Source organism: Micromonospora sp. AMSO12t (assembly GCF_008806585.1).
Classification (GTDB): domain Bacteria; phylum Actinomycetota; class Actinomycetes; order Mycobacteriales; family Micromonosporaceae; genus Micromonospora; species Micromonospora reichwaldensis.
In genome coordinates this window covers 1-57,671 of record NZ_WAAS01000005.1, presented here as the reverse complement: position 1 = coordinate 57,671, position 57,671 = coordinate 1, and the positions used below count along the sequence as shown (strand labels likewise).

The 57,671-nt window shown below is 69.5% G+C and carries 36 protein-coding genes and 4 pseudogenes (1 of these 40 running past the window's edge); 13 read left to right on the top strand and 27 right to left on the bottom strand.

Going from position 1 to position 57,671, the window contains the following annotated elements; genetic code table 11:
- On the top strand, positions 1-66 hold the final stretch of the coding sequence (locus F6X68_RS01570) for a hypothetical protein (protein ID WP_151452538.1). Its footprint begins 462 nt before the window's first position; 66 of the gene's 528 nt are visible here — the last part of the coding sequence; its start codon lies off the left edge, out of view; the stop codon is at positions 64-66.
- 718 nt (positions 67-784) lie between these two features.
- Here F6X68_RS01570 and F6X68_RS01560 read toward each other — a convergent pair.
- Genes F6X68_RS01560 through F6X68_RS01550 form a run of 3 tightly spaced genes read right to left on the bottom strand, consistent with a single transcriptional unit; the run spans position 785 to position 2,876 of the window.
- The gene (locus tag F6X68_RS01560) at positions 785-1,486 is read right to left on the bottom strand and encodes a bifunctional 2-polyprenyl-6-hydroxyphenol methylase/3-demethylubiquinol 3-O-methyltransferase UbiG (RefSeq protein ID WP_151452549.1); all 702 of its coding nucleotides are present in this window, start codon (positions 1,484-1,486) and stop codon (positions 785-787) included.
- Between the two features lie 38 nt (positions 1,487-1,524).
- Positions 1,525-2,205, bottom strand: coding sequence for a DUF2064 domain-containing protein (locus F6X68_RS01555; RefSeq protein ID WP_151452537.1), 681 nt, complete (start codon positions 2,203-2,205; stop codon positions 1,525-1,527).
- Positions 2,202-2,876 carry a glycosyltransferase family 2 protein gene (locus tag F6X68_RS01550; RefSeq protein ID WP_151452536.1) on the bottom strand — a complete coding sequence of 225 codons (675 nt, stop codon included), beginning with the start codon at positions 2,874-2,876 and terminating at the stop codon, positions 2,202-2,204. The genes F6X68_RS01555 and F6X68_RS01550 overlap by 4 nt, the downstream gene beginning before the upstream one ends.
- Before the next feature lie 145 nt (positions 2,877-3,021).
- On the opposite strand from F6X68_RS01550, the gene F6X68_RS01545 reads away from it, so the two are divergent.
- Positions 3,022-4,437 (top strand): hypothetical protein, encoded by a 1,416-nt coding sequence (locus F6X68_RS01545; protein WP_151452535.1) that lies wholly within the window; start codon positions 3,022-3,024, stop codon positions 4,435-4,437.
- A 17-nt stretch (positions 4,438-4,454) separates the two neighbouring features.
- Here the strand turns inward: F6X68_RS01545 and F6X68_RS01540 are convergent, their stop codons facing one another.
- Entirely contained in the window at positions 4,455-5,516 is a 1,062-nt protein-coding gene (locus F6X68_RS01540) for an NAD(P)-dependent oxidoreductase (RefSeq protein ID WP_151452534.1), read from the bottom strand.
- A 300-nt stretch (positions 5,517-5,816) separates the two neighbouring features.
- On the opposite strand from F6X68_RS01540, the gene F6X68_RS01535 reads away from it, so the two are divergent.
- Entirely contained in the window at positions 5,817-7,202 is a 1,386-nt protein-coding gene (locus tag F6X68_RS01535) for a molybdopterin-dependent oxidoreductase (RefSeq protein ID WP_192581230.1), read from the top strand.
- Positions 7,195-7,710, top strand: coding sequence for a hypothetical protein (locus F6X68_RS01530; protein WP_151452533.1), 516 nt, complete (start codon positions 7,195-7,197; stop codon positions 7,708-7,710). Before F6X68_RS01535 ends, F6X68_RS01530 begins: the two co-directional genes overlap by 8 nt.
- A gap of 659 nt (positions 7,711-8,369) precedes the next feature.
- Here the strand turns inward: F6X68_RS01530 and F6X68_RS01525 are convergent.
- The 11 genes from F6X68_RS01525 to F6X68_RS01475 form a co-directional block, all read right to left on the bottom strand.
- Positions 8,370-8,963: a hypothetical protein gene (locus F6X68_RS01525; RefSeq protein WP_151452532.1), complete on the bottom strand. Its 594-nt coding sequence runs from the start codon at positions 8,961-8,963 to the stop codon at positions 8,370-8,372.
- Positions 8,960-10,225, bottom strand: coding sequence for a diaminobutyrate--2-oxoglutarate transaminase (gene ectB / locus F6X68_RS01520; protein WP_151452531.1), 1,266 nt, complete (start codon positions 10,223-10,225; stop codon positions 8,960-8,962). Before ectB ends, F6X68_RS01525 begins: the two co-directional genes overlap by 4 nt.
- 93 nt (positions 10,226-10,318) lie before the next feature.
- Positions 10,319-11,332: an ornithine carbamoyltransferase gene (locus F6X68_RS01515; protein ID WP_151452530.1), complete on the bottom strand. Its 1,014-nt coding sequence runs from the start codon at positions 11,330-11,332 to the stop codon at positions 10,319-10,321.
- Positions 11,333-11,339: 7 nt separating this feature from the next.
- Positions 11,340-12,368 (bottom strand): 2,3-diaminopropionate biosynthesis protein SbnB, encoded by a 1,029-nt coding sequence (gene sbnB / locus F6X68_RS01510; RefSeq protein ID WP_151452529.1) that lies wholly within the window; start codon positions 12,366-12,368, stop codon positions 11,340-11,342.
- A gap of 131 nt (positions 12,369-12,499) precedes the next feature.
- Positions 12,500-13,528: a 2,3-diaminopropionate biosynthesis protein SbnA gene (gene sbnA, locus F6X68_RS01505; RefSeq protein WP_151452528.1), complete on the bottom strand. Its 1,029-nt coding sequence runs from the start codon at positions 13,526-13,528 to the stop codon at positions 12,500-12,502.
- Positions 13,529-13,540: 12 nt separating this feature from the next.
- Positions 13,541-14,533 carry a threonine/serine dehydratase gene (locus tag F6X68_RS01500; RefSeq protein ID WP_151452527.1) on the bottom strand — a complete coding sequence of 331 codons (993 nt, stop codon included), beginning with the start codon at positions 14,531-14,533 and terminating at the stop codon, positions 13,541-13,543.
- Positions 14,534-14,536: 3 nt separating this feature from the next.
- Positions 14,537-19,456 carry a non-ribosomal peptide synthetase gene (locus F6X68_RS01495; RefSeq protein WP_151452526.1) on the bottom strand — a complete coding sequence of 1,640 codons (4,920 nt, stop codon included), beginning with the start codon at positions 19,454-19,456 and terminating at the stop codon, positions 14,537-14,539.
- A 182-nt stretch (positions 19,457-19,638) separates the two neighbouring features.
- On the bottom strand, positions 19,639-20,898 hold the full coding sequence (locus tag F6X68_RS01490) for an MFS transporter (RefSeq protein WP_192581229.1): 1,260 nt from the start codon (positions 20,896-20,898) through the stop codon (positions 19,639-19,641).
- Positions 20,899-20,920: 22 nt separating this feature from the next.
- Positions 20,921-28,093: a non-ribosomal peptide synthetase gene (locus F6X68_RS01485; RefSeq protein ID WP_151452524.1), complete on the bottom strand. Its 7,173-nt coding sequence runs from the start codon at positions 28,091-28,093 to the stop codon at positions 20,921-20,923.
- Positions 28,090-34,782 carry a non-ribosomal peptide synthetase gene (locus F6X68_RS01480; RefSeq protein ID WP_151452523.1) on the bottom strand — a complete coding sequence of 2,231 codons (6,693 nt, stop codon included), beginning with the start codon at positions 34,780-34,782 and terminating at the stop codon, positions 28,090-28,092. Before F6X68_RS01480 ends, F6X68_RS01485 begins: the two co-directional genes overlap by 4 nt.
- Before the next feature lie 42 nt (positions 34,783-34,824).
- Complete coding sequence (locus tag F6X68_RS01475) at positions 34,825-35,025, bottom strand: MbtH family NRPS accessory protein (protein ID WP_151452522.1); 201 nt, start codon at positions 35,023-35,025, stop codon at positions 34,825-34,827.
- Positions 35,026-35,408: 383 nt separating this feature from the next.
- Between F6X68_RS01475 and F6X68_RS01470 the strand changes: the two genes are divergently transcribed.
- The 3 genes from F6X68_RS01470 (at position 35,409) to F6X68_RS01460 (ending at position 38,541) form a co-directional block, all read left to right on the top strand.
- Entirely contained in the window at positions 35,409-36,194 is a 786-nt protein-coding gene (locus F6X68_RS01470) for an AfsR/SARP family transcriptional regulator (protein ID WP_151452521.1), read from the top strand.
- A gap of 93 nt (positions 36,195-36,287) precedes the next feature.
- Positions 36,288-37,214: a TauD/TfdA family dioxygenase gene (locus tag F6X68_RS01465; RefSeq protein WP_151452520.1), complete on the top strand. Its 927-nt coding sequence runs from the start codon at positions 36,288-36,290 to the stop codon at positions 37,212-37,214.
- A 397-nt stretch (positions 37,215-37,611) separates the two neighbouring features.
- Positions 37,612-38,541 carry a site-specific integrase gene (locus tag F6X68_RS01460; protein ID WP_151452519.1) on the top strand — a complete coding sequence of 310 codons (930 nt, stop codon included), beginning with the start codon at positions 37,612-37,614 and terminating at the stop codon, positions 38,539-38,541.
- Positions 38,542-38,978: 437 nt separating this feature from the next.
- Here the strand turns inward: F6X68_RS01460 and F6X68_RS01455 are convergent, their stop codons facing one another.
- From F6X68_RS01455 to F6X68_RS01440, 4 genes are all read right to left on the bottom strand, one after another.
- Entirely contained in the window at positions 38,979-40,157 is a 1,179-nt protein-coding gene (locus F6X68_RS01455; RefSeq protein WP_151452518.1) for an ankyrin repeat domain-containing protein, read from the bottom strand.
- Positions 40,154-41,272 (bottom strand): hypothetical protein, encoded by a 1,119-nt coding sequence (locus F6X68_RS01450; protein WP_225851897.1) that lies wholly within the window; start codon positions 41,270-41,272, stop codon positions 40,154-40,156. The genes F6X68_RS01455 and F6X68_RS01450 overlap by 4 nt, the downstream gene beginning before the upstream one ends.
- 175 nt (positions 41,273-41,447) lie before the next feature.
- Positions 41,448-43,898 (bottom strand): tetratricopeptide repeat protein, encoded by a 2,451-nt coding sequence (locus tag F6X68_RS01445; RefSeq protein ID WP_151452517.1) that lies wholly within the window; start codon positions 43,896-43,898, stop codon positions 41,448-41,450.
- Between the two features lie 41 nt (positions 43,899-43,939).
- Entirely contained in the window at positions 43,940-44,176 is a 237-nt protein-coding gene (locus F6X68_RS01440) for a hypothetical protein (RefSeq protein ID WP_151452516.1), read from the bottom strand.
- Positions 44,177-44,449: 273 nt separating this feature from the next.
- Between F6X68_RS01440 and F6X68_RS01435 the strand changes: the two are divergent.
- The 3 genes and pseudogenes from F6X68_RS01435 to F6X68_RS01425 form a co-directional block, all read left to right on the top strand.
- Positions 44,450-44,770 (top strand): annotated as a pseudogene (locus tag F6X68_RS01435) (transposase); the annotation flags it as partial.
- 184 nt (positions 44,771-44,954) lie between these two features.
- Positions 44,955-46,175 carry a type IV secretory system conjugative DNA transfer family protein gene (locus tag F6X68_RS01430; RefSeq protein ID WP_151452515.1) on the top strand — a complete coding sequence of 407 codons (1,221 nt, stop codon included), beginning with the start codon at positions 44,955-44,957 and terminating at the stop codon, positions 46,173-46,175.
- Positions 46,175-47,476 (top strand): toprim domain-containing protein, encoded by a 1,302-nt coding sequence (locus F6X68_RS01425; protein ID WP_151452514.1) that lies wholly within the window; start codon positions 46,175-46,177, stop codon positions 47,474-47,476. The genes F6X68_RS01430 and F6X68_RS01425 overlap by 1 nt, the downstream gene beginning before the upstream one ends.
- Before the next feature lie 241 nt (positions 47,477-47,717).
- Here the strand turns inward: F6X68_RS01425 and F6X68_RS01420 are convergent, their stop codons facing one another.
- From F6X68_RS01420 to F6X68_RS01395, 7 genes and pseudogenes are all read right to left on the bottom strand, one after another.
- Positions 47,718-48,509 (bottom strand): hypothetical protein, encoded by a 792-nt coding sequence (locus tag F6X68_RS01420; RefSeq protein WP_151452513.1) that lies wholly within the window; start codon positions 48,507-48,509, stop codon positions 47,718-47,720.
- Positions 48,510-48,565: 56 nt separating this feature from the next.
- Positions 48,566-49,024, bottom strand: a pseudogene (locus F6X68_RS33925) (transposase); the annotation flags it as partial.
- A gap of 146 nt (positions 49,025-49,170) precedes the next feature.
- Positions 49,171-49,527 (bottom strand): annotated as a pseudogene (locus F6X68_RS34760) (transposase); the annotation flags it as partial.
- 239 nt (positions 49,528-49,766) lie between these two features.
- On the bottom strand, positions 49,767-50,648 hold the full coding sequence (locus tag F6X68_RS01410) for a GntR family transcriptional regulator (RefSeq protein WP_151452512.1): 882 nt from the start codon (positions 50,646-50,648) through the stop codon (positions 49,767-49,769).
- A 19-nt stretch (positions 50,649-50,667) separates the two neighbouring features.
- On the bottom strand, positions 50,668-51,927 hold the full coding sequence (locus tag F6X68_RS01405; RefSeq protein WP_151452511.1) for a carotenoid oxygenase family protein: 1,260 nt from the start codon (positions 51,925-51,927) through the stop codon (positions 50,668-50,670).
- 269 nt (positions 51,928-52,196) lie between these two features.
- Positions 52,197-53,428, bottom strand: a pseudogene (locus F6X68_RS01400) (RNA polymerase sigma factor).
- Positions 53,429-53,645: 217 nt separating this feature from the next.
- Positions 53,646-54,113, bottom strand: coding sequence for an aspartyl/asparaginyl beta-hydroxylase domain-containing protein (locus F6X68_RS01395; RefSeq protein ID WP_225851896.1), 468 nt, complete (start codon positions 54,111-54,113; stop codon positions 53,646-53,648).
- A 195-nt stretch (positions 54,114-54,308) separates the two neighbouring features.
- Between F6X68_RS01395 and F6X68_RS01390 the strand changes: the two genes are divergently transcribed.
- From F6X68_RS01390 to F6X68_RS01380, 3 genes are all read left to right on the top strand, one after another.
- Positions 54,309-54,989, top strand: a complete 681-nt coding sequence (locus tag F6X68_RS01390; RefSeq protein WP_151452510.1) for a hypothetical protein — start codon at positions 54,309-54,311, stop codon at positions 54,987-54,989.
- Positions 54,990-55,370: 381 nt separating this feature from the next.
- Positions 55,371-56,480: a GNAT family N-acetyltransferase gene (locus tag F6X68_RS01385; protein WP_225851895.1), complete on the top strand. Its 1,110-nt coding sequence runs from the start codon at positions 55,371-55,373 to the stop codon at positions 56,478-56,480.
- 76 nt (positions 56,481-56,556) lie between these two features.
- Positions 56,557-57,051, top strand: coding sequence for a hypothetical protein (locus F6X68_RS01380; RefSeq protein WP_151452508.1), 495 nt, complete (start codon positions 56,557-56,559; stop codon positions 57,049-57,051).
- 141 nt (positions 57,052-57,192) lie between these two features.
- Here F6X68_RS01380 and F6X68_RS33355 read toward each other — a convergent pair.
- A partial coding sequence (locus tag F6X68_RS33355) for a hypothetical protein (RefSeq protein ID WP_225851894.1) occupies positions 57,193-57,671 on the bottom strand: 479 nt, incomplete at its 5' end.

The following is a 57,671-nucleotide window of genomic DNA, read 5'->3' as shown; positions in this document are numbered from 1 at the left end:
TCGGTGACCGCGCGCGACGCCGCCGGCCGCACGGTCGTCACGGCAACTCTTCCGGATGATCGGTAGGGAAACGGGCACGGTTCCAGAATGCGCACCCTGGGCACGAGCGTGCTGCGGGAACGTCACTCGAGCTGTTTGAGCGCGTCAAGGATGAGTTGCGCGTCCGGGAAGGCCGGGTTCGGGCCGTTGAGCAGGTGTCCCCGGTGGGGTAGGCGCAGGTCGAAGAACGCGAGCGGTACGCCTGCTGGATCCGCACCGCCCGGGCCGCGTCGAGGGTGCCGATCCAGCCGGCGAGGTCCTCGTCGCTCATCCCGATGGTCCTCGCCAGTTGCGGGATCAGCCACTGGTGTCGCAGTACGACGAGTGGGCCGCGCCATCGGCCTACGACGCGGATTTCGGCCGTGGGTCAGCCCCCATGCCGGCTCAGGGGACCCCTGAGCCGGCGTGTCGTCCGGTACCTGAACCGCATCGTTGCGGCGGTCATCGGCGAGCGAGGCGATGACGTACCGGACGCGCCCGGCTGGCTCGGGACCGTTTCCGGCGCGCAGTGCCGGTCAGCCCCACCAGGTGAGCATGAGTCGCATTGGCTGCTGCCGGGACCAGGAGAAGACGTAGGGGTACCGAGTGCCGGTGAACCTGTTCGGCAGGGCCACGGCATCCCCGCAGCTGGGGTCGAGTCCGGCGGCGTCGGTGCCGGAATCGTGACCAGCGATGCCTGTCGGCTACAACGTGTGGGGCATTCTCGGCAGCGGTGGAGCCGCGGTCTCCGTCGGCTCCCGCGCCGTCACCCGGCGGCGAGTTCGGCGAACCAGCGCCGGCCCGCCGTGAACATGTCCCGAACCATCAGCCCGGACGCTCCGGCGGCGACGTGCACGGCGACGGTGTCCAGTCGCGCCCACCGGAACGTCCCGCTGCGCCGCAGTTCGCCGTCGGGTGAGCGGGACCCCACCCGGGCGTACCCGCACCAGAGGCCGGGGCCGGGAGGTTCGAGTTCGACGACGACGGTCCCTCGGGCATGGACCAACTCCCGGCACCGGGCGAGCAGCGCGACCGGATCGCCGCCGATGCCGATGTTGCCGTCCATCAGCAGGACGTGAGCCCACCGTCCCTCGGCGGGCAGGGGCGTGAAGACGTCCCGGCGGACGGCGACCGCCCCACGTGCCCGGGTGAGCCGTACCGCGCGCGCGGAGACGTCGACGCCGACCGCGGCGTGCCCGGCCCGGCTGAGCGCGAGGGTGAGCCGGCCGGGTCCGCAGCCGACGTCCAGCGCCGGACCGGCGCACCGGGCGACGACGTCCGCCAGCGCCGGCTCGGCCGGGCCCTGCCAACGGTGCACGGGCAGCGGATCGCACCGGCCGTCGCTGTGCTCGAGCCAGTGCCCGCCGGGCCGCGCCGCGAGGGCGGCGGCGAAGACGTCGCCGCCGGTTGCGGCGCCCTCGTCCCGGCGGTCGCCCGGCCCGTCGGCCGAACCGGTACCTGCTTCCAGGTCGCACGGCCCGGCCGCCTGCCCGGCAGCGCGCACCGTCACGGGTGGCCGCCGGGAACAAGGGTGCGGCGGAGTGCCGCGACCTGGCGGGAGAACCGGCTTCCCGTGGCCTCGGCGGCCACCGCCAGGGCGTCCGTCCAGACGTCGACGTCGCGCAGGACGGGCAGGGGCGCGACCCGCAGCCCTCGCCCGATGAGCGCCGCCCAGGTGTGTCGCGCGGTCTCCGGGGTGGACATCGGCACGTCGCGGAGGGCAACGGCGTGCCGGGGGTCGTGAAGCCCGAGCGCCCACCAACCGCCGTCGACGGCGCGGCCGAGAACCGCGTCGGTCGACGCGAGCCGGCGGATCGCGGCGCGCAGCCGCGCCGGGGTCAGCTGCGGGGTGTCCATGCCGACCTGCACCACCTCATGCCCTGGAAAGGACTCCGCGACGTCCGCGTACGCGTTGGCGAGCCGCTCGCCGAGCCCGCCGCCCCGCTGCGGCAGGACGGACCAGCCGACCAGGGCGGCCGAAAGCTCGTCGCCGGCCTCGGCATCCTCGATGCGTCCCGACAACGCCAGCACGGCCGTCACGCCGGGCGTCGCGCGCGCGGCGTCGATGGTGTCCAGCAGGGCAGCGGCGGCGAGCCGCGCCGCCTGCCCCGGGGTGGCCGGTGGGCCGAGCCGGGTCTTCACCGCGCCCGGCACCGGTGCCTTGGCCATCACCAGCAGCACAGTCATCGCGACCGTCCCACGCCGCGCAGCACCCCGGCGAAGTCGCGGGTGGCGCGCAGGGTCCCGCGGACCGAGCCGGACACCTTGGAGCGGGTGCCGGCGGCCCGCGGGGCGTAGCTGACGTCCAGCTCGTGGATCCGCCAGCCGGCGGCGGCGGCCCGGATCAACAGTTCGAGCGGGTAGCCGAAGGCCCGGTCGGTGACGCCGAGCGCGAGCAGCGCGTCGCGGCGGGCCACCCGGATCGGGCTGAGGTCGCGCAGCGGCACGCCCCGCTGCCGCAGCAACGCCGCGATCAGGGCGGTACCGGCGCGGGCGTGCCACGGCCACACCCCGGCGGCGACCGGCCGCCGCCGCCCCACGGTCAGGTCGGCGGCGCCGTCGGCCACCAGGGCGACCAGGGCGGGCAGTTCGGTGGGGTCGAAGGAGCCGTCGGCATCCAGCACACACACCAGGTCCGCCTCGGCCGCCTCCAGCCCGGTGTGCACGGCGGCACCGTAGCCGCGGCGCGGCTCGTGCACCACCCGGGCTCCGTACCGGGCGGCCACCTCGGGCGAGCCGTCCCGGGAGCCGTTGTCCACCACGATCGCCCGGTATCCGGGCGGCAGCGCGGTGAGCACACCCGGCAGGGCCCCGGCCTCGTCCAGGCACGGCAGCACCACGTCGATCAGCGTCGGCATACCGTCGACGCTAGGACGCCGCCCGGGCCCAGGTAGGCGGATCGGGCCATACTCGTTTTTTGGCACCCAGTCGGTCGTTAACGGACAGTTACCTTCGGCTGTTCGGCTGACATCTGGCGGCCTCAGGCCGTACCGTCCGGTCGACATGGGAACGACCACCGCGCCGCCGGACACCCCCGGTCGGACGTCAACCCGCCGGCGGCACCTCGACCTGGCCGTGCTGGGCGTCGAGGTGGCCCTGGTCGCCGTCGCCACGACGGTCGGCGCGGTCCTCAATGCCCGCGGTGTGGGTCTGCACGCGGACGCCGCCCCGCTGTACGCCACCTGGCAACCGCGCGCCGGCTGGGGCACGCCCGCGGCCGTGCTGGTGGCGGCCGGCGTGATCGGTCTCGGTGTGCGCTGGGCCCGGACCGCCCGCTGGGTCCCGCTGCTCGGCGCGGCCTGGCTGGCGTCGACGGCGTGGACGCTGTCGCTGGCGCTGGTGGACGGCTGGTCGGCCGGGCTCACCGAACGGCTCACTCCGCAGGCGGAGTACCTGCACGAGGTGCCCGGGACCACCGACATCCCGGCGATGCTGGCTGGCTTCACCGGCCGGATCCTCGACTTCCAGCCCGACTCGTGGTCCACCCACACCGCGGGTCACCCGCCCGGGGCGCTGCTGGTCTTCGTCGGACTGGACCGGATCGGGCTGGGCGGCGGCACCGCCGCCGCGCTGGCGTGCGTACTGGTCGGCGCGACCGTCACCGTCTCGGTGCCGGTGACGCTGCGGGCGCTCGGCGCCAGCGGGGCCGCCCGCGCCGTCCTGCCGTTCCTGGTGCTGCTGCCGGGCGCGGTCTGGGTGGGCGCCTCCGCAGACGGCATCTTCGCCGGCGTGGTCGCCGCCGGTCTGGCCCTGCTGGCGGTACGCGGTCGGGTGGCACCCGCCGTCGGCGGGCTGCTGCTGGGCTTCGCGCTGCACCTGTCGTACGGCTTCGTCCTGGTCGGCCTGCTGGCGTTGGCCGTGCTGGTCCTGCGGCCGGCGGACCGGATCGCCACGCTCTGCGCCGGCCTCGCGGGCGTCGCGGCGGTGGTGGCCGCGTTCGGGCTCGCCGGCTTCTGGTGGTGGGACGGCTATCAGCGGGTGGTGGAACGTTACTACCAGGGCTGGGCGGCCGACCGCCCGTACGGCTACTGGGTGTGGGCGAACCTGGCGGCGCTGGTGCTCTCCGCCGGCCCGGTGCTCGGGCCTGCGCTGTGCCGCGCGGTGGCGGCCGCTGTCGCGGCGGCACGGTCCGTGCCGACCGTTCCGCGCGGGCCGGCCCGCCGCCGGTTCGCCGTGCCGGCCGTGGCCGGGCGGGTCGGCGGGCCCACGGTGCTGCTGCCGGTGGCCGCGGCAGTGGTGGTGCTCGCGGCAGACGTGTCCGGGCTGAGCAAGGCGGAAGTGGAACGGATCTGGCTGCCGTTCGTCGGCTGGCTGCTGATCGCCGCCGCCCACCTGCCCCCGGCCACGCGCCGTTGGTGGCTGGCCGGGCAGGCCGCGACCGCGCTCGCGGTCAGCCACCTCGTTTGGACGGTCTCCTGAAGCGCACTGGCGATCGCTCAGGCCGGCAGCGCCGCCGGCTCACGCAGCGGATCGGTCGCGAAGGCCGCGACCCCCTGGGCGAACGTGACCCGCGCGGTGTAGCCGAGCAACTCGGCCGCCCGGGCGGGGTCGGCGACCACGTGCCGCACGTCGGCCGACCGGGCGCCGCCGACGACCAGCGGCGCCGGCCCGCCCATCGCCGTGGCGAGGGTGGCAGCAAGCTCGCCGACGGTACGCGGCTCACCGGAACAGATGTTGACCGGCACCAGGTCCCCCGGCGGGGGTGTGCCCAGCGCGAGCAGGTTGGCCCGCGCCACGTCGGTGACGTGCACGAAGTCCCGGCGCTGCCGGCCGTCCTCCAGCACCCTGGGCGGCCGGCCGTCGACCAACGCGGACCGGAAGATCGAGGCCACCCCGGCGTACGGGGTGTCGCGGGGCATCCGGGGACCGTAGACGTTGTGGTAGCGCAACGCCCACACACCACCACCGGTCTGCCGCGCCCAGGCACCGGCCAGGTGCTCCTGGGCCAGTTTGCTGGCGGCGTACGTGCTGCGTGGTTCCAGCGGGGCGTCCTCCGGGACCAGCATCGGGGTGAGGACGGCGGCGCAGCGCGGACACGTCGGGTCGTACCGGCCGGCTGCCAGGTCGGCGGGGCGGCGGGCGGCGGGACGGACGACCCCGTGCCGGGCGCACTCGTAGCGCCCCTCTCCGTAGACGACCATCGAGCTGGCCAGCACCAGGTGGGTCACGCCGGCCCGGTGCATGGCGGCGAGCAGCACCGCCGTGCCGTAGTCGTTGTGACTGGCGTACGCCGGAGCGTCCGACGGGTCCAGCCCGTGGCCGACCATCGCCGCCTGGTGGCAGACCGCGTCGACCCCGCGAAGGAGCCGGTCGAGCAGCTCGGGGTCGCGGACGTCACCGACAACGGGATGGTGCCGCCGGGACCATTCGGGCAGCTCTCCCCCGTGTGCCTGGGGCAACAGCGCGTCCAGCGCCACCACCTCGTGCCCCTCGGCGGCGAGCAGGTCGACGACCTGCGACCCGATGAAGCCGGCGGCGCCGGTGACCAGTACCCGCATGCCGGTCAGCGTAGGTCGGCGGACGGCGGTGGCGGGCCAGGTCACGGCGGACGTAAGAAGCTTGAAACATCACCCCACCCGGAGTCCCTCCGGGGTTCATGAACTGCCGGAATCCCACAACCGCACCCCTGCGTCCCGCACCGCCTCTACCCTGCGGTCAGTGGGCCCGCGCGGGTGTCACCGGCGCCGCGGCCCGCCATGCCTGGCGCGGGCGGCTCCGCCGACCTGACGTGTTCCCGCGGCTTCCAGAGGGGACCGCGGCCGGGAGGAGATCCCGTCGACAGCCGTTGAGGAGGATCGGTGGGCACCGACAGCACCGCCCCCGACAGGAACCCTTCCGGCCGGCCGACGCGGGCCGGGACCGCACCGCGTCCGGCGCCCGGCTTCCCTCGGCGGTGGTGGCGCTTCCTGGCAGCGCATCCCCCGCCCGGCGTCGCAAGGATCGCCGGCCGGTGGCGCAGTCCGCTGCGCGGCCCCTGGCTCACCGCCGTCTTCGGGATGGTCCTGCTCGCCACGCTGCCGCTGGTGATCATCACCGGGTTGCTCGACTACCTCGCCTACGGCCCACAGTTCGGCCAGGCGTTGCCTCGCGACGTCGGGTGGCTGCGGCTGCCGCAGTTCGACTGGCCGACCCGCCCGCCCTGGTTGTTCCGCCTCACCCAGGGGCTGCACGTGACGCTCGGGATCGTCCTGATCCCGGTGGTGCTGGCGAAACTCTGGTCGGTGATCCCGAAGCTGTTCGACTGGCCGCCGGCCCGCTCGGTGGCGCAGGTGTTGGAGCGGCTGTCCCTGCTCCTGCTGGTCGGCGGCATCCTGTTCCAGATCGCCACGGGGCTGCTGGACATCCAGTACGCGTACCTGTTCGGGTTCGACTTCTACACCGCCCACTACTTCGGCGCCTGGGTGTTCACCGCCGCCCTGGTCGCGCACGTGGCGCTCAAGCTGCCCCGGATGCTCTCCGCGCTGCGGTCGGGCCCCCCGCGCGCCGTGCTGACCGCCCCGCGCGCCGCCACCCGACCCGAGCCGCCGGACCCGGACGGCCTGGTGGCCAGCCACCCCGGGCCGGCTACCGTCAGCCGACGCGGGGCTCTCGCCCTGGTCGGCGGCCTGTCCCTGCTGCTGGGGGCGCTCACCGTCGGGCAGAGCCTCGACGGGGTGTGGCGGCGTACCGCCCTGCTGCTGCCCCGGGGCCGGCAGCCGGGCGAGGGACCGAACGGTTTCCCGGTCAACCGCACCGCCGCCGCGGCCGGCGTCGGGGCCGCCGACACCGGGCCGGGCTGGCGGGTGACGCTACGCGCCGGCGAGCGGGTGGTCGCCCTCGACCGCGCCGCGTTGCTCGCCATGGCCCAGCACACCGCCCGGCTGCCGATCGCCTGCGTCGAGGGGTGGTCGACGTTGCAGACCTGGACCGGCGTACGGCTGAGCGACCTCGCCGCCCTCGTCGGGGCGGGCACACCCGACTCCGCCCACGTCCGCTCCCTGGAGAATGCGGGACTCTTCAACCAGGCGACCCTGCAGGCCAACCAGGTGCTCGACCCCGACTCCCTGCTCGCCCTGGGCGTCAACGGCGCCGACCTCTCCCTCGACCACGGCTACCCGGCCCGGATCATCGTGCCCGCCCTGCCCGGTGTGCACTGCACGAAGTGGGTCGGCGAGATCGAGTTCCGGACGCGTACCGATGGCTGAGGTGCGGGCCCGGTTCCGGGCCGCGTACGGCGCCGGTGCGCGGCACCTGCTCCTGCTCGCCGGTTGCTTCGCCGTCACCGGATGGGTGGTCCTCCGGGTCGCCGGCGAGCCGGGGTCCGGTCCTCTGCTCCTCTGGTTCGTAAGCGCGGTGATCGCCCACGACCTGGTCCTGTTCCCGGTCTACGCGCTGGCCGACCGAGGCCTGCGGCGGGCCCTGCGGAGCCGGTCGGCGATGCCGGCGTCCGGGCCGTCGCTGCTGAACCACCTCCGCGTGCCGGCCCTGGCCGCCGGGCTGTTGTTCCTCGTCTACCTCCCCGGCATCCTCAGGCAGGGCCGGGAGACCTATGCCGCCGCGACCGGTCAGGACCAGCAGCCCTTCCTGGCCCGCTGGCTGCTGCTCAGCGCCACCCTGTTCCTGGCCAGCGGCATCCTCTACGCGCTCCGGCGGGCGGCGCGGTCGCGTGCCGCGCCGGGAAGCGGGGAGCGGCCACTGCCCGTCGCCGATTGATCGGCTTGGCCTGTGGCTCGACGGAATCACGCTGCCCGCCATGCGGCACCTGGTACGCAAGATGGCGAGGCCATCTGCTTACACCCACCTGACACACAGTGCCCGTGCCACCGAAGAGTTGCCTCTGCAACTCGGCGACGCCGGCATGTTCCACGCCCACGCTGGAGCTGAGCGAGACACCGCCACCACCAGCGAGGTTGACGCGGAAGTGGAAGACGACCCGTGGACGGGCTCAGTCACATAACAGTTCTGTCACGCCATGCTGGGCCGTGCCGATAAATGCAGAATTCGGGGCAGCTCGACAGTGGACGCACCGCGATACCGGCCCGCGCGGGATCGCTCCCTCCCTTGGCGTCAAGCATGTGACCAGCGTCGTGACCACAATCCGTCAAGTGCCCAGGCTGCCGCTCAATGCCTACAGAACACCTGGCCTATTGACATTAATCAACATCACGAAAGACGCGTTGATGCCCTGTAATCACAATCGCAGAGGGCATGAGGAAGGGCCGGCTACCCCCATCCGTGTTCAAAGCGCACGTCCCCTGACGCAGCCCTGCCGGCTCCGTCTGGCGATCGTGGACGGTCCCCACACGCACGGGCCCCTTTCCAGCTCCCACCGGTGTCGAAGCACGCCCCGTGGCCGGTGCCCCACCGCGTCGTTACACCATCAGGCGGCCAGACAGCAGGACGGCGCCCGGACGGCACGCCCATCCGATGGCCTCGGCCGAGTTGTCGGCGGCACCGTCCGCCTCGACGGCCATGTCGACGGCGACTGTGGCGCTGCGTACGCGCGACTCGGGGCCGGCGGGGAGTGGGACCAGCGAGTGGGACATACGCACTACGGTGGGCGACACCTTCCAATGCAGCGTGAATTTCTTGTGTCCGTACTGTTCGTCAATCAGGCTCGCGGCACAGCGCAGGGCGTCCTCGGTGGGCGGGCCTTCCTCACCGTCCGGCGAGAGAAACCGCACCGCGAAGTGCCGGTCGCCTTTGTGCGACAGCACGACAACCCCCGCGAGCCAGAGTCGCCCGGCTCCCCGGAGCGCCTCCCGGGCTACCCGATTCCAGTCCACCGTGCTCGGGTTTTCGGCGGCGTTGGCGACCAGGAAGCAGGAGATGGTACCCGAAACGAGGCTTATGACCAACGCCTGGGTTGTGGAACGCCCGTCGGTCTTTCCGATTTGCCCGGTCGGTTCTCTGTCCGAGTTGACAGCGTCGTCGACCGCCACAAGATGAGGTGCGATCATCGTCACGCCTGCCGGATCGCGGTTTCCAGAATGGACAACCCCTGTTCGAGGTGCTCCTCCTCGATGGTCAACGGGGGCATGAGTTTGATGACCTCGTCGCCACGCCCGCAAAGCTCGACGATCAAGCCTTCGGTGAAACACCGCTGTTGAATTTTCTCCGCACGGTCGGCCCCACCGGAACGATTTACGTCGATGCCGAGGATCATCCCCCTCCCCCGCGTGACGATGTACGGGTCGATGCCACGCAGCCTTTCGGCGAAGGCGGATATTCGCGCTGACAGGCCCCCCAGGCGCTGCAGGAAGGACGAGTCCTGCCAGACCGCGAGGGCTGCGGCACCGGCGACGAAAGCCAGTTGGTTGCCACGAAAGGTCCCAGTATGTTCGCCTGACTTCCAGACGTCGAGATCCGGCTTGATGAGGTTCAACGACATGGGTAAGCCGGCGCCCCCGATGGATTTCGACAGCGTCACCATGTCCGGCTCGACGCCGGCGTGTTCGAATCCGAAGAACGTCCCCGTACGGCCGCAGCCAGTCTGGATCTCGTCGCACACCAGCAGGACACCACGCTCCTGAGTGAAGCGACGAAGGGCACGCAACCAGTCAGCCGTCGCCGGATACACGCCAGACTCGATCTGCGTGGACTCCACGATGACCGCAGCAGGCAGATCCGCTCCAGACGACGGGTCGTCGAGCAGGCGTTCGAGATAGGCGATCGAGTCGAATCGACCTCCGGGCCCGTCTTCGTACGGCACGAAGATCACGTCCTGGAGGCGAACAGACGCGGCAGCCCGGGCCCGGCGGTTGCCCGTGACTGCGAGCGATCCGCAGGACATTCCGTGGAACCCACCGGTGAACGACACAACGAGCTGCCTGCCGGTCGCCTTCCGGGCGAGCTTCAGGGCCGCCTCCACCGCATCCGTGCCCGTCGGGCCGCAGAACTGGAGCCGGTACGTCAGGCTTCGGGGCCGCAGGATGGTCCGGTTGAAGGTCTCGATGAAGGTGCGCTTGGCGCTCGTGTACATGTCCAGCCCGTGCAAGATTCCGTCGTCGCGCAGATAGGACTGCATCGCGTCCAGGACCCAGTCCGGGTTGTGACCGTAGTTCAGGGCGCCGGCCCCGCAGAAGAAGTCCAGGTATTGCCGGCCGTCCTCGCTGGTCAGCCACGCTCCCTTGCCCCGGGTGAACACGGCTGGGAATTTCCGGCAGTACAGCCGCACCTCCGACTCGTGCTCATCGAATGCCAATACGTCGTTCGGGAAAACCGTCACTCTGCGCCTCCAGTCGCGATGCCAACATGTCGGTACCGGCACGACCAGGGCGCCAGCACGGACGGTGCACGTCAGGCCAGGACTCTCATTCGGTCATTCAGCGGTTTCGCCAAGGACGTCGCCAGACGAAAAAAGCCACTCCATGACGGCCATCGCGCTGGAGAGCTTCATCCGTGCCTGTGTCCATGCGATCGATCTCGGTCCGTCGAGCACCGACGACTCCACCTCCTCGCCCCGATGGGCAGGAAGGTCGTGCATGAAGACGCTGGATGGCCAGCGTCGCAGCAGTGCCGCGTCGACGTGGAACGGGCGGAATGCCTCCCGCCAGTGCGGATCCTGTTTGGCGGTGCCCGTGGTTTGCCACCGAGTGGTGTATACGACGTCGAAGTCACCCGTGACGTCGGCCAGGTCGTGAACCTCCTCGACACGCGCTCCGGTCGTCCATCCGCGCCGGCGGGCGGCTTCCAGATATCCGGGCGGCAGGCCGTACCCGGCGGGCGTGGCGAACGTGGTCCTGCTACCGGGTAGCCTGGCCAGGGCAAGGGCCAGGGCGGTTGCGGTGTTGTTGCCCTCTCCCACGTACAGCAGCCGCAGCCCGTCGAGCCTCCTGCCGGGGCCAGCGAGGAGCGCGAGCGTGGCGACGTCGCAGATGGCCTGGGTCGGATGTTCCTCCACAGCCATGGCGTTGACGACGCCGAGGGTTCCTACGCGGGACAGCTCGCGGAGCTGCGCCATGGGCCCGGCGGTGCGCGCCACCAGGCCGTCGAGCATGCCGCCCAGGACGCGACCGGTGTCGGCAACTGACTCCCCGGTCGCGAGTTGCAGGTCGTTCGGGCCGTAGCTGATGACATGCCCGCCGAGTCGCAGGACCGCGGTCGTGAAGGCCGTCCTGGTGCGCGTCGACGTCTTGGTGAAGAGAGTGCCCACGATGGCACCGCTCAACGGTGACCGGTGATCGGACGGATCGCTAAACAGCTCGTACGACCGGCGGACCAGCCTGTGGTACGTGTCGTCGCTCAGGTCGTCGAGCGAGAACAGGCCGTGTGCGCGACGGCCCTGCGGGGCCGGGACGTTCGTCAGCCTCGGGTTTGCGGCGATGTCGGTCATGTTCGCCTCATCCGTGTCGTCGAAGGTCGTGGAAGAAGCCAGGGACGGGTTCGATCTCGCCTGCAGCGGCGAGTTCGTCATAGACGAACTTGGCCACCGCGAGGTCGAGGATGCCCATGCCGAACGGCGAGACGATGGTGGTCCGGTCGGTGCTCGGGGCCAGTCTGCCGGCGGCCACGTCGTCGATCGTTCCGTGGACGAAGCTGCGGTTTCCCACCCTGGTCTCCGTCAGGTGCAAGGATGTCTGAGCGGTAAGGCAGTGGTCGACGTCGTCGACGACGTTCGTCGCGTCGAGGACGATCTCCGGGGCCAGATCCCGAAGCGAGATGTGCAGCACCAGGGGCCGGTGCGCGAACCACGAGACGTCGTGGATGTGCGGCGCGGGCGCCACCGTCGCGAACACCACGATGTCAGAGGTCTCGATGAGGGAGCGCGCGTTGTCGTGTACCACGACCGACTGCGACGGATCGGCTTCACACAAGAACGCCCCGAAGCTCTTGGCGTTCGCGGTGGACAGGTCGAACAGGTTCACCTCGGTGAACGTGAACCCTGCCGCGGCCAGGTACTGGTGGATGTAACGGGCGATCAGACCGGTGCCGACGAACCCGACGGAAGTCGCCTTGGCCCGGCGCAGGAGCGTCGCCGCCAGCGCGGCGGACGCCGCCGTGCGCGTCGCACTGATGATCGAGCTCTCCAGACATGCGAAGGGGTAACCGGTCCGTTGATCGTTGAGGATCAGTACCGCCGACGCACGCGGAATGCCGTGCTCGATGTTCGCGGGGACACTGGCGATCCACTTGATGCCGTCCACGCCTACCGGGCCGCCGATGGACGCGGGCAGCGCGATGATTCGCGCGCCGGGACGGTCCGCGAACGTGAGGAAGGACGACCGTGGATTGACTGTCCGACCTGCGGAGTGTGCCGAATAGGCGTTCCCGACGAGCTGCATCACCTGCCGTTCCCGATTTTTCAATACGTCCGCCACTTGAGCGCCAGAAATGACGCTGAAGCCGGGAATGGGACCTGGTTCCGCCATTGCGGACCCCCTTCGTGAGCCAGGTTCGCGAATCCCGCGTCGCGCGCGGGAGGTGGTGGCCGTGCCGGTCAGACTGCTGCGTAGTGCACCGGCTTCGCTGCCGCCAGCCGGACGGTTAGGGGCGGGTCGGTCTAGCCCCAGCGCGGCCCCTGCCCACCCAGCAGCGAGGTCTCGGCATCCGGGGGCGGTGGCGCGAGCGGGAGGTCAGCCAGTCGACTGCCGTAGGAGCTGCGCAGCCAGTCGGGGTCATAGACCGTGTCGGCGTAGTTGCCGCCCAGGTCCGGGGCGATGGCGACCGCGGCGGTCGGTGCCGGACCACGGTGCTGCCGCAGCCAGGCGACCGCTCCGTGCACCACGGTTCCCGTGGAACCGCCGAAGAGGAAACCGCTGCGGCCCAACCGGTGGCAGGTGGCGATGGCCTCAGGCTCGCTGACGTGGACGATGTCGTTGACGTACGACTCGTCGAGAATGCTGGGCCGGACGCTCGTGCCCAGGCCCGGTAGCAGACGTTCGCCCGGCGGCCCACCGAAGGAGACCGACCCCGCCGCGTCGACTGCCACCACCGTGACCTCGGGCCGGAATTTCTTGAAGTATCGGGCGCAACCCATCAACGTACCGGTGGTGCCGGCACCGACGAACAGCACGTCGAGGTCCGGAAAGGCACGCGCGATATCCGGTCCGGTCTTGCGGTAGTGGGCGTTCCAGTTGGCCGAGTTCGCGTACTGGTTGAGCCAGACGAAGTTGTCGTTACTTTCGCACAGGCGGCGCACCAGTGCCAGACGCGTGCTGAGGAACCCCTGCTGCTCGTCGCGGTCCGTGACCACGTGCACCACGGCACCGAGAGCGGCCATGAGGCGGCGGGCGGCGAGCGTGCAGCGGACATCTGTCACACAGACAAAGCGGTAACCTTTTCGCGCGGCCACCATGCTCAGCGCCACACCCATGTTTCCCGACGACGACTCGATCAGAGTGTCCTCGGGAGAAAGTCCACCCTCGCGTTCCATCGACTCGACCATCTCGATAGCGGCCTTCAGCTTGACAGATCCCGCGAAGTTGAAGCCCTCGCATTTGAGGTACAGATTCCAGCCGAACAACTCCCGCAGGTCGACGTACAGCTCATCGATGTTGAAGTCGAGTGGATCGGTGACTATGGTCGCCATCTTCGCTCCCGGTCAGATCTTCTGGACTTGCTCGTTGCCCACCCCGGTCGCGGATGATTCCGCAGGGGACCCCGCACTGATGGCGGCTCGCCCGGGCTGAGTGACCATGTGGCTGTTCGCGCCCGACACGACGGCCACCGCCGTCGCGCCCGGTTCGATACCCACGCTCAGCGCGCCAGCGACGGCGAGTGCGCCGGTCACCTCGCACGGCAAACCGGCCGTGGCAAGTTGAGTCATGGCCGCGAACACCTGCGCGTCGGTGACCGTGACCATCCGGTGCACGGTGTCCCGGACGCACGCGAAGGAGAGGCGTCCCGGCGTCTGCGCCCGTACGCCGTCGCAGGCGGTGCTCACCCGGTCCAGCCGTACGGGACGCCCGACGCGTAGGGAACGCGTGTACCGGTCGGCTCCGACGGGTTCGACACCGATCACCCGCACCCCGGTGGCGCCGGCGACCAGGCAGGTCCCCGCGAGCAGGCCGCCGCCCCCGACCGGGACGAAGATGTGCGTGACCTCGGGAGCCTGCTGGAGAACTTCCATGGCCACCGTGCCCTGGCCGGCGATCACCGCGGCATCGTCGTGGGAGGAGACGAACATGGCTCCCGTTCGCGCGGCGTGCTCTCGGGCCGCCTGATCACGCTGGTCGTTGCCGTGGTCGCACAGGACGACCTCGGCGCCCTCGCGCCTGATCCGCTCACGTTTCCACATCGACGACGACCGGGTCATGAACACTGTCGCCTTGATGCCGCGGGCGGCGGCGGCGTGCGCCAGCGCGATACCGTGGTTTCCTGACGAACCGGCCACGACGTGCGCGACGCCGGATGCCGCCGCAGCGGCAACCGCGGCGACCGCGCCACGGAGCTTGAAGGAGCCGGTGACCTGCTGCGATTCGCACTTGAGCAGTAGGCCCGTGCCGGCCAGTGCCGTCAGCGGCGTTGCCCTCGCGATGCCGTTGACAACGTCTGCGGCAGCGAGGACGTCGTCCGCGTTGGGGACCTCCCGCATCGCTCAGCCCGTCTCGACGCCCGCGCCGGACCGCTGGCCGGCCGGACCGAACAGGGCGCGCATGCGGGCGGCGTGCGCGTCGGCCAGCACCTCTGCCACCCCGGCGACGGTCGGTGAGTTCAGAAAGTCCAGCACAGTCAGTTCGAGCTTGAACGCGCGCTTGAGCCGCGACACCACGCGGGTGGCGAGCAGGGAGTGACCGCCGAGAGCGAAGAACTCGTCGTGCACCCCCACCCGCTCAAGCCCGAGCAGCTCGCACCAGATCGCGGCGACCTTCCGCTCCACGCCGTTGCGCGGCGGCACGTGGTGTTCGGCGTCCGGCCGCTCCGGCACCCCGTCCGGCAGCGCCCGATAGTCGATCTTCCCGCTGACGGTCGTGGGGAGGGGGTCGAGTACCGCGAATGCTGCGGGGATCATGTGGTCGGGCAGGTGCACGGCAAGGTGGGTCCGCAGGGCGGTGCTGGTGGGGGGCGCCCCGCCGGTCGCGGGCTCGACGTACGCGACGAGTACCGCATCGACGTCGCCGCACAGCCGTACGCCCGCGCGGGCGACGCTCGGGTGGCTGGCCAGGACCGCCTCGATCTCGCCCGGCTCGACGCGGTTTCCGCGTATCTTGAGCTGCCGGTCGATCCGCCCGAGGAACTCCAGTTCACCATCGCCGAGAAGACGGACCTGGTCTCCTGTCCGGTACATCCGGTCACCCGGCGCCCCGTACGGGTTCGGTATGAACCGGCCGGCCGTCTCGCCCGGGCGTCCCAGGTATCCCCGGGCCAGGCCGGCTCCGGCGATGTACAGCTCCCCGGGAACGCTGAGTGGTACCGGGTGCAGGCGACCGTCCAGGACGAGGACGTGGGCGTTCGGAATTGGCCTTCCCACCACGTCGCTCGGGCCGTCGCAGCGGCGAACGGTGGTGGTCATCGTGCACTCGGTGGGGCCGTACTGGTTGAGCACCGCCAGGGCCCCGTCCTGCGGCCACGCCCCCGCCAGACGCATGCTCTCGCCGCTGCTCACCACCAGCCGCAGGCTCCGCGGCCGCCGATTGCCGAGCAGTTCGAACTCCCGCAGCATCGAGGGCACGGTGCTCAGCAGCGCCGTGACGCCATGCTTGTCGATGGCTTCCCGGACGGTCTCGGGCGTCTTCGGCACGTCGAACGGCAGCAGGACCACGCGCGCGCCGGCGGCCAGCGGAGCGAGAATGTCCCGCAGGGAGGCGTCGTACGCCAGCGAGGGCAGTTGCAGGACGACATCCCGCTGCGTCAGGTCGTACGCGCCCCGCGTGTAGTGCAGGTAGTTGGCCAGGCCCCCGTGCGTGCCCATGACACCCTTGGGCCGGCCGGTGCTGCCGGAGGTGAAGACCAGGTACGCGACGTTGCCGGGCGTCGGTCCGGCGGAGTACGGCGGCGGTGCCGGGGGCAGGTGGTCGAGTCTCACCAGCGGCGCCAGAGGTGGGGCGCTCTCGTCGCCGACCAGTACGCTGAGCTGCGCGTCGGCCGCCATGCCGGAGATCCGCGCGGCGGGCAGGTCTTCGTCGAACGGGACGTACGTGGCGCCGGATTTCAGGATGCCCAAGAGGCCCACGACCGTATCGACGCCGCGGCGCATCCAGAGACCCACGCGGTCCTCCGGTTGTACGCCGCGTTCCCACAGGACGTGGCAGAGTTCCGTGGACCGGCGCTGCAGTTCGCCGTAGGTCAGCCGCGCGTCGCCGCATTCCACAGCTACCGCGTCAGGCAGGCGCGCCGCGACGGCCTCGACCATCTGGTGCGCACACACCGTCGGGCCGGCCGACGAGGTACCGGCATACTCGGCGATCTGCCTGGCCTCGGAGCTGGTCAACATGTCCAGGTCGGCGACAGTCACGCCGGGACTGGCGACGACCGATTCCGCCAGCCGGAGGAAGTTCTCGGCCATGCGACGCACGGTCGAGACGTCGAACAGGTCGCGGGCGTAGACGAACCGCAACCTCATCCCGGCGTCTACCTCATCGGCGTACAGCGTGAGGTCGAAGCGGGCTGCTTCCTCCGCCAGCGGGTGTTCCTCGCCCCGGACCGCGCCGAGTTTCCAGGAGGGAGCCGGCGCGTTCTGCACCACGAGCATGATCTGGAAGATCGGATGCCGGGACGGGTCCCGCGGCGGGGCGACGCGCTCGACGACCCGTTCCAAAGGCACGTCCTGGTAGGCGAAGGCGCCCAGCGCCGTCTCCCGTACCTGGGCGAGCAGGTCGGGGAAGGTGTCCCCGGCATGTACCTGGGAGCGCAGGGCGATCGTGTTGGTGAAGAACCCGATCAGGGCCTCGAACTCGGGACGGGGACGGTTGGCGACCGCGGTCCCCGTCACCACGTCCGACTGGCCGCTGTAGCGGGCCAGGAAGAGATGAAAGACAGCCATGACGACCATGAACATGGTGGCGTCGTGGTCGAGGCCGAGGCGACGCAGCCCGGCCACCAAGGCGGCGGGCATGCACACCTGGACCTCGCCCCCCTCGGAAGAGCGCAGGGGCGGCCGCGGGCGGTCAGTGGGCAGCGCGGACGGCGGCGCGCCGGCCAGATGATCCGCCCAGAAGCGGACGCCGGTCTCCAGCCGCTCGCCCGAGAGCCGGTCCCGCTGCCACGCGGCGAAGTCGGCGTACTGCACCGGTGGTGGCGGCACCATCGACGGCTCCCCCTCGGCGGCGGCCCGATACTCGACGGCGAGTTCTCCGGCCAGCACGGCCAGGGACCAGGCGTCGGCCGCTATGTGGTGCATGGCCAGCAGTAGGAGGTGGTCGTCGTCGGCCAACCGCACCAGTTCGGTCCGGATCATCGGCGGCGCGCCGAGGTCGAACGGCGTGCCGGCCTGCCGCCGGGCGAGCGCGCGCGCCTCGGCGAGCGCTTCCCCGCCAAGGTGGCGCAGGTCCGTGCAGGCGATTTCCGGTACGGCCCCCGCGGGCGCGATGACCTGGCGCGGTTCGCCGTCGACCTCCACGATCCCCGTACGCAGCGCCTCGTGCCGGGCGAGGACCGCGCGCAGTGCGGCCCCCAGCGCGGTGGGGTCGAGTGCGCCGCGCAGCCGTAGCGCCAACGGCAGCACGTACTCCCGACTGTCGGGGTTCGCCTGGTCCAGGTACCACAGGCGTTCCTGCCCGAACGACGGGAGCATCGGCAACTCCCGGTCCACGACGGGGACTGGATCAGGCTGGGGCCGGGCGGCACCGCTCCGGCGGACCACCTCGCGGATCGTGCCACCGCGCAGCAGCACGCCCGCGGCATGGTCGACACCCAGTCGCCGGCGCAGTCGCGCGGCCACGCGCATGGCGAGGAGGGAGTCGCCACCGATCTCGTAGAAGCCGTCCTCCGGGCCCACGGACGGCACGCCCAGGAGTTCGCCGACCACCTCGGCGACCTCCCGTTCGAGGGCGCTGTCGAAGGTCACCGCCGAGCCGCTGGAAAGGTCCGGCGCGGGCAGAGCGGCGCGGTCCACCTTCTGGTTCGAGGTCAGCGGCAGCGCGTCCATCATCATGACGAGTGGCACCATGTAGCTCGGTAGCTGCTTCGCCACGGCCCGCCGCAGCGAGGCAGGGGTGAGGTCGGCCACCGGGTCGGCGACCACGTACGCGACGAGTTGTTTACGCCCGGGCTGCTCCTCCCTGACCACGACGACCACCTCGCGCACGCCCGGATGTCCGCCCACGACGGTCTCGATCTCGCCGAGTTCGATGCGAAAGCCGCGGAGCTTGACCTGGTTGTCTCTGCGACCCACGAAGTCGATGGACCTGTCGGGCAACCGTCGGGCGAGGTCGCCGGTGCGGTAGAGGCGCGCCCCCGGCGGGCCGAAGGGATCGGGGATGAACCGCTCGGCCGTCAGCGCGGGCTGGCGCAGGTAGCCTCGGGCGAGCCCGCCGCCGCCGACGTGGAGTTCGCCGACCTCTCCCTCGGGCACCTCCCGCAGGTCCGGCCCCAGGATGTGCACGGTCTTGTCCGCCATCGCCGAGCCGATGGGCACCGCACGGTCCGGCGACTGGTCCGAGGTGACCTGTTGGATCGTGCTGAGGACGGTCGCCTCGGTGGGCCCGTAGCCGTTGTAGACCACGGCCTGTGGAGCTACCTCCCGGGCGCGCAAGACCGCCGCCGTGGACGCCCGGTCACCGGCGGTCCAGAGCAGCCGGGTGTTCCGCAGGATCTCCGCGTGCTCGGCGACGACGACGTTGAACAGGCCGGTCGTCAACAGGACGGTGGTGACCTGATGCTCGGCGATGACCCGGCCGAGATCGGCCGGCTCGAGGATGCCCGGGGGCGCGACCACCAGCGTGGTACCGCGGGTCAGGGCGACCCACTGCTCGGCCGTGGAGGCGTCGAAGTTGCAGGGGCAGTGGACGAGTACCCGAGCACAGGCCTCCTCGGTCCACCGCGGGTCGCCGGTCAGGCCCAGCACGTTGCGGTGGCTGATCACCACGCCCTTGGGCTTGCCGGTGGACCCCGAGGTGAAGATCACGTAGCAGGCCTGGTCCGGGCCGTGGAACGGTGGGGGCTCGAACGAGGCGGAGCGCCGCTGACTGAGCACGGCGGGCACGTTGAGGGTGACGACCCCGGGCGCCCCCGACACCAGGTCGGCCGTCTGGTCGTCGACCAGCACCACCGGCGCGGCCACGTCTGCGAGAAGCAGCTCGATCCGGGCAGCGGGGTCGGCCGGCGACAGTGGCACGTAGGCCGCGCCGGCCTTCAGAATCGCGAGGGTCCCCACGACGTACTCCGCCGAACGATTCATCAGGATGCCGACGAACTGCTCCGGACCGACGCCCAGCCGCCGCAGTTCGGCGGCGATGACGTTCGCCTCGGCGTCGAGCTGCGAGTACGTCAGCTCGCGGCTGCTGTCAATGACGGCGATCGCCTCGGGTGCCCGCGCAGCGTGCGTTTCGACCGACGCCGACAGGCTGTCCGCCATCATCGTCCCATCCCTTCGTCGGGCCTCCCTTACGATTTGATGATGCTCGATTGGGCTGTCGTCTCCCTGTCCGGCCGCTTTCGCGTCGACATGATCCGTGGACGACACGAAAAGCCAGCCGCCCCCGGTGGGCGGCTGGCTTTTCGGTGAGTACCGCTAACCGTGCCCGATACGATCGCGCACGATCATGGGGCGATACCGCGACGAATGGCGGGACTGGCGGTTGCCAGCACGGCAAGAAGGACCATGGCCACGCTGATCGCGACAGCCGTCCACGTCGCGCCCGTCATCTCAATCACCCATCCCGCGACGAGCGAGCCGAGCGGAATGGCGCCGTAGCTGGCGAGCTTCGAGGCGGTGGTGACCCGTCCCTGCAACTCGTCCGGCGTTGCGGCCACCCTTGCCGCAACGACCGCGACGTTCCACACGGGGCCGACGAATGCCACGGCGGCGAACAAGAGGGCCACCAGCACCGGCTCGGTCAGGACAGCGAAGACGGGCAGCATCACCGCCCAGACCCAGTGCGTCAACAGGATCACCGCCGGCAGTGACAGCGCGCGGCGGATGCGCGGCGCGGCCGCCGCCCCCAGCACCCCCCCGACACCGGCGCCGGCCAGGATCACACCCACCATGAAGGGCGAGGCACCCTGTTGGGTGGCCCGGACGATCAGGACGAGGGTCAACGCCTGGAAGAGGAAATTGCTCCCGGCAACCAGCAGGCTGGCGTTGCGGAAGAACGGGCGCCTCCACAACCAGGTGAGGCCCCGCAGGATCTCCGAGCGGAAGGGCGGGCGCCTCGGGACCCGCTCGCGCGGTTCCTGCATCGGCTTTCTGATCAGCAGCAGCGCGACCAGGGACGCGAGGTAGGACAACGCGTCGAAGACGAAGGGAACCGCCCGTCCCACGGCGAACAGCGCTCCGCCCACCGGTTGTCCCGCCAACATGGCGGCCCGATCCCGCGCCTCCTGCTGCGCCAGCGCGTTCGGGAACTGGTCGGGATGGACGAGGTGGCGGACCGCTGCGGGCTCGGCAGCGCCAGAGAGGACCGTGAGCGCGCCTTCCACGAACGCCGCGAGGACCAGCCAGGGCAGGCTCACCCAGTCCAGGACCACCGCCGCCGCCACCGCCGCGAGCACGAGGCCGCGGGACGCGTCCGCGACCAGCAGCACCCTTCGACGGTCCGACCGGTCGGCCAGGGCGCCGAACGGCAACTGCAACAACAGGTACGGCAGGGTCGCCGCGAAGCCGACGATTCCCGCGTCGGCCGCGGAACCGGTCAGTGCCAGGACCAGCAAGGGATAGGCGATGCTGGACGCCCGGGACCCGAAGGCGGAAATCGCGGAGCCGATCCAGAAGAGCTGGAAGTCGCGGTTACGCCGGAGCGGGGGCGGTGATGGCCGATGCCCCTCGCTCCGCTCGGCCGTCAGTGATTCTTCGGTCGGCACCACTTGGTCCTCTCCAGTGGGATCACGTCAGGTGTCCGCCCCTCATGAGAGCGTCGGCCAACCTCTTCACGTGGGGCGGGCGGAGGACGCCGAAGTGATCCCCGGGGACGCGGACAATAGTAAGGTCCCCCTCGGTGAGGTGCGACCAGCGCTCGACGTAGGCGGCCAACGGCTTGCCGCTGAGCACCTCGTGCTGCTCCGCCGCCGCCTCGTCGCCGAGAATCAGCTGCGCGGGTCCAGGAAGAACGGGGAAGCGGTACGCGATGCTCGCCTCCAACATCTGCCGCCACACCCGCACCCGCCGGTGCCAGTCGGCGCTGACCTCGCTCGCCACGATGGGCCGCCCCCGGTCGTCGTCCACGATCTGCCGCATCAGCTCGACGACCTCCCCGGTGAGCGCCGGGTCACGATCGGCCGGTGGCCGGGGAACGAGGTGCGCGAGCAGTTCCTCGCACCGGCGCAGACTCGTCAGCTCGGCGTCGAAGTTGTCGGCGATCCACAGGTCCACCACCGGGTCGAGCAGCGAGAACGTCACGTCCTCGCCCGCCTCGCGCAGCCGGTGGACCATCGCCCAGGCCACCGGCGACCCCCCGCACCAGCCCAGCAGCCGGTACGGGCCCTGCGGATACCTCGACCTGAGCTCCTCCAGGTAGCAGCTGGCCATGACGTCGACCGAGGTCAGCGGAAGGTCGACGCCGTTGAGCCCCGGCCACTCGAAGGCCGCGACCGGCTGCCGCTCCCCCAGCGCGCGGGCGAGTGGTTCGTACCAGTGTCCGCTGCCGCCGCCCGGGTGCACACAGAACAGCGGTGGCTGATCCCCCTCGCTGCGGTACCAGATGGCGGCGGCGCTCCGGGGCGCCCCTTCGGGGCGGGCGGACAGGTGCCCGCTCAGTCGCGCCACCGTGGGGTTCGTCACCAGATCCCGCAGGGCGACGTCCAGGCCGTGCTCCCGGCGCAACGCCCCCACCACCCGCAGCGCGAGCAGGGAGTGCCCGCCGAGATCCAGGAAGTTGTCGTTCACGCCGACCCTGTCGACGCCGAGGACTTGCGCCCAGACCGCCGCGATCGCCTGCGCGGTCGCGGTCTGCGGCGCGACGAAGGACTCGGCGAGCTTCCGCCTGCCGTCCGGGGCGGGAAGGGCGCGCCGGTCCACCTTGCCGCTGGCGTTCACCGGCAGTTCGCCGAGCTCGACCCACCATGACGGGACCATGTATTCGGGCAGCCGCTCGGCCACGAACGCCCGCAGGGACGCCGGGTCGGGCATGCCGTCGCGGGGTACGACGTACGCGGCGAGACCCGCTGTCGCTCCGGTGCCGTGTGCCGCCGCCACCGCCGCGCGTACTCCCGGATGGGCCGCCACGGCCGCGCCGACCTCCTCCAGCTCGATCCGGAACCCACGGATCTTGACCTGGTGATCGATCCGGCCGAGGATGTCGACTCCCGCGTCGCCGACGACCGCCAGGTCACCTGTCCGGTACATCCGCGCGCCCGGGCTGGTGGCGAAGGGATCGGGGACAAAGCGCTCGGCGGTCAGGCCGGGGCGCCCGAGGTAGCCGCGGGCGAGTCCGGCTCCGCCGATGTGGATCTCTCCCGGAACTCCGTCATGGACGGGTCGGAGATGACTGTCGAGGAAGTGGACGGCGGTGTTGGCCAGCGGGTGCCAGTCCCCCGGCCTGGTTGTCACGTCGGCGCGCATGGACCAGACGGTGGTTTCCGTCGGGCCGTACATGTCCCAGACCGTGGCGCCGGCTGCGGCGAGCGCGTCAGCGAGACCGGGCGGCATCTTCTCGCCGCCACACAGGACCGAGAAGCCGTTGCCCGGCACCCAATCGGCGTCCAGCAGCATCTGCCAGGTCACCGGGGTCGCCTGCATCATGGTGGCCCCGACCTCGTCGAGCAGGGCCGTCAGCGCCTGCGCGTCCGACACCTGCCGACTGTCGGCCACCACCACCGTCCCACCGACCGTCAGGGGCGCGAACAGTTCGAGCACGGCGATGTCGAACGCGACGGTGGTGACCGCCAGAAGCGCGGTGCGGCTGGTCATGCCGGGGGTGTCGGTCACGTCGAGCAGGAGGTTCGCCAACCCTTCCCGGGTGACGGCGACGCCCTTGGGCATGCCGGTCGAGCCTGACGTGTAGATGACGTAGGCCAGGTCGGCGGGGCGAGCGGGCATTACGGGCGGGGTGTCGGGCAGGTCGCCGAGAGGCAGGTGGTTGAGGAGTACGACGTCCGCGCCGACGTCCGGGATACGTTCCTGGAGACCGGATTCGCTCAGCACCACCTCGGTGCCCGCGTCTGCCAGCTGGTACGCGAGCCGCTGCCTCGGGTGTCCCGGGTCGAGCGGGACGTATGCGCCACCGGACTTCAGGACGCCGAGCAGGGTGGTGACGAGGTCCACGCTCCTGTTCAGCAGCACCCCGACCCGGATGTCCGGACCGACCCCCATCTGCTGTAGGTGACGGGCGATCCGGTTGGACCGCCGTTGCAGTTCGCCGTACGTGAGGCGGCGGTCGCCGCACACGACTGCGGTGGCGTCCGAGGGCTGGGCCGCGATCCGGTCGAGAACCCCGACGTCCGCCCGGCCGGTCATGGTGTCGTTCCACCGCGCCAGCCGTCGAGCCTGCGCGGCCGGCACAAACGAGGCGGCGCAGTTGCCGTCGGGGTTGTCGGCCATGGCAGCGAGGACGCGCCGGTACACCCGACCCAGGTGACGCAGCCGGTCCGGCGCCAACCGGGCGGCGTGTGCGGTGAGCACGAGCGCGCCCGGCTCCGTGGAGACGTGCAGGGCGGCCTCGTTGGGGCTCTGGTCGATCGCCTGAGAGTGGTCGAGGGTGACATCGTCCACCTCCGCGAAGTCGAGGTAGTTGAAGATGACGTCCGGAGCCGGGGCCTGCTCGGGCCAGAGCTGCTTCATGACGGGTAGCGGGAACCGCCGGTGCGGCAGGAGCCGGACCTCCGTCTCCAGTACGGCACGCACAAGGTCGACCCAGGACGCCGGAGTGAGATCGGCGACGATCGGCACGGTGTTGAGGAACATGCCCCGTACCTCGTCGCCGCCGTCGCGCTCCAGCCGACCGTTGCAGACCAGGCCCGTACGGAAGCGGCGCTGCCCGCTCATCTCGCCGAGCGCGACGAGGTTCGCCGCCAGCAACACGCTCTTCAGCGGGGTGCCGGCGCGGCGGGCCACCTCGCGCAGTCCGGTCAGCAGATCGGCGAAGGGGACCATGACATCGACGTGGTCGTCTCCGTTGCCGGCCCAGGCGGCGGGGATCGCGAGAGGCTCCGCGGAGGCCAGCGTCGCGTTCCAGAAGTCACGCTGCTCGGCCGAGTCGATCGCGGCCCGCTCGACGGCGATGAAGTCGGCGTAGCGGGTGACCGTACGGCGTGGGGGGCACGCCGGCCCGGCACCGCGGCGCAGAGCGCGGTACTCGGCCATGAGGTCCCCGATGAGGGAGTGATGGCTCCATCCGTCGAGGATGGCGTGGCACTCGGTGATCGACAGCCAGAAGGCGTCGTCGGCGGTACGGTGCACGTCGAGTTGCAGCAGGGGCGCCACGTTCAGGTCCAGCGGCGAGGACCGCCGGTAGGCGGCGAACCGCTCGACGGTCGCGCGATGCTCCGACTCGTCGCGGCCGCGCAGGTCGTAGACCCGGATCTTGAGCTGGGCGGTCGGCCAGACCAGTTGCACCGGCTCGGCCCAGGTGTCCAGGTCGAAGGTGGTGCGCAGAACCTCGTGGCGGGCGACCAGCAGGTCCGCCGCAGCCTGGAGGAGGTGCTGGTCGAAGGGTGCGTCGTCCTGAAGGAAGAGGCTGGTGACGTTGTGGTAAAGGTTCAGGTTCCGGTCCGCCAGCATCTGGTAGAGCATGCCCGCCTGTACGGCCGAAACCGGGTAGGCGTCCTCGACCCCGGCCGGCAGCGAGCATCGAATTTCGGGGTCGAGCAGCGCGAACGGCGCCACGGCTACGCCAGCGGCGGCGTCGGGACGCGTCGTCACGGCACCGAGCGCCGCCACGGTCTGGTGGCCGAAGACGTCGGCCACGGTGACCCCGATGCCCGCTGCGGCGAGGCGCCCGGCGACCCGGACGGCCTTGATGGAGTCGCCGCCTAGCTCGAAGAAGTTGTCGTCGACCCCGACCCGGTGCACGCCGAGAACGTCACTCCAGACCCGCGTAATCTTGTCCTCGATGTCGGACCTCGGCGCGACGTAGGCGTGGCCGAGCCGGGGGCGTTCGCCGTCGGGGGCGGGCAGGGCGCGGCGGTCGATCTTGCCGGTGCTCGTGGCCGGCAGCGTGGGCAGTTGCACCCACCATGCCGGGATCATGTACTGCGGCACGCGCTCGGCCATGAAGGCCCGCAGGTCCGCCACGTCCGGCGTGGAGCCGTGGGCGGGTACCACGTAGCCGACCAGGCCGCGCTGTGCCCCTTCTCCGTGCACGGCCGCGGCGGCGACGCTCACGCCGGGGTGGCTGCCGAGAACGGCCTCGACCTCGCCCAGCTCGATGCGGAAGCCACGGATCTTCACCTGCTGGTCGATCCGGCCGAGATACTCCAGATCGTACGGGCCGGTGCGCCGCGCCAGGTCGCCGGAGCGGTACAGGCGCCCGCCGGGAACCTGTGAGAACGGATCCGGTACGAACCGCTCCGCTGTCAGCGCGGGACGCCCTAGGTAGCCGCGGGCGAGGCCGGGCCCGCCGACGTGGATCTCCCCCGGCACGTTCGTCCCGGCGGGGTTACCTGTGGCGTCAAGGACCCGTAGCGACAGGTCCGGCAGCGGTACGCCGATCGGCGACCGGACGTTGCCGACGTCCCCTGGACCGATCTCGCGGTAGGTGACGTGCACCGTCGTCTCGGTGATGCCGTACATGTTCACGAAGGTCGGCGTGCCGTTGCCGACGCGGTCGAACCAGGGTGCGAGCGAGGCCGGAGCCAGCTCCTCCCCGCCGAAGACCACCGTTCGCAGCGCTGCCGGCGGTTCCACGCCGTTGGCGACCAGTTCGGTGAGCCCGGCGAAGGCCGACGGGGTCTGGCAGAGGCGGGTCACGGCGTGCGTGCGCAGGATTTCCAGCAGGTCTCGCGGGGAGCGTGCGACATGCCCGTCGACGATGACGCAGCGCCCGCCGTGCAGCAGCGGACCCCATGTCTCGAAGACGGAGAAGTCGAAGGCGTACGAGTGGGTGCACGACCAGACGTCGTCCGGAGCGAACGCGAAGCTCGGCTCAAGGGTGGCGAACAGGCGGACGACGTTGGCGTGGGTGACCGCCACGCCCTTGGGACGCCCGGTGGAGCCGGAGGTGTAGATGACGTAGGCGAGGTTGTCCGGGTCGACCCGCACGCCCGGTGGCCTGTCGGGGCATCCGTCGGCGTCGGCGAGCGACACCACCCGCGCCGCGGACTCCGGCAGCCCGTCCACGCGGTCGGTGATCAGGATCCGCGCCGCGGTGTCGGCGAGCACGTAGGCGAGGCGTTGCGGCGGGTGGGCGGGGTCCAGCGGGACGTACGCGGCACCCGCCTTCAGCACCGCCACCATCGCCACCACGGCGTCCGGGCCACGCTCCATGAGCACGGCGACCAACGACTCCGGCCCCACGCCGAGGTCGACGAGATGGTGCGCCATCCGGTTGGCTCTGCGGTCCAGCTCGGCATAGGTGAGCCGGGTGTCCCCGTGGGCCAGGGCGACGGCGTCGGAATGGTCGGCCACGACCGCCGCGAACGCGGCGGGAATCGCCTCCTTCACCGGGCTGGTCGCCACCGGTCCGGCGTGGACCAGGGCCCGCTCGTCCTCGGTGAGCATGTCCAGCGTGCCCACTGGCGTCTGCGGGGCCTGGGCCACGACGTCGAGCAGTCGCAGGTAGTGCTCGGTCATCCGCTCGATCGTGGCCGGCTCGAACAGCGCGGTGGCGAACTGCGCGTCGAGGCTGTACGAGCCGTCGGCCCGTTCCTCAAGGGTCCAGGTGAGGTCGAACTTGGCGGTGTCGTTCTCCACACGGAGCAACTCGCCGTCGAGGTCGCCGACGGAGAAGGCCGCCCCGGTGGTCTGCAGCGCGAACATGACCTGGAACAGCGAGTTGCGGGCCAGTTCCCGCTCCGGCGACAGCGCGCCGACCAGCAGTCCGAACGGCACTTCCTGGTGGCTGAAGGCATCCAGCGTCGACTCGCGGACCCGCGCGACGAGTTCGGTGAAAGGTCGGTCCCCGGCGATCTGGGTCCGCAGCACGACCGTGTTGACGAAGAAGCCGACCAGGTCTTCGACCTCGGGCCGGCTACGGCCTGCCACGGGCGTGCCGACCACCACGTCGGCAGTGCCGGCGTACCTGGCGAGCAGGACCTTGAACGTGGCAAGGAAGACCATGAAGGGGGTCGCCCGCGTCGCCCTCCCGAGCTCGACGACGGCCTGCGCCAGCTCTGCGGGCACCAGGACGCTGACGGTGGCCCCGGCGACGTCCCAGCGCGCCGGGCGCGGCTTGTCGGTGGGCAGCTCGGTGGCCGTCGCCCCGTCGAGGTACCGGCGCCAGTGCTCCAGTTCCCTGTCCAGGCGAGGGCCTGACATCCGCTCCCGCTGCCAGGCCGCGTAGTCGCCGTACTGCAGTTCGGGCTCCGGCAGCGCGCGTAGGCGGCCCGCACGGATCGCCTCGTAGGCGGTCCCGAGTTGCCGGACGAGCACGTCGGTGGACCAGCCGTCGAACACCACGTGGTGCAGGACGATCAGCAGCACGTGATCGGTCGGCCCCAGCCGCAGCAGATGGGCACGGAAGGGACGGTCGGCGCCCAGGTCGAACGGTCGCGAGGTCTCCTCCCGGCCGAAGGCCAACACGCCCGCGAGACCAGCCGCCGACATGTCGATCGGGTCCAGCAGCACCGGGCCGGGGTCGTCGACCACCTGTTCCGGTTCGCCGTTCACCGACACGATCCGCGAGCGGAGGATCTCGTGCCGGTCGACGACCACGCGGAGAGCGTTCGCCAGCGCCGCGGGGTCCAGCTGCCCGGTCAGCCGGAGGGCGACCGGAAGTACGTACTCGGACGACTCCTGGCGCAGGCGCTGCAGGATCCACAGCTGCTCCTGCGCGAAGGACAGCGGCCGTTCGCCGGCACGGGGGATCCTCTGCACGGCCGGCGCGTCGTCTCTGCGGCCGCGGAGTCGACGTCGCAGCAGCGTGGCGCGGAGTTCGGCTTCGTCGAGTGCTTGCCTGTTCTTCACCTGTGCTCCCCGTTCCGCTCCACTGCCGACTCAAGTTCATCGATGCTCAGCCGGTCGATCTCCGCGCTGACGGCGTCCTCGACCGCGACAGCGAGCCTGGCCACCGTGTCCGCGTCGAAGACGACCCGCAGCGGAAGTTCGAGGTCGAACTCACCGTTGATCCGTGCCAACAGCCGGGCCGCCAGGAGCGAGTGCCCGCCGAGATCGAAGAAGCGGTCGTGGACACCCACGCGCTCCAGATCCAACACCTGCGCCCAGATGTCGGCGATCGCCGTTTCGACCTCGCTGCGGGGCGCGACGTAGTGCTGTCCGAGGGAGGGACGAGCGCCGGCGGTGACTGGGGGAAGCGCCTTGCGGTCCACCTTTCCGCTGCTGGTCAACGGAAGTCCGGTGAGGTCGACCCACCAGGTCGGCACCATGTAGTCCGGTAGCCTAGCGGCGACGAAGGCGCGCAACTCCTCGATGTCGGCGCTCACCTCGGAGCGCACCAGATAGGCCGCGAGGCCACGGCCGGCACCGTCGCCGTGCGCCTTCACGGCCGCCGCCCGGACTGCCGGGTGCGCCGCCAACGCCGCCTCGACCTCACCGAGCTCGATGCGGAAGCCCCGCACCTTCACCTGCTGGTCCAGCCGCCCCAGGAACAGCAGCGCCCCGTCGGCACGCTGGCGGACCAGATCACCGGTGCGGTACAGGCGGCTGCCCGGCAGGGACGAGAACGGGTCGGGAACCCACCGATCCGCCGTCACGGCCGGCCTGCCCGCGTAGCCGCGACCGAGCCGTGGTCCACCGATGACCAGTTCCCCCGGTACCCCCGGCGGAACGATGTCCATGGCCGGGTTCACGACGTACGCGCGGGTACCGGCGACCGGGAATCCGATGGGGACGGTCGAGGCGGGATGCGCCTGCGCGGCCTCCTCTGCGGCTACCGGATAGAGCGTGCAGGTAACGGTGGTCTCGGTCGGGCCGTAGTTGCACAGGAACGCGTCGGGCATGCCCCTGTCTGTCCAGAGCCGGGCGTCCTGGTAGGTCACGACGTCACTGCCGACGTTCATCACCCGCACGTGGCGCAGACGCGGGTCGTCATGCCGTACGTCGCGCATGACCTCCCGGTAGTGCGCCGGCGTGATCTCGATCGTCGTCACGCCGTACTGGTGCACCCGGTCGACGAGGCCGTCCGGCCCCCACTCGGCGGCGTGCCCCATGACGATGGTCGCGCCGAACGCCAGGGTGGCGCCCATCTGGTCCATCGCGACGTCGAAGGTGAGCGCGGACAGCAGCAGGATCCGGGACCCGGGCTCGATCCGGTAGGGCTCTCTGATCATCTCGCAGTGGTGCGCGTAGGCGGCGTGACTGATCGCCGCGCCCTTCGGCGTACCGGTGGATCCGGAGGTGTAGATGACGTACGCCAGGTTGGCGGGATCGACGCGGTCCTCCGGCGGCGTGTCCGGGTAGGCGTCGAGCCGCAACCCGTCGGTCTCGACGACCGTGGCGGAGGTCTGCGGCAGCCGGTCGCGTACCGAGTCGTCGGTGACGACGACGGCCGGTGACGTGTCACCGAGGAGGTACGACAGGCGCTGCACCGGGTGCTGCGGGTCGAGCGGCACGTAGACGCCGCCCGCCCGTAGCACGGCCAGGAGGGTGACCACCACCTCGACGCGCCTGGGCAACGCGACCGCCACCCGCACCTCCGGACCCACGCCCAGGCTCCGCAGATGGTGCGCAAGCCGATTCACCCACCGGTCCAGCTCGCCGTACGACACCTCACGGTCGCCATCGACGACTGCCACCGCGTGGGGTGCCGCCGCAGCCGCTGCGGCGACGCGTTGGTGCACCAGGTGTCCGGTGGAGGGCATACCCGGCCCACGGGCCTGTGTCGCGGGACACGCCTCGGCGGTGGCCAGCATCGCCGCACGCTCGTCGGATGAAACCAGATCCAGCCACAGCACCGGTGTGGTGGGGCGAGCCACGATGGATCGCAGCAGCTGAAGGTAGTGCGCCGTCATACGGACGACCGTGTCGCGGTCGAACAGCGCGGACGAGTACTGCACGTCGAGCCGGTATCCACCGGCCGCCTCGGCGGTCAGCGACCACATCTGGTCGAACTTCGCCGTGCCATTGTCGACGGGCAGCATCTCGGCGGTGAGATCACCGACCGGCACGCTTCGGCCTGCCGCCTGCTCGTCCAGGACGAACATGACCTGGAACAGGGGGTTGCGTGACAGGTCCCGTTCGGGGGCCAGAGCCTCGACGACACGCTCGAACGGCACCTCCTGGTGCAGGAAGGCGTCGATCGCGACGTCCCGCACCCGGTCAAGGAAGACGTCGAATCCTGGGTTGCCCTCGACCGTCGAGCGAAGGACGACTGTATTCACAAACAGCCCGACGATGTCCTCGAACTCCGCGCGGGTCCGTCCCGAGACGGGGGTTCCCACCGCGATATCCTCCGCGCCGCTGTAGTGGGCCAGGAGAACCTGGAACGCGGCGAGGAACGACATGAACGGGGTAGCGCCGCGGTCGCTTCCGATCCGTACGACGGCGGCAGCGAGATCTGCGGGAACCCTGACGGAGATGTCGCCACCGATCGGCTCCCATTCCGGCGGGCGCGGCCGGTCCGCGGGCAGCTCCAGAGGGCTGACGCCGGCGAGCTGCCCGCGCCAGTAGTCGAGATCTTCCGACGAACGCGGGCTGTCCACCCACTCCCGCTGCCACCCGGCATAGTCGCCGTACCGGACCTCCGGCTCGGCGAGCGACGCCGGCTGCCCCGCCGCCGCCGACCGGTAGGCCGCGTCGAGATCGCGCAGGAGCACGGCAACCGACGCCCCGTCGAAGACGAGGTGGTGCAGCACCAGCAACAGCACGTGGGATTCGGCGGACTCGCGTACCAGGGTCGCGCGTACAAGGGCGTCGGTGCGCAGGTCGAACGGACGAGTCGCCTCCGCCTGGCACATCTCGGCCAGGTCGCCGTCAACGACCGCCAGCGGCACCTGTTCGCCTGGCGCGAACCGTTGCACGGCGCTGCCGTCGACCACGTCGACCGTCGCACGGAGCACCTCGTGCCGCCCGTACACGGCCGTCAGCGCCTGCCGCAGCGCCTGGGCGTCCAGGACCCCGGTCAGCCGCAGCGCCATCGGCAGCACGTACTCCGCCGTACCCGGGCGGAGCTGTTCCAGGAACCAGAACCGTTCCTGGGCGAAGGACAACGGGGCGTGGTCGTCGGTCTGCCTACGCGGGATCCGGTCGGCCGCCTCCTGTGGAGCGCTGTTCTCGCCGAGTGCCGCCAGGACGGCCCGGGGCGTGCGCGCGGCGAACAACACCCGGAGCAGGTCGGGACCGGCCGCAATCCCGAGGTCCTGCAGGCGGGCCAGCAGCCGGATCGCGAGCAGCGAGTTCCCGCCGAGCTGGAAGAAGTCGTCGTCCAGGCCGACCCGGTCGATGCCGAGCACCTGCGCCCAGACCTCCGTGAGCCCCTCCTCCCGGTCGTCGCGGGGGGCGACGTAGGCGCCCTGCGCCGCACCGCGTGTCCGGTCCGGGGCGGGAAGGGCACGCCGGTCGAGCTTGCCGCTCGGGGTGCGGGGCAACTCGTCGAGCACCGTCCACCAGGAGGGCACCATGTGTTCGGGCAGGAGCTGCTCGGTGAAGCACCGCAGCTCCGCCGGGTCGACGGCGGCGGTGTCCGCGGGCACGACGTAGGCGACGAGGCCGCGCTCCTCGCCGTCGCCATGGACGCCGACGGCGGCGGACCGTACGCCCGGATGGGCCAGGAGCACCGCTTCGATCTCGCGCGGTTCGATGCGGAAGCCGCGGACCTTGACCTGGTCGTCGATGCGTCCCAAGAACACCAGCGCACCGTCGACGGTTCGCCGAACCCGATCGCCGGTACGGTATAGCCGCTGTCCGGGTGTGGCGGAGAACGGGTCGGGCACGAAGGACGCGGCGGTCAGGCCGGGACGGCAGGCGTAACCACGTCCGACCTGTACGCCGCCCACGCACAGCTCGCCGGGGGCACCCTGCGGAACCAGCCTCAGGTTCACGTCCACCACGTACAGCTGCGTGTTGATGAGGGGGCGACCGATCGGCACGACGTGGGTGTCGGCCGGCGAGTACCGCCATGCGGAGACGTCGATGGCGCATTCGGTCGGCCCGTACGTGTTGATCAGCTCCACCCCGGGCAGCGCGGCCCGCAGGCGTTCGGCCAGATCGGGGCGCAGCACCTCACCGGCGGAGAACACGCGCCGCAGGCTCTGGCACCTGGCGAGGTCGGGCACCGCCAGCAGTGCCTCCAGCAGCGACGGTACGACCTGGAGGATCGTCACCTCGTGCGTGACGACCCGCTGCAACAGTCCAGCCACGTCGCGGTGCACCTCCGGCGGGGCGATCACCACCTGGCCGCCGCTGACCAGCGGGGCGAAGATCTCCCACCCTGCGGCGTCGAAGGCCAGCGAACTACGGTGGAGCATCCGGTCCTCGCTGGTCATGCCGTGCTCGTGCACCGCCCAGGCGACCCGGTTGGCGATTCCTGCGTGGGTGACCGCCGCTCCCTTCGGCACTCCGGTCGATCCGGAGGTGTAGAGGACGTACGCCAACTGCTGCCCCGAAGCGTCGGCCGGCCCCGGCTCGGGCGCTGGCGGTGAGCTGTCGGCGGTGACGTCGAGCAGCGCCCGGACGTCTACGGCCGGACGCCCCGCAGCGTTGAGGCTGGCTGCGGTCTCGGCGTCGGTGACGACCAGGACCGGGTCGACGTCGTTGAGGATCTGGTCGACGCGGTTGCGTGGATACTGCGGGTCGAGCGGGACGTAGGCGCCACCCGCCTTGAGGACGCCGAGGATGGCTGCGACAGCCTCCGGGCTGCGGGGCAGAAGGATCGCGACGGGTGTCTCCGCTGCGACACCCGCCTGCCCGATCCGGTACGCCAGCCAGTCGGACAAGCGATCCAACTCGGCGTAGGTGAGCTGCCGTTCGTCCTGCAGAACGGCGATCGATTCGGAGCAGCTGCGGGCAGTCCGCCGGAACATCTCGTGCACCCGGCCGGGAACGTCGACGTGCTCGCCCTGGTCGGCGACGAGCGCCGAATGTTGCGCCTGGTCGAGGACGTCCAGGTCCCGGATCGGCTTGTCGGGATCACGGGCGATGGAGCGGAGAAGCGTCTGGTAGTGCTCCGTGATCCGGACGACGGTTTCCCGGTCGAAGAGAGCCTCCGCGTAGTCGGACTCGAGGGCGTAGGAGCCGTCCGGCCGCTCCTGCAGCGTCCAGTGCAGGTCGAACTGTGCGGTGACCTTGCCCGCGCGGAAGTACTGGCCGGTGAGGTCACCGACCGGGAAGGTGTGGTCGGTGGCTCCGGTGTTCTGCATGACGAGCATGACCTGGAAGAACGGGTTCTCGGCCAGGTCCCGGGTCGGAGAGAGGTCCTCGACCAGCGCCTCGAAGGGAAGTTCCTGGTGGGCGAGCGCGCCGAGCACGGTGTCCCGGACCTGCGCCAGCAGCTGCGCGAAACTCTCGGCGTCGTCGAGCCGTGCGCGCAGCGCGAGGGTGTTGACGAAGAAGCCGATCATGTCTTCCGTCTCCACCTGGGTACGCGCCGCGACCGAGGTGCCCACCGTCACGTCGTGGCTCCCGGTGAAGCGGGAGAGCAGGATCTGGAACGCCGCGAGGAAGACCGTGAAGGGGGATGCGGAGTGCTTCTGCCCGATGCGCACCACGGCCTGGGCGACCTCGGCGGGCACGACGACCGACAGGCTGCCGCCGCGTGGGTCCCAGTGGAGCGGACGGGGCCGGTCGGTCGGCAGGTACGTCGGAACGAAGTCCGCCAGCCGCCCGCGCCAGTACTGGAGGCTCCGCTCCAGCCGCGGGCCGGACATCCATTCCCGCTGCCACGCCGCGAAGTCGCCGTATTGAAGACGCGGGGCGGGGATGTCCAGGGCAAGCCCGGCGGCGAGGGCCGTATACGCCGCGTCGAGTTCACGAGCCAGCACCCGCAGCGACCAGTTGTCGCAGATGGCATGGTGCATGAGAAGAGCCAGGATGTACCCGTCCGGGGCGTGGATCAGCATCGGGCGGATCAGCCGGTCGGTGCCGAGCGCGAAGGGACGGGCCGACTCGGCTCGGACGATCTCCACCGCGTCCCCGACCATCAGCGGAAGCTCGACGGGGGCAGGGGCGTCGACCACCTGCACGGGCTCGTCAGCGATCGAGACGATCCTGGACCGCAGCACCTCGTGCCGCTCGATGACCGCGGTGAGCGCCCGCGCGAGCACTTCCCGGTCCACCGGTCCGGCAAGCCGCATCGCGACCGGCATGACGTACTCGGAGCTACCCGGGCGCAACTGCTCCTGCAGCCACAGGCGGCGTTGGCCGAAGGAGGTCGGCAACGGCGCGTCCCGAAGGCGTCTCGGGATGACGTCGTGGTCGGCGGGGTCGAGTTCGCCTGGCTCGTCGTCGAACGCGCTCGCCATCCTCCGCCGCAGAAGGTCCACCAGATCGGCCACGCTGCCGGCCGCGGTGACGGCCCCGACTTCCAGGTCCACGTGAAACTCAGCCCGGATGTCCGCCACGACCTGCGCTGCGTCCTGACGGCTGATCCGGCCTAGTATCGAGCCGTCCTCTTCCACCGCGAGTGCACCCAGCGCGCGGCGCAGGATGAGCGACAAGGCGCTTGTGGCGGGTAACATCACCGACGTGTCAGCGGGACGCAACGGTTTCTCCTTCCATGCCTGGGCTAGCGTGCGGCAGCGCGGTCAGTTGTTTGCCTGATCCATTCGGCGACGCAGGCTCAGCGGTCGCATGTCAGTCCAGACCTTATCGATATAGCTGAGGCACTGCTCTCGCGTGCCGACAGTTCCCTCGACTCGCCAACCCGCCGGAACATCTCTTCCTTCGAGCCAGATGGAATACTGCTCCTCGTCATTCAGAACAACCTGGTATAGCTCGTTTTCCATCGATCAACTACCTCTCTTGCGACCCCAGTATCCTCACCCCATCATGGCAATGCCCGGTATCACCCAGCTTTCGCTCCGCTTTCACGAACCAGCGGCCCGCAGCGTCACCGCCGCCGCACCCGATGAAGCACGGCCCAGAGCAGGAAAAACATCCGCCCTGCACCGGTCTCGCGCCGGACACAGCTAGCTTCCATGTTGACTCCACCTCACGACGCACAGTAAGATGACATTCATCACGGTCGTTTTATCGTGCGATCCCATCATCCTGGGAAGTCGACGGCAGGACGCCATTTGCATCACGGGGGAAAGCATATGAGAAAGCCATCAAGGCTATGGCGAGAGCTCAATGGCGCCTATTCCCAATTTAAGGGAGAGGCCCAGAAATGCCCTTGACAGACCAGGAGAAGTGTCCCGAAAACCACATCGAGGAGATACGCTTCCAACTTCTCGGTCCGCTTGAGATCACTGGATCGACAGGCCCTGTGCTGCTCACCTCCGCACGTCAGCGCACAGTGCTAGCCATGCTCCTAATCGAAGCACCCTGCCCGGTTACGATGGACAGACTAGTCGAGGCGGTATGGGAGGACGATCCGCCGAGCACAGCAAGGAACCAGATTCAAATCTGCATCTCCCGACTCCGGCAGACCTTTCGCCAGAACGGGTCGACTGACCTCATCGAGACCACCGCTTCGGGCTACTTGCTCCGCACCTCCGAATCGTCGATCGACGTCGGAGCGTTCCGGAGTTTCACGGAAGCAGCCCGTCGCGCAGAAAGCGCCGGGCAGCTGGCCGACTCCGTTCAACACATGCGGCGCGCGCTGACGCTGTGGCGCGGGAAAGCACTTTCCGACATCGGCGGGAGCCTCGTCCGTTCAATCGCCGCACAGCTCGAGGAAAGCCGCCTGACGCTGATCGACGAACTCGTCAGCATGGAGCACCAAATCGGATGCTACGGCGACTCGATAGAACAGTTGACCCAGCTGGTAAAAGACTACCCGCTGCGGGAACGATTGTGGGCTCACTTCATGACTGCGTTACATCAAACAGGCCGGCGAGCCGACGCTCTGCTGGCCTATCGGGCAGCGCGCGATGTCCTCGTAGCCGAAGTGGGAATCGAGCCCGGCGAAGAACTCCGGCGAGTACACGGCCTTATTCTCGTCGACAGCTGACGGAACGTCCGCCAGTCCCGCTGGTGCAAGTTCACTCAACCGCGCGTCCTGCACCGCCCCCCTTCTGACTTTCTTGTGCTTAAGGAGGACGTCATGTCGAACTCACTGTTACCAGCCCTGATCGAGGTGGACGACGAGCCTGACATCGTAGCGGCCATAAAGAGGCGACGTGCCGAGCTCCGCCAGCGACTCACCCACCGGGGCGCCTTGCTGTTCCGGGGGTTCGATGTGGGCGGTGTCGACGGATTCGACTCCGTCGTACGGGCACTCGCGGGCCCTCCACTGACCTACTCCGAGCGGTCGTCCCCACGCAGCACAATCAAGGGGAAGGTCTACACGTCCACGGACTATCCACCATCCGAGGAGATATTCCTACACAACGAGAACTCATATCAGGCAACGTGGCCCAGATTGCTATTCTTTTACTGCCTTCAGCCAGCGGAAAGCCTCGGAGCCACGCCGTTGGCCGACACCCGGGCGATATATTCTGCCATTCATCCAGACGTCAGAGAAGAATTCAGGCGGCGGCGTTGGATGGTAGTGCGCAACTTCCACGAAAGCTTCGGTCAGAGTTGGCGACAGGTGTTCAACACCGACGAGCGCGCCATTGTAGAGGAGTACTGTCGCGGTCGCGGCATCGAGCTGGAATGGCGCGGCAACGGACTACGGACGAGGGCCGTCCGGAACGCGGTGCACACGCACCCGGATTCTGGTGAGGCCGTGTGGTTCAACCACGCGACGTTCTTCCACGTGACCACGCTGGCGGCCGAGGTTCAGTCGGGGCTTCGTGCGATCTTCGGCGACGAGGACCTACCCACCAACACCTACTTCGGAGACGGCGCCTCCATTCCGGACGAGACGCTTGACCATCTACGCTCGTGCTACCGGTCGGCCTCCACTCGCTTCGACTATGAGCTGAACGACGTGTTGGTGGTGGACAACATGTTGGTTGCGCACGGCCGAGAGTCGTTCACCGGCCCTCGTCGGGTTGCCGTGGCAATGGCCGAGCCATCCGTGTGATGCAGGAGCATCTAGCCCCTGCCAAGGCGCCTCAGAGGAGTCGAACGTCCATACACCCGACCGCGGCTTAAGAAAGGAACGAACCAATTTGGCCAATCCTGCCGGACCACGTGCAGGTGACCCGTTCGAGGAACCAGACGACTCGGGAATGGCTGACCTCCGTCAACTCGAAAACCGATTGCTGCATCTGCTGGCCAACACACATCCACTCCGAATCGGCATTGCGTTGCGCCGGGCGGAGGCCGAAGCGCTGCCCAGATATCCGCCTGACCAGGTTGCGGCCGCCCTGCGCTGGGCCATCGATACCATGCTGAAACACCACGAGACGGTTTGGTCAAGCCGGGCAAGATCACGGTCGACGAGTTCCTCGACGAATGGTTGACGACCGCCACCCGCGATGTCGAGAAGGCCACCGCCGCCAACTACCGTACCGCTCCTACCGGTCCGCGCCCGCCTCGGCAGCAAGCCGCTCCAAGACGTCACCGAGGCTGACATTGAGGCGCTGATCGACTGGATGCTGACAGAGGGACGACGACGCGGCGGCAAGCCGGGAACGGGACTGGGCGTCCGATCGGTGCGCCTGACGCTCGGCCGCCTCAGGACCGCGCTGAACGTGGCGGTTCGCCGCCAGCTCGTGGTGCACAACGTCGCAGCGTTCGTGACCATCCCAAGGGCTGCAGCGAAGGCCGACGCCGAGACGCGGACACAGCGCAAGCCCCGGGCCCAGGAGGAGGTCAAGACGTTCCTGACGGGGATCGCGGGCGAGCGCCTACACGCCCCCTGCCTGCTGTCGCTAATGGGCCTACGGCCGGCAGAGGTGTGTGGGTTGCGCTGGTCCGATGTCGACTTCGAGGCCGGCACGATCGCGGCCGGGGAGAACACGCGGACGCTCGTCGACGGCGAGATCGAGGAGAAGGAGGCCAAGCCGGCGGCCGGCAAACGCGGCCTACTGATGCCGGCGACGGCCGCGAAGGCGCTGAAGGCGTTCCAGACCCTGCAGAAGAAGGAGGGCCTGAAGGCGGGCGACGTCTACGTCGACAGCGGCTACGTCCTAGTCGACGAACTCGGCCAACCGCAACGTACCGACTGGTTCCGCCGCCGGGTCTACGAGCTGATGGCGAAGGTGGGGGTTCGCAAGGTCCGGCCGTACGACGCGCGGTACGCCTGCCTGACATACCTCGCCGGCGCCGGAGTGCCCGACGTCGTCCTGGCGGCCTGGGCCGGCCACGCGGACGGCGGCACCCTCGCCAAGCGGGTCTACGTCCACCCCGACAGCAGCCACCTGAAGGTGGCGGCCGAGCACCTCGAATCAGGGCTGTTCGGGTGACTCCAGCGCCGGAAATTCAGCAGCACGAGCGTACGTGATGAATTGTGAGGCGAGACAGCAAGAAGGCCCCGACTCACCGAAGTGAATCAAGGCCCTGACCTGCTGTTTTACTGTCGGGACGGCCGGATTCGAACCGACGACCCCTTGACCCCCAGTGAACTAGCAGGTCTACCGGCGGCTGCCGGACGATACCGCCTCCTGCCGAAATTGCAGGTCATCGGCCAGCCGGCAGTCCGAGGCAGGTCGGGCTCTACCGGGCCTTCCCGGGCCGTCCGTGAGACGGTTGTGAGATCTCACGGGCGGCCCGGCTGCGGAGAAGCGCTAGAGAACGGCACCAGCGCCTCTCCGCCACCGAACACTCGAGGCACAGACCTCTCAACAGCTTGTACGACTTCCTCCCGCGCCCCCTGCTCCGACGCACGTGACTGGCGTTGGCGTTAGCGACCAAGCTGTCGATTCAGCTCCTCGAGCAGGTCGGTTATCTCGAGCCGGCTGGCGGCGGCTGGCATGATCTGCGTGGTGCCGTAGGCGAGTTCCACCAACGCCGAGCGCGCGGCGGCAAGCTCGGCCGCAGTTGCGTCGAGCTGATGCCAGGATGCGTGGACTGCTGGGACGAGGTCGTCGCGCAGGCGGACGGCAAAGGCCCGGGCCACCTCGGCGTCGGTGCCCGTGCGAGTGTTCCACTCGTCGTCTCCGAGATCTCCTAGGGCGATGTCGATGACGTCCGCCAGCAGATGGAGCATCTGCGGGTCTCCGGCGAGCCGGACGTCGGACGCGGCAACCCGGAGAGCGGTACGAACAATTGGCACGTCGTCCAGGCCGGCGTGGCACTCGCCCAGCATGAACTGGATGTTCTGGCGTTGCCAGCCACGCGCAAGTTGCAGGGCCGTCATGTCGTCGGCGCTGACGGTGTCGATGGCGGCGCCGGCCAGCAGGAGGGTAGCGATGACCCGTCGTTCGTTGCGTTCGACTGCGTGCATCAACGCGGTTCGCCCTTGCCCGTCGCGGGCGTTCACGTCGGCGCCGGCCTCAAGGAGCACGTCGGCCGCGGCGTGATCGCCTCGACGCGCCGCCACCACGATCGCTGGTGTGGCATCGGAACGCTTTTGGTTGGCGTCCGCTCCGTAGGCCAGGAGAAGTCGTAGCACCGCCGGTGCGACGGGTCGCGTCACTGCGGTGATGAGTGGTGCTTCCTCGTTCGGGACGGGGGTCGCTCCCGCTTCCAGCAGCACCCGTAGCGTCGCAAGAGCTGTTGGTGTCGGGCGGAATGCGGTGTGGGACAGGGCCTGGGTCAGCACGCTCGGCCCGGTGGCGGGTTCCGTCGTGAGCGCCCCATGGGCGATAAGAAGCAGCACCACCTCCGTGTGCGCTTCGAGTACGGCGGCGCGCAACGGCGAGGCGGTGTAGGGATCGGCGGGGCCGATGCGCGCGCCGGCGTTCACCAGCATGCCCACGATCCCCCGCCGGCCGCTGCGCGATGCCTCGGCCAGCAACGATCCTCGGAAGCGGCCAACCGGGACGTTCGGGTCCGCGCCGGTGGCCAGCGCTTGCCCGACGGCCACCTCGTCCCCAGCCTGCACGGCGTCGATCAGGCGCTGATCGGCAGCCTCGTTCATCGATCATCACCCGTCATCTCCGTGAACGCTCGCAGATGCAGCCGTGCCGCAGGGTTGCTGGCGAACCAGGCGAAGAAGTCGTTGTCCGCATCAAGGCCGGCGCGAACGGCATCACACCAGTCTTGTCGATCAAGCACGGCCAGGTACTGCTGGACGAGGTGGTCTCGCTGTTCATTCGTGCATCCGGATTGCTGCGGAGTCTTGTCCGCGAGATGGTCGGCGATGATCGCGGCGTCGACGTACCTGCTCAGGGTCGGCGTCTGCCGGTCGAGGCGAGCCACGTGCGCGGCGAGGACATGAGGCGCCGGCGGATAGTGATCGAGGGGCATGCCCATGCCACCGCAGCCCGCCATTATCTTCAACAGTCGACCGGTGTGATCGACCAGGTCATCGTCGGTCTCAGTCCCGGTGATCGCTTCGTGCAGGTGAGCTGCAGTGGCGACGCGGCCGGCGAAGTAGCCGTTGAGGTAGTCGCCGTCGCAGGCGTGGCGCAGCAGCCATCGACGCGAGGCGTATGCCCCCTGCTGGCAGAGCGCCTCGATGACGTAGACCCGTCCCCAACCGGCAACACGCTGGGCCAGCCACAACAACGCTTGTTCGCCTCCTCGGCGACGTCGCAGCCCCTCGGCGGCCAACGGCCCGAACCAATGCGACAGCAGGCCGATAGTCTGGATCAGCGGGATGTCTTCCTCCGCCCAGTCCGTGGCGAGCAGTGCCAGCCCAACAGCGGCTGAGCATCGATCGGGGCTGTGCCGCACCAGCCACCGGCCAGTCTGCCGCACCCGCTGCCGGTCCGCGCGCAGCGCCGCTGCAGCGATGTGCTCGTTGTGATGGATCGGGACGTCAGCCAGGCAGAACGCGTCGGCGAGTTCGCTCGGTGGCGCATCGGCCTTGCCGAAGTGCATGTCGAGGATGGCGGCAACGTCGACGCCGCGGAGGCGCTGATCTTTCCGGGTCTGCGGGCGCTGCCGCTGATAGCGGTGGAGCTCGTCGTCCGGATACGGCTCGCCATCACGTGGCAGGGGCGAATCCGGATCTTGCTGATGCAGGCGCAGGGCGTGTTCGAACAGGGCGGTCTGGGGTCCGAGCGATCCTGGCTCGGTCGTCACGCTCACCGGCGGACGGAGGACTCGATTCTCTCGATCATGGCCGGGATGATGCCAGCCCGGGCCGACCACGGCAAGTGATTAGGCGCTACGCCGAAACCGTGAAGTGACTACCGAGCCATGCGCAGCAATCAGCCGGCTTTGTCTAGACCTGCACCCTGGGTGCTTGAGGCCCTGGACCCGCTCACGGATGGGGAGCACCTCGGCGAGCAGGTCGCGGGCGCCGGCCCGGGTCACCCGCCTTCCCGGTCCAGTACGCATGGTCGTTGCGGGTGTCCAGGGTGTCGGGGTGCTTGACACCCTGGACCCGCTCGCGGATGGGGAGCAGCTCGGCGAGCAGGTCGCGGGCGCTGGCCGGATCACCCGCCGCCCCGATCCAGCGCGCGAGGTTGTGGCGGGTGTTCAGGGTTTCGGGGTGCTCGGCGCCCAGGACCCGCTCACGGATGGGGAGCAGCTCGGCGAGCAGGTCGCGGGCGCTGGCCGGATCACCCGCCGCCCCGATCCAGTACGCGAGGTCGTAGCGAGTAGTCACGGTGTCGGGGTGCTCGGCGCCCAGGACCCGCTCACGGATGGGGAGCACCTCGGCGAACAGGTCTCGGGCGCCGGCCGGATCACCTGCAACCCCGATCCAGTGCGCGAGGTTGTGGCGGGTGGCCAGGATTTCGGGGTGCTCGACACCCTGGACCTGCTCGTAGATGGGGAGCAGCTCGGCGAGCAGGTCGCGGGCGCCGGCCGGATCACCTGCCTTCCCGAGCCAGTACGCATGGTGGTTGCGGGTGTCCAGGGTGTCGGGGTGCTCGGCGCCCAGGACCTGCTCGTAGATGGGGAGCACCTCGGCGAACAGGTCTCGGGCGCCGGCCGGATCACCCGCCGCCCCGGTCCAGCGCGCGAGGTTGTGGCGGGTAGCCAGGATTTCGGGGTGCTCGACACCCTGGACCTGCTCGTAGATGGGGAGCAGCTCGGCGAACAGGTCTCGGGCGCTTTGGTGGAGGCCGGCTTCGCCGAGATAGCGGGCGGTTTTTTGTGTCAGGCCGCAGACGTCGATAAGTGTTTCGTCGCTGGTATCGGGGTGCGTGGTGGCTTGGCTGTGCAGGTCGGTGGTGTGCGGGGCGAGTGTCTGCCAGATGGGCCAGGTCGTGGGGTTGTCGGCGTCGAGATTGGTGGTGCTATTCAGCAGGAGGGTGATGGACACGGCGAGGTAGGTGGTGTGCCGCTGGGTGGTGTGCAGAGGTCGGCGGCTGGTGTCGCGGATGAGTGGATGCAGCCGCGCGAGGGTCACGGGTGTCGAGCGCTGGGTTTGTTCGAGGGTGACCAGTCCTACACCGGTCAGGGCTTGCAGGAGCGTGGCGAGGTGCTCACCGGTGAGATCAGGCAGGAGAGCGGTGGCGGCCAGGGTAGCCGGGTCGAGCAGGTGGGTGGGGATCGGGGCGTCGGCGAAGGTGGCCAGCAGCCGCAGCAGGGTGCGGGCCTGCGGCAGGCCTCGCCTGTCGAGTAGGTCCAGCGACAGTTCCCAGGTCCGGTCGATGGTGCGGCGCGCCTGCGCCTCGCTGAGTGCGCCCGCGGCCGGTGTCGGTGTTGGTGTTGATGTTGGTGTGTCGCCGGTGTCCAGTGCGGTGCGGTACCCGGCGAACGTCGCGGGTGAGCCGGCGACCCCGGTGCGGCGGACCTGGCTGATGGTCTGACCGGCGATACCCAGGGCCAGAGGTAGCCCGCCGAGGCGTTCGGCCAGTGCGGTGGCCTGCTCGACAGTGCCTGCGGCGGCGCCGGCGTGGTCCAGGAGCACGGCTGCGCTGTCGGCCGGGGTGAGCATCCCCACCGGATGCAGTCGGTACCAGTCGCCACGGTCCCCGCCGTCGTGATACCGGGCGGCGGGCCAGGTGGCGGGATCGCCGTCGCGGGTGGTGAGCAGCAGCAAGCCGCGGCGGTGCGGGACGGGCCGGAGCCAGCCGCGCCCGGCAGTGACCGGTTCGTCGGGTGGGGTGAGCAGCCGGGTGTCGTCGGCGTTGTCGATGACCAGCAGCCAGCGCTGCGGCAACTGGTCCAGCATTCCCCAGACCAGGTCGGGGCCGCTGCCGGTGTCGGACCAGGCGTGCTCGATATCAGCGGCGGACGCGCCCAGCTCGGCGGCGAGCTGCCGCATCCCGGTATCCAGCTGGGTGGCCGTGGCGGCCGATACCCACCACACTCGTACCCCGGCGCGAGTCAGTCGGCCCGCGACCAGCTGCGCGACGGTGGTTTTACCCGCCCCGCCCATCCCGTGCAGAATGTTGACCCGCGGCCGGTGACGACCCCGCCAGCTGTATAGGGCGGTCATCTGGTCGACCAGCCGGTCACGTCCTCGGATGTCGCGGTCGGTCACTTGCGGCGGGCGAAGCGACGCAATCGCCGGGCGGGTAGCGCCGGCTCGCCGGGGGACGAATATGTGCCGCACCGTCGCACCGAGCCCCGGCGGGTTGTCCGTGCCAGCCATGCGCTGCTGGATCACCGCTAGCAGCATCAGCAGCAGAACGGACGTGGCCACCACCGACCAGATCACCGCCGGGCTGTGCGCCCACCGCCAGGCCGGCAGCATCCCAGTCCCGATGTTGGTCGCCGCACCCAACGCCGCGGTGAGCACGACCACCACGGCTGCCATCGCGGCCAGGACCGCACCACGGCCACGCTGGCCAGGGCCGCTCACGAGCGCCCCCGCAGGCCGATGTCGCGGCCGGCTCGTTTCTGCTCCACCGGCCGCAGCTGCCACCTCCACGCCGCACGCGGAATCGCCCCGAACACCCGCGCCCGCTCACCAGCCGGATCCAACTGCTCCCGGGCACGCGCGGCCCGATGCCGCAGCCACTCCAGCACCAGCACCCCGACGACCAGCAGCACGAGCGTGCTGAACACCACCGGCCGCCACCACGGCCGATCCACCTCGACCACGTTGGTCGCCAGATTCCCGACCAAGGCCAACGCAACCGCCAGCAAGGCCGCTGACACCGGTGAAGGCGCCCGCCACCGTTCACCCATAGATCAACTCCGACAGTCGAGGGCAACCCCACCGCCGTTGTACCAGCCCTATGCCATGAGCCACCGTGAGGACCGGCCGCCGAAGATATGCCAGTGGAATGGTCGTTCTGCGCCAACATGATCACCACCGGCCCTGACCGCCCCGACCAGCTCAAAGAACATCAGCGGACGCTCGTCGACGCTCTCACCGGCGCCTGTCCACAGATGACCGCGCTGGCCGGCTTCATCGGCTCGTTCGCCGCACTCCTCACGCCCGCCGCCGGCAACGACGACCGTCTCACCGCGTGGATCGCCGAGGCCAAGACCATCGACCTGCCCCACCTGCACACGTTCACCCGCGGCCTCGGCCTGGACCGTGACGCCGTGAACGCCGCCCTGACCTACCCCTTCCACAACGGTGGCACCGAAGGCGTCAACACCAAAACCAAACTGATCAAGCGACAGATGTACGGACGCGCGGGCTTCACTCTCCTGCGACACCGCATCCTGCTCGGCTAACCAGCACCCTCCGTCACCACCGAATGTGAGACAGAGCCGAATGTGAGACAGAGCCGTTAGATCCACACTCCCGGCATCCGCCCGTAGCGGACGCTCCGCAGTGAGCTTAACGAAGTCCTCGCTGGCACGGCGCTCCGTAACGCCGTAGACCGCCCGCTAAGGGCTCTCGCCATGGTTGTCCATCATGAACGACGTGTGGAGATTAAGCCGTGTGATGCGGGTGCCGGTGGTCACCGCCGCGCACCGCGCCGAGCACGGCAGGGTCTGGGTGTTCGACCCACAGGCCATCACCCACGAACAGCAGAGCTGGTGGTGGAACCCGCTGGAAGCCGTCGGCGGGATCGAGGACGCCCAACGACTGGCCGACCACTTCGTTCAACAGATCCGCAATGGCCGCGGCGGCGACGACTTCTGGATCCTCGGCGCCTTGGACCTGCTGACCTCCCTGATCCTGGCGGCCGCGCTCGACAGGGGCACGCTCACGTCGGTGCAACGGTGGCTGTCGGACTCCACTGCCCGGGAACCCGGCGAGATCCTCCAAACCCACGGGCACGCCGCGTCCGCGCGGGCCCTGGCGGGCCGGCAGGCCGGCGCGCCAGAGACCCGCGAAGGCCTGTACGAGACGGCACGGACCGCAGCCGCCTGCTTGGCCAACCCACAGATCATGGCCTGGGTCACCCCGCCACAGCATCGGGTGTTGCCGGTCCTCGACGTGCGGGCATTCCCCGGCAGCGCAGACACCATGTACCTGCTCAGCAAGGACGGCGCCGGTAACGCCGCCCCGCTCGTCGCCGGGCTGGCCGACCAACTACTCCGGGAGGCGGTGCGCACCGCCGAGGTGCGCGGCGGTCGACTTGACCCGCCCCTGGTCGCAGTGCTGGACGAGGCGGCAAACATCTGCAAAATCCGCGACCTTCCTGACCTGTACTCGCACCTGGGCAGCCGGGGGGTGATCCCACTGACGATCCTGCAGTCCTACCGGCAGGGCGCCCGAGTGTGGGGCGACAAGGGCATGGACACCCTCTGGTCGGCGGCCACAGCGAAACTCGTGGGCGCAGGAATCGACGACGCGAAGTTCGCCGAGGACCTGTCCCGCCTCGTCGGCGACCATGACATCACCGTGGCCTCCCGCACCCGCGACGGTCGGGGCGGCACCTCCTGGCAGACGTCGGTACGGCGCCAGCGCATCCTCGACGCCGCCCAAATTCGCGCCATGCCCAAGGGCACCGCGCTACTGCTGGCCACCGGCATCCGGGCCGTCATGCTGGACCTGCGGCCCTGGTACACCGGGCCACTGGCCGCAGAGCTCGCTGCGGCGGCAACCGCCGCCGAGGCACGGATCACCACCAACGCCAACCGGAACCACCACGGGATGACGCGTCCTGAGGAGGCGACGACGTCGTGATGGCCTCCCCTGACCCAGTCCGAGCGGGCAATACCGACCGGGAGCACGATCCACGGCGACTCCTTGCCGCCAACGAAGCCGCGGTGGCCTGGTTCCGCGGCCAGCTCGCCGCCACCGAAGAGCCGCGCCGCTACCTGACCAGCCGCGCCCTGGGCACCCTGGTCGACAGGGAATGGCCCTGGCGGGTTGGCTACGCGCCACGGACCTGGTCGGCCTTGACCGATCACTTGAGGGGAATGGACTTCTCTCCCGAGGACCTCGTAGTCGCGGGGCTTTCCAAGCCCACCCGCGACAACCCGGACCGGTTGATCGATGTGTTCCGCGACCGGATCATCTTTCCCATCCGCGATCCCGACGGACACGTCGCGGCGTTCATCGGCCGTGCCAGCGACCGATCCCTCACCGCCGACCCGCAGCTGCCCAAGTACCTCAACACCCATGAGTCGCCCCTCTACCACAAGGACAAGCTGCTCTTCGGCGTGGCCGAGCAGCAGGACCGCATCCGGGCCGGCTGGCAGCCCGTACTCGTCGAGGGCCCGGCGGACACGATCGCCATCTGGCTCTCGTACTCCCGCTCCGGCCTTCCCGGGGCGGTCGCGGTCGCACCGTGTGGCACGGCCTTCGGCGCAGCCCAGGCGGCCATCCTCCGTTCGATGCCTGGATGCCGCGACGCGATCGTGGTGGCCTTCGACGCCGACCCGGCCGGACGCAGGGCCGCCGACACCGCGTTCGACCTGCTACGACAGCCGGGCGCGCAGGGCAGGCTGCTCGCCGCCGAGTTCGCGACCGGCGCCGACCCGGCCGACCTGCTCGCCCGGCCCAACGGTCGCGCGCAGCTGCGCGCCGCGCTGCGACACCAGACCCGGCCGCTGCTCTTCGCCGTCGTCGACCACCACCTCGACCGCCTGCTCGGCCGCAGCCCGCAGCTGCTCGACGACATCGGGGGCCGCTACGAGGCGGCGCGGATCCTCTCACCCCGGGTGCTCGACGCGGCAGGCCCTGGTGAGGCGTACCGGTTGGCGCAGCACATCGTCGAGAGGACCCGGATCGCCGAGCGGTCCCACGACGGTATCGGCACGGTGATGGCCTACGCCGCAGACGGTCTACTGCGCCAGATCGGTCATTTCCCCGCAGGACTCGACAGCGGCTCCGCCGACTCAAACGTTGGTCGCCCCCGCCCGAGCGCGGTTCCACCGCTGCGATCCGTACCCACCGCTCCTCGGGCACTTGCCGACCCCTCTCGGCCTGGGCCCGCGTATATCAGTCAGCGCGGCCCACGCCAGCAGCGCCGCATAGCATGAATGAGGACGATGCTCGATTCAGCACGAGGGCTCTGCTTGCGCTGCATCCGCAGTTGCCGAACCTGGCCCACCAGGACGCCCATGACTGGCCCCACGGAGATCCGATCTCAACGAGCCGAGTCATGTCGCGTAACGGGAGGAGCGACCGGCGCCGACCGCCTGAATGCCCGCTCATGCCGATGACAGGAAGTTCAGAAATCGACGACCATGCATTTGCATGCCCATTCGAACTCTGTTGGCTCTATGGGGCGCCGTTGGTGAGCAGGAGGTAGAAGACCTCACCTTGGTGGAAGAACGTTGCGGTGTCGGCCGACTCGCAGCCTTCGAAGTACGCGGGCTGGTACGGCTCGTCGGCGTGCTCGTCCATGCCCCGCAGGAAGTCCGGCCGTACGGTGCAGAACTCCCACGGTGTTTCGGTCCCCGACCGCCGGTCCGGCTCGACGGGACCAAGGCCGCCTCCGGAGTCGAACACGTGCCGGAGGAACTCCCCGGCCAGGTCTCGCGCGCGGTTCTCGTCGAGGTGGCGGCGGTAGGGGCTGCAGGCGCTGGTGAGCATCCATCGCAGGCGGGCGGCCATGCCGGCGCCGTCGAGTGGGCTGAGGGTCAGTCGGAACCCGTCGCGGACCAGCGACCCCGGGGCGCCCGCAGCCGGGATCGGCGCCGCTGCGGTCGGCTCATACGGCATTTCGTGGAACATCCACCAGCCGCGCGCCCGGTCCGCGGTGAGCATCATCTCGTGGAACAAAGGGGCGCGAAGGAAGTCGGACAGGATCGCTGCCCGGTTGCCCGGTTGTACCGGGACGTCGGCGCGGACCTTGAGCATAAGCGTATTGCTGTTCATGACCTCGTCCACGGCGTCGAGGAACGCCTCGATCGCCGGGTGGTTGAGGTCAGCGAGCAACGAATCCATGAAGCGAGCTTCCATGGTCTCGGCACCGTCTGTCACCCGGGTGAGACGGGCACAACGCCCATCCGCTGTTGCCGCGTACGGCGCTGCGCGGAGCGTGATGCCCTCGGATGCTGCAGTGCTCACCCGGCGTTCGGCCAGGTTCTAGGAACGGCGGGATAAGAGCCTGGTAAATAAGGGTTTCAGGTGTGTTGGTGGCGGGCGAGGCGGCGGGCCATGACGATGATCATGGCCCATTGGACCATCGCGGCGTGGTGGCCGGGTAGCCGTTCGTAGTCGCGGATGGTGCGTCGGCACCGGTTGATCCACGAGAAGGTGCGCTCGACCGCCCATCTGCGGTGTAGGACGACGAAGGTGGTCTGTCCGGCGAGTTTGGCGACGATCTGCACGGTCAGGGTGAGGTGGGTGGCGGCCCAGGTGACGAGTTTGCCGGCGTAGCCGCTGTCGGTCCAGGTCAGCTGGATGGTGGGGAAGCATGCGTGTAGCGCCCACAGCAGGGGTCCGGCACCGTCACGCTCTTGGACGTTGCCGCCGGTGACCAGGACCGCAAGGAGCAGTCCGCAGGTGTCCACGGCGATGTGCCGTTTGCGGCCGTTGACCTTCTTCCCCGCGTCGTAGCCGCGGCTGGGGCGGCCGACGGTCTCCGCGGCGCGTACCGACTAAGAGTCGACCAGCGCGGCCGTCGGTTGCCGGTTACGTTCCTCGATCTGCTCACGTACCTGTTCTCGCAGGCTGTTGTGCATGCGGTGCAGCGTTCCGTCGGCGGTCCAGGTCTTGAGTATTGGTAGACGAGCTTGTGGTGGGGAAAGTCGGCCGGTAGCGCGTCCCACTGGCAGCTGGTGCGGTCGAGATAGCGGATGGCGTCCACGATGTCGCGGCGTGGGTAGATGATCGGCGGGCCACGTCCGGTGCCGGCCGGGACGTACGGGGCGAGGACGGCCCATTCGGCGTCGCTGGTGTCGGACGGGTAGTGCCGTGGCCGGGCGGTGGGCAGGTGAGCATCGAGGGTGGCCGGGGTGGTGGATGCGGCGACACCGGCGACAAGGTATACAGACAGGGTTGGGCCTTCGGTCGTGCTGGTTTGTCGCCTTTGCTCGTACCGGAGGCCTTTCCCTATGTCACGCAGCCACGCCGACGCCGTCACGGTTGTCGATCTGCACCGACCCCGCCGGCCTCCCGAAACCCTTATTTACCAGGCTCTTACTCCCAGAACTCATTAGGACGGGCGCGGGCCCGCGGTCCGCCACGCTCACCGAGGTGGGCGTCTGCGGATTTTCGCCGACCCGGCGTCCGGCAGATCGCTGCCCGCAGGTGACACAGGATTACACGGCCAAGTGGATTCCAGCCGGCGTGTTTGACGACACCGCGCTGGTGAAGGTCCGGTCACCGGCGAATCTTCCGGGGCGTGATCATGAGGGTCAGGCCGTCGAGTAGTCGTTCGAGGCCGAAGGCGAACAGTGACTCGAGATCGAGCTCCGTGCCCGGTTCCGTGATCTGGGCGATCAGCGGCCCCTCGATGGGGAGCCGGGTTTTGATCCACTGCTCGCTCGTCATCCCCGTGTCCAGCTCAGCACCAGCCTCGCTCTCGATGTTCACCGCCGTCCCTCGCACGTAGTTGACCATCGTGGCGTAGACGTGAAGCCGTGTGCGCGGGTCCAGGTCGAGGCCGTCAAGCGCGCGCAGGGTCCACAGTGCGTACGCCAGCAGGCCCGGCAGCGTGGCCGGCCGGGTGATGGACACGAGCCGTGGCAGCCAGCGATGGCGCTGGTAGGTCGCCCACTGCAGCTGAGCGGCCACCCGCAGGTGGGAACGCCATTCCGGCGGCGGCTCCGGATACTTGATCTCGGCGAATGCGGCGTCGGCAATCAATTGGGTGAGCTCGGCCTTGGCGTCGAGATACCGGTAGAGGGTCATGGTGGCGACCCCGAGCTTGGCCGCCACCGCCCGCATGGACAGGGCGGCCAAGCCGTCGGCGTCGGCGATCTCCATTGCCACGCGGACGACTCGGTCGCGTTCGAGACCGCCGGCCGAACGCGAGGGCAGTCTCCGGCGAGCGACCACGGCGCCGACCCGAGGCACGGACTCGATGGCGTCTGCCTGCTTGAGGGCGGCCAGCGCCTTGGTGGCCGTCGCCATTGCCACGCCCCACTCGCCCATGATCGCCCTGGTGGTGGGGATGGGATCGCCGGGCCGCAGCTCTCCATCGGCGATGCGCTGCTCGATGTCGGCGGCGATCTGGAGATACGGCGGTTGGAGATCGTTCACGACGTCATGCTGCCATGCCTCAGCGGTCAGGCAGCCAGTTGCCGTGCAGGCCGAGCGGCGCCGGGACCGGGAGGTGGACGCGCGCGACGGGCTCGCCCGTGAAGTCCTGGGCCGCAAGGATCACCAGGTCGCTGGCGTTGCGAAGAGGATTGTGCACGTACGTGAGTAGGTACCCCTCGTCCTCCCCATGCCCCGCGGCGGCGAACACGGCCTCCCCGACCGCCTCGTCATTCCCGAACCCGTGTACCTCGGTCGTTCCCCGTTCCAGGTCATGCTTGACCAGGGCGTTGGTGAAGGCGTCGTCCGATGGCGAGCCCTGGGGTGTGAACGGGATTCCGTACAGGGCGGTCGCGGCCGAGTAACCGTATCGGTATGGGCGGGTTGTACGCGTCTCGTTCACGCGCGGGAAGTCCTGCGGCCGGTCGTCGATGTGCCGCTGGTGGATCGCCTCCGACGTGATCGTCCAACGGTCCAGTGTGGGCCGGATCGCCCCAGGGTCGGCGGGATCGAACGGCCCCTGGGCCGTGACCAGGTCGACCACGACCGAGTCGCCGTCGTCGTAGGCGTTGAGCGTGTGACTGACATGGATCGGGTCGATGTCCAGCCAGCGCACGTCACCTCCAGTCCGCGGCATGACGCCCACCCGCGTCGGGTGCTCCGCCAACCACCGGCAGTCAAACCCGTCGAAGCCCAGCGGCGTGTCCCACAACACCACGTGGTTCTCGGTGAGGGCGAAGTCGTGCATGAATGGCGTTCGCGTCATGGGGATGGTGGTGGTCTGGACGACGCTTCCCTCGGCGTCGGTCACGATGTACTGGACGACGTCGTGACCCGGCATGTACGACAGCGAATGGAGCCCGCCGGTGAGCGGGTCGTGCTTGGAGTGCGCTCCCGCCGTGAACCCTTCCGCGGTCCCTCCCAGGGCACAAACGCCCACGGTGTTCAGCTCCTCGTCCAGCTCGGCGGGCGGCAGGCCACCCTCCGCCATGGCGAAGGTTCGCTGGGCATGCTCGATCACGTGCACCATGGGCGCGAAGCCCGGGGTCCGCACGAAGCGATTGCGGTACCACTCGGCCCGGCCTTCACGCAGCCGCACCCCGTGCACCATGCCCTGGCCCATACCCCAGATGTGCACAACGGGATCTTCCACGCCCAGCGGGTTGGGCCCGTTGCGTAGGTAGCGGCCGTTGAGCTCGGCCGGGATCCGCCCGGTAACCGGGAGATCATATGCGGTGACCTCTTCAGTGACGGACGCGAAACGGCGTTCCAGATACCTCATGTGGACACCGTACGAAAAAAGACGCCTGAGCCCTCGCCTGTAAGGGGAAATGCCACGCTGTGCACTAGTGCAAAAGCATTAGCCCTCTGGATAAGCCCTCGTGGCATCGCAGTCCGGCTACCCGGCAGACCTAACGCCGACCGCTCGTGCCGATGACAGTGCAGTGCCGACCGTCAGAAGCTGACGACCTCATGCTGGTGTCGGGCCGATCTGATTGCGCCGGGGTCGGCCGCCGCTGCGCGCGGGGTGTCGATCGGGATCCGTGGGCGCTACCGCAGTTGGTTGCGGCGGCGTGTCAGGTAGGCGGTCTCGGCGGCGTTGCCTGCCAACTCGATGGCCTTGTCGTATGCCGCGCGCGACTGCTGACTTTGGCCCAGCCTGCGCAGAAGTTCGGCGCGGGTGGCGTGGTAGGGGTGGTAGCCGGACAGCTTGTCCTCAAGACGGTCGACGGCCGCCAGTGCCACGTCCGGGCCGTCGAGTTCGGCTACTGCGATTGCCCGGTTGAGGGCGATGACCGGGGAGGGGTCGAGGCGGATGAGTTGGTCGTAGAGGGCGAGGACCTGCGACCAGTCGGTGTCGCGCATATCGCGGGCGGAGGTGTGCACGGCGTTGATCGCGGCGAAGATCTGGTAGCGACCCGGAGCCACCCCGGCGGCGGCAGCGGCGAGGCGCTCGCGCACCAGCCGATGCCCCTCGGCGATCAGCGCGGCGTCCCAGGCCCCACGGTCCTGCTCGGCCAGGGAAACCAGTTCGCCGCTGGCCGAGACCCGGGCGGTGCGGCGGGCCTCGGTGAGCAGCATCAGCGCCAGCAGCCCGGCCACCTCACCGTCGTCGGGCATGAGGGCACGGATCAGGCGGGTGAGCCGGATCGCCTCGGCGGTCAGGTCGTGACGTAGGGGATCGGTGTCGGGGCCGGTGGCCAGGTAGCCCTCGTTGAACACCAGGAACAGGACGGCAAGCACGCCAGACACGCGTGCCGGGAGATCCTCCACGGACGGCACCCGATACGGGATGCGGGCCGCCTTGATCTTGGCCTCGCGCGGGTGATCCGCCGCTCCATGGCGGTCTCCTGCACCAGGTAGGCACGGGCGATCTCGGGCACGGTCAGACCGCCGACCATGCGCAGCGCCAGCGCTACGCGGGTCTGCATCGCCAGCGCCGGGTGACAGCAGGTGAAGATCAGCCGGAGCCGATCGTCGTCGATGGTGCCGACAGGCTCGGGCGGGTCGTCGTCGTACACCATCTGAGCCTCCTTGTGCTTGTCGTCGCGCTTGTTCTCGCGTCGGATCCGGTCGATGGCCTTGCGGTTGGCGGTGGTGGTTAACCAGGCGCCGGGATTGGGCGGTACGCCGTTGGCCGGCCACCGCTCGACGGCGGTCGCGAGCTCCGGCCGCCGCCTCCTCGGCGATGTCGAGGTCACCGAACCGCCTGGAGAGGGCGCGACCACCCGGGCCCACTCCCGCGTGTGCGCCTGGGTGATCGCATCCCGGACGTCGACCACAGGGCTCCTGACAGGAACGGCCGCACCTCGAGTTTCCGGTTGCAGGCCTTCGACCCCTCGGCGGCGAGCTTGAGCGCCACGTCCAGGTCGGGGGCCTCGATGCAGGGCCGTGAAGATGCGCTGGGGGTGTCTCGCTCATCCACCGCGTCGTACGAAGCCTGCCACCGAGGCCGGCAGTTCGTCCTGCGGCATGTCCTCGTAGCCAGGACGGGCGAAATCAAAACAAGAGCACGACGCGGTCGCTGGAGCCGTAGTTCCACGCCTCATGCGTGACGGTGTCGTCGAAGACAAAGGTCTTGCCTTCGCGCCACTGCCGGGTCTCGTCGCCCACTCGCAGTGCGCAGTCCTCAGGCACGACCAGCCCGAGATGCGCGCGGTAAACGGTCGTAACCCACCCCTGATGTGGCTTGATCTGGGTGCCAGGAGCCATCCGAGAAAACCCAGCGGTCGTCAGGCGAGGAACCTTCGTCAACGCGGAGGCAGTGTTCGGGCAAGCTTCGAGCGCCTCCTCAATCCGTTCCCCGAAGGCGACAAGCCCGTACACGCTCCAGCCCTGGCCGTACATCTCGCGTTGCACCCACGGCTGATAGGTCTTCCGCGGCAGAGCAAGGCACTCATCCCGGATGGCCTCCCACCGTGCCCGAAGATCGGCCAGGAAGGGAAAATGCCGCTGATCCAGGAACATGAGAGACCATGATGCACCAACGACGGATGATGCGGGCTACGGCGCCGCCTCGTGACGATCGTGGCCCTCGTACGCACCTCCAGCGGTAGACGCACGCTCATGCCGCTGACGGTGCCGCAGTCTGTTCCAGGCCCAGGGCGCGTTGGACGTCTTGTCGCATCTGCAGCCGGTTAGCAGTTCGGCTAGGTTGGCCACGTGGATGTCCAGGTGCTGGAAGGTTCGTTCGTCGAGGTGCCGACTGCCGAGGGCGAGGGCGCGGGAATGGACCGCCGCGCATTCGGCGAGTTCGTCGGGCCTCGCGGCGAGTTGGCCTCGTACGCGTTCGGCTGGACCACGCGGTCGCAGCCCCACGTCGCCCGACTGTCGATCGGGATCGGTGCCGGCAATCCAGGTGGCGGCACGGTCCACGCCGTCGTGTTCCAGCACCAGGACGGTCATGCGTTCTCACTCATCGACGAGCCGTTCGAGCGGGTACCACAGGGCGGCCCGGATTTGACCGCAGATCAGGCTCGATCCCATGAGGATCTGCCGTTCGTGTGGTGGGTTGCGGACCACGTCATGCGGCATGATCGACGCGCGTGGTGGATGCGGCACTGGCTGGTGGGCACCACGTGCATCCAGACCATCGAGGTCTTCGAGCGTCGCGAACCTGTTCTGCTGGTGAGCAACGAGGTTGACGACGGGCTCTGGCAACTTATCGGCGCCACGGACGCGGACAGCAGCACCGGCAGGATCGGACACCTCCACCACGTCGTGGACGAAGATCCGACCTTGATCGACGTTCTCGACCTGCCGCCGGGAAGTAGCGCACAACGCGCCCGCCGCGGAGAACCTTGGACCGGCCACCCGACCACCCAGCCTGAGCCGATCGCGTAAGGGCTTCCCTGACCGGCGGCAGGCTCGGCGAGACGAATGCACACGCACTACTTTGCCGCGATCCGCGCGTCACGTAACGTGAGCGCGGTCGGCACGCCGGCAGGCGCCCGGAACTGCCGATGAGGGGACGCTGGTGAGGTTGCTTTTCCGTAACTCGGTTGCGTGCTTGGCCCCCTTCCTGGAGGGATGGGCCGTGTGGTGACTGAGATTCGTCCTGTCGAGCGTCACGAGGTTGTCGAGTATTTGCGGGCGCTGCCGTTCGCAAACGGGCTACCGAGCTGGGAGCCGTACCCCGCAGCGTGGCACGGCGGCGCGGAGGCTTGGCCGTGTCCGCGTCCGCCAGCGACTCGCGAGCAGCTGGAGTCGTGGGCTGATGAGTTGATGAAGGACGAAACCTTCCGACCACAAGCGGCGATCGTGAACGGCAAGGTGGTGGGGGCCACGGCGATGCTGTCGCTCCAGGTGACAGCTCCAGGGCTGCGCGTGGTGCCCATGGGTGGCGTCACCGGCACCGGCGTCATCGCCACTCATCGGCGGCAAGGCCTGCTGCGGGGCATGATGCAGGCGATGTTCACCGATGCCCTTGAGCGTGGTGAGGCGATCGCCGAGCTCAGCGCGAGCGAGGGCAGCATCTATGGGCGGTTTGGGTTCTCCCCAGCGACGCTGCGCACCCGTTGGGAGATGGAACGCTCGGCCGCCCGGCTTGTCGACGCCGATCCTGACCTGGGAAGCCTGGAGTTGGTCGATGCAGCGACAGCGCGGGAGGTGTGGCCCGGGATCTTTGACAGGGTGCGACGGGCACGGGTCGGCGAGATCGCGGCACCCAAGGGCCGCTGGGCGGGCCTGTCCGATGAGGCCAATGGCACCGACGGGCCGCTGCGATTCCTTATCCACCGCGACGCGGCAGGGCAGGTGGATGGCATCGCGAACTATCGCCTGCCGTGGTCGACAAACCCCGATGGGGTCGGCGTGCTGGTGGTCGAAGCGCTGGAGGCGCTCACCGATGAGGCCTACCGAGCCATGTGGTCCCTGCTGCTTGACTTCGACCTCACGCGCAAAGTCGTCGCCCCGGCCCGACCGGCCGACGAGCCTCTGCGCTGGATGCTACGCAACCCGCGGGCCATGCGCGTCACGCGGCAGTCGGACAACCTCTGGGTACGAGTCCTCGACCTTCCCAAAGCCCTGACCAGCCGCGGCTACGACACCGACGGTTACCTCAGGATCACCGTCGAGAAAGACCCAGAGTGCCCCCACAACATCGGTACGTGGGAACTTGAGATCAGCAAAGGTGAAGCCGAATGTCGGCGCGTTGATGGCGCCACGGACCTGACCCTGGACATACAGGCACTCGGATCGCTCTACCTCGGGGGGATGTCCGCCGCCGCCCTGGCTCGCGCCGGCAAGATCCGCCCACAAGAAGCGGATGCCCTGGCCACCCTTTCACGACTCTTCCGCACCGATCCCGAGCCTTTCAACTCGATCGGATTCTGAACCGATGGTGCATCCGCTCATGCCGCTGACCGCGCGACTTTGCCGATGAAAGCGCGCCGTCGCGGATACTGACCCGGTGTTCACCTTGCCGCACCCCCCGTCAGGACTGACCAAGGCGACCTGGACCGACGCCGACTTCCCGGGCATGGGATGGCATGACTGCCGGGTCCATGCCGTGAGCATCCGCGAGTACGCGGATGGCACCCTTCCGCCCGCCAGGATGCTGCTGGACCTCGACTACATCGTGTGGTGGGTGCAACCTGCAGGACGAGACCGAAACTTCACCTTCTGGATCGCGCCCGCGACGCTCGTGTTCGAACGGGCGTGGAACATCGACGGCAGACTCGGCCCGCTTCACGAAGTCATGGAGATCGCCGACGTTCACCGGCTTGATTCCCCAGACAGCAACCCGGAACCGTTGTGGCACATCGAGGGTCAGAACTTCGAGTTCCGCCTCCGAGCGGTTGGCTACACCCAGTACCTGCGGTTGCCGCCGCAACACGTCCCCCGGCAGGCACTCACCTCCACCGAGCGCGCCGGGATGAGCTTCGCCGAGCAGTCCTTCGCATGACAACGGTGCACGGATCTGCCGCTGACCGCGCGTCACGGGTGGCAGCCGCCGTCCAAGGGTGGCGGGTGCGCGGTCGTGCCGATGACAGCGCACTGGGATCTGGTCGGAGTTCATAGTGGCGGCGGGCGGGCTTGGCGTGGTTCAGTGCTCGTCCTGGATCCACGCGCACACCGCGGCCCGCTCCGCCTCCGACAACTCCATCCGAGCGTTGACCGTCAGCCGCAGCACGTTACCGGCGAACTCCGAGGCGAGGTTCGCCGCGTCGTGTCGTGCTTCCCGCCACTCGACCCCGCTGTACTTCAGACCGATGAGCACAAAGTGGATCGCGCTCCTCGTGACCGTGTGTCCCCGCCGGCCGCACGCCTCACGGATCACCTCCTCCGCCTGCGCCTGTGGTAAGGCGGGGTTGGCGCGGCCCTCTTCGGCGATCGACCGGAACAGTGCCTGGTAGGCGTCTGTGCCGATCAGCGGTGCTCCGACGACCCGGCTCACCCGTTCGGCGATCTCCGGCGCGCTCGCGGGCTGGACCAGCTCATGCCTGGCCGGGTCGAGCAGCCAGCCGGGGTGGCGCGGCTCCAGCACCAGAGTGTCGCTCTGGATCGCCGCGACGAACTGCTTGA

Bases quoted from the DNA above. Each gene is read 5' to 3' on its own strand.
- F6X68_RS01555 (WP_151452537.1), bottom strand. From the start codon at position 2,205: ATGACTGTGCTGCTGGTGATGGCCAAGGCACCGGTGCCGGGCGCGGTG.
- F6X68_RS01550 (WP_151452536.1), bottom strand. From the start codon at position 2,876: ATGCCGACGCTGATCGACGTGGTGCTGCCGTGCCTGGACGAGGCCGGG.
- F6X68_RS01545 (WP_151452535.1), top strand. From the start codon at position 3,022: ATGGGAACGACCACCGCGCCGCCGGACACCCCCGGTCGGACGTCAACC.
- F6X68_RS01540 (WP_151452534.1), bottom strand. From the start codon at position 5,516: ATGCGGGTACTGGTCACCGGCGCCGCCGGCTTCATCGGGTCGCAGGTC.
- F6X68_RS01530 (WP_151452533.1), top strand. From the start codon at position 7,195: ATGGCTGAGGTGCGGGCCCGGTTCCGGGCCGCGTACGGCGCCGGTGCG.
- F6X68_RS01515 (WP_151452530.1), bottom strand. From the start codon at position 11,332: ATGACCGACATCGCCGCAAACCCGAGGCTGACGAACGTCCCGGCCCCG.
- sbnB (WP_151452529.1), bottom strand. From the start codon at position 12,368: ATGGCGGAACCAGGTCCCATTCCCGGCTTCAGCGTCATTTCTGGCGCT.
- sbnA (WP_151452528.1), bottom strand. From the start codon at position 13,528: ATGGCGACCATAGTCACCGATCCACTCGACTTCAACATCGATGAGCTG.
- F6X68_RS01500 (WP_151452527.1), bottom strand. From the start codon at position 14,533: ATGCGGGAGGTCCCCAACGCGGACGACGTCCTCGCTGCCGCAGACGTT.
- F6X68_RS01495 (WP_151452526.1), bottom strand. From the start codon at position 19,456: ATGATGGCGGACAGCCTGTCGGCGTCGGTCGAAACGCACGCTGCGCGG.
- F6X68_RS01475 (WP_151452522.1), bottom strand. From the start codon at position 35,025: ATGGAAAACGAGCTATACCAGGTTGTTCTGAATGACGAGGAGCAGTAT.
- F6X68_RS01470 (WP_151452521.1), top strand. From the start codon at position 35,409: ATGCCCTTGACAGACCAGGAGAAGTGTCCCGAAAACCACATCGAGGAG.
- F6X68_RS01465 (WP_151452520.1), top strand. From the start codon at position 36,288: ATGTCGAACTCACTGTTACCAGCCCTGATCGAGGTGGACGACGAGCCT.
- F6X68_RS01460 (WP_151452519.1), top strand. From the start codon at position 37,612: ATGTCGAGAAGGCCACCGCCGCCAACTACCGTACCGCTCCTACCGGTC.
- F6X68_RS01455 (WP_151452518.1), bottom strand. From the start codon at position 40,157: ATGAACGAGGCTGCCGATCAGCGCCTGATCGACGCCGTGCAGGCTGGG.
- F6X68_RS01445 (WP_151452517.1), bottom strand. From the start codon at position 43,898: ATGGCAGCCGTGGTGGTCGTGCTCACCGCGGCGTTGGGTGCGGCGACC.
- F6X68_RS01430 (WP_151452515.1), top strand. From the start codon at position 44,955: ATGAACGACGTGTGGAGATTAAGCCGTGTGATGCGGGTGCCGGTGGTC.
- F6X68_RS01425 (WP_151452514.1), top strand. From the start codon at position 46,175: ATGGCCTCCCCTGACCCAGTCCGAGCGGGCAATACCGACCGGGAGCAC.
- F6X68_RS01405 (WP_151452511.1), bottom strand. From the start codon at position 51,927: ATGAGGTATCTGGAACGCCGTTTCGCGTCCGTCACTGAAGAGGTCACC.
- F6X68_RS01395 (WP_225851896.1), bottom strand. From the start codon at position 54,113: ATGTTCCTGGATCAGCGGCATTTTCCCTTCCTGGCCGATCTTCGGGCA.
- F6X68_RS01385 (WP_225851895.1), top strand. From the start codon at position 55,371: ATGAAGGACGAAACCTTCCGACCACAAGCGGCGATCGTGAACGGCAAG.